Origin of the sequence: Sphaerisporangium sp. NPDC088356, from assembly GCF_040685555.1 — a bacterium.
GTDB lineage: Bacteria > Actinomycetota > Actinomycetes > Streptosporangiales > Streptosporangiaceae > Sphaerisporangium.
The window spans coordinates 1-54,150 of record NZ_JBFBIK010000047.1 but is presented as its reverse complement, the minus strand read 5'-3'; the positions used below and the strand labels follow the sequence as shown (position 1 = coordinate 54,150).

The 54,150-nt window shown below is 69.9% G+C and carries 39 protein-coding genes; 24 read left to right on the top strand and 15 right to left on the bottom strand.

Annotated elements, in window-relative coordinates; translation table 11 throughout:
• The 3 genes from AB0O34_RS19170 to AB0O34_RS19160 all read left to right on the top strand — a co-directional run.
• Positions 1-150: zinc ribbon domain-containing protein (locus AB0O34_RS19170; protein WP_363916977.1), on the top strand; the 150-nt coding region annotated here is incomplete at its 5' end.
• 175 nt (positions 151-325) lie between these two features.
• Positions 326-742, top strand: coding sequence for a VOC family protein (locus AB0O34_RS19165; protein WP_363916973.1), 417 nt, complete (start codon positions 326-328; stop codon positions 740-742).
• Between the two features lie 54 nt (positions 743-796).
• Entirely contained in the window at positions 797-1,318 is a 522-nt protein-coding gene (locus tag AB0O34_RS19160; RefSeq protein WP_363916971.1) for a GNAT family N-acetyltransferase, read from the top strand.
• A 30-nt stretch (positions 1,319-1,348) separates the two neighbouring features.
• Here AB0O34_RS19160 and AB0O34_RS19155 read toward each other — a convergent pair whose 3' ends face one another.
• Positions 1,349-3,412 carry a hypothetical protein gene (locus AB0O34_RS19155; RefSeq protein ID WP_363916969.1) on the bottom strand — a complete coding sequence of 688 codons (2,064 nt, stop codon included), beginning with the start codon at positions 3,410-3,412 and terminating at the stop codon, positions 1,349-1,351.
• A gap of 113 nt (positions 3,413-3,525) precedes the next feature.
• On the opposite strand from AB0O34_RS19155, the gene AB0O34_RS19150 reads away from it, so the two are divergent.
• Together AB0O34_RS19150 and treS are read left to right on the top strand one after the other, a co-directional pair.
• Positions 3,526-5,235, top strand: coding sequence for an asparagine synthetase B family protein (locus tag AB0O34_RS19150; protein WP_363916967.1), 1,710 nt, complete (start codon positions 3,526-3,528; stop codon positions 5,233-5,235).
• 307 nt (positions 5,236-5,542) lie between these two features.
• A complete protein-coding gene (treS, locus tag AB0O34_RS19145) occupies positions 5,543-7,231 on the top strand; it encodes a maltose alpha-D-glucosyltransferase (RefSeq protein WP_363916965.1) in 1,689 nt (562 codons plus the stop codon).
• A 24-nt stretch (positions 7,232-7,255) separates the two neighbouring features.
• Here treS and AB0O34_RS19140 read toward each other — a convergent pair whose 3' ends face one another.
• The 3 genes from AB0O34_RS19140 to AB0O34_RS19130 all read right to left on the bottom strand — a co-directional run bounded on the left by AB0O34_RS19140 (position 7,256) and on the right by AB0O34_RS19130 (position 10,903).
• Positions 7,256-9,532, bottom strand: a complete 2,277-nt coding sequence (locus AB0O34_RS19140) for an FtsX-like permease family protein (protein WP_363916963.1) — start codon at positions 9,530-9,532, stop codon at positions 7,256-7,258.
• Positions 9,533-9,558: 26 nt separating this feature from the next.
• Positions 9,559-10,305 (bottom strand): ABC transporter ATP-binding protein, encoded by a 747-nt coding sequence (locus AB0O34_RS19135; RefSeq protein WP_363916961.1) that lies wholly within the window; start codon positions 10,303-10,305, stop codon positions 9,559-9,561.
• 91 nt (positions 10,306-10,396) lie between these two features.
• Complete coding sequence (locus AB0O34_RS19130; protein ID WP_363916959.1) at positions 10,397-10,903, bottom strand: PadR family transcriptional regulator; 507 nt, start codon at positions 10,901-10,903, stop codon at positions 10,397-10,399.
• A 131-nt stretch (positions 10,904-11,034) separates the two neighbouring features.
• Here AB0O34_RS19130 and AB0O34_RS19125 point away from each other — a divergent pair, with 131 nt between their 5' ends.
• The 6 genes from AB0O34_RS19125 (at position 11,035) to AB0O34_RS19100 (ending at position 17,591) form a co-directional block, all read left to right on the top strand.
• Entirely contained in the window at positions 11,035-12,294 is a 1,260-nt protein-coding gene (locus AB0O34_RS19125) for an ABC transporter substrate-binding protein (protein ID WP_363916957.1), read from the top strand.
• Positions 12,295-12,381: 87 nt separating this feature from the next.
• On the top strand, positions 12,382-13,704 hold the full coding sequence (locus AB0O34_RS19120; protein WP_363916955.1) for an ABC transporter substrate-binding protein: 1,323 nt from the start codon (positions 12,382-12,384) through the stop codon (positions 13,702-13,704).
• Positions 13,705-13,952: 248 nt separating this feature from the next.
• On the top strand, positions 13,953-15,257 hold the full coding sequence (locus AB0O34_RS19115) for an ABC transporter permease subunit (RefSeq protein ID WP_363916975.1): 1,305 nt from the start codon (positions 13,953-13,955) through the stop codon (positions 15,255-15,257).
• Positions 15,254-16,156, top strand: coding sequence for a carbohydrate ABC transporter permease (locus AB0O34_RS19110; protein ID WP_363916953.1), 903 nt, complete (start codon positions 15,254-15,256; stop codon positions 16,154-16,156). Before AB0O34_RS19115 ends, AB0O34_RS19110 begins: the two co-directional genes overlap by 4 nt.
• A gap of 90 nt (positions 16,157-16,246) precedes the next feature.
• The gene (locus AB0O34_RS19105) at positions 16,247-16,873 is read left to right on the top strand and encodes a hypothetical protein (protein WP_363916951.1); all 627 of its coding nucleotides are present in this window, start codon (positions 16,247-16,249) and stop codon (positions 16,871-16,873) included.
• A 40-nt stretch (positions 16,874-16,913) separates the two neighbouring features.
• Complete coding sequence (locus tag AB0O34_RS19100; RefSeq protein WP_363916949.1) at positions 16,914-17,591, top strand: uracil-DNA glycosylase; 678 nt, start codon at positions 16,914-16,916, stop codon at positions 17,589-17,591.
• A 186-nt stretch (positions 17,592-17,777) separates the two neighbouring features.
• Here the strand turns inward: AB0O34_RS19100 and pgm are convergent, their stop codons facing one another.
• Positions 17,778-19,433 carry a phosphoglucomutase (alpha-D-glucose-1,6-bisphosphate-dependent) gene (pgm, locus tag AB0O34_RS19095; RefSeq protein ID WP_363916947.1) on the bottom strand — a complete coding sequence of 552 codons (1,656 nt, stop codon included), beginning with the start codon at positions 19,431-19,433 and terminating at the stop codon, positions 17,778-17,780.
• Between the two features lie 280 nt (positions 19,434-19,713).
• On the opposite strand from pgm, the gene AB0O34_RS19090 reads away from it, so the two are divergent.
• The gene (locus AB0O34_RS19090; RefSeq protein WP_363916945.1) at positions 19,714-20,484 is read left to right on the top strand and encodes an SAM-dependent methyltransferase; all 771 of its coding nucleotides are present in this window, start codon (positions 19,714-19,716) and stop codon (positions 20,482-20,484) included.
• Positions 20,485-20,486: 2 nt separating this feature from the next.
• Here AB0O34_RS19090 and AB0O34_RS19085 read toward each other — a convergent pair whose 3' ends face one another.
• Positions 20,487-20,789 (bottom strand): MTH1187 family thiamine-binding protein, encoded by a 303-nt coding sequence (locus AB0O34_RS19085; protein WP_363916943.1) that lies wholly within the window; start codon positions 20,787-20,789, stop codon positions 20,487-20,489.
• Complete coding sequence (locus tag AB0O34_RS19080) at positions 20,786-22,078, bottom strand: deoxyribodipyrimidine photo-lyase (protein ID WP_363916941.1); 1,293 nt, start codon at positions 22,076-22,078, stop codon at positions 20,786-20,788. Before AB0O34_RS19080 ends, AB0O34_RS19085 begins: the two co-directional genes overlap by 4 nt.
• Positions 22,079-22,288: 210 nt before the next feature.
• Here AB0O34_RS19080 and AB0O34_RS19075 point away from each other — a divergent pair, with 210 nt between their 5' ends.
• Together AB0O34_RS19075 and AB0O34_RS19070 are read left to right on the top strand one after the other, a co-directional pair.
• A complete protein-coding gene (locus tag AB0O34_RS19075; protein ID WP_363916939.1) occupies positions 22,289-23,332 on the top strand; it encodes a MerR family transcriptional regulator in 1,044 nt (347 codons plus the stop codon).
• Positions 23,333-23,475: 143 nt separating this feature from the next.
• Entirely contained in the window at positions 23,476-24,000 is a 525-nt protein-coding gene (locus tag AB0O34_RS19070; RefSeq protein WP_363916937.1) for a sigma-70 family RNA polymerase sigma factor, read from the top strand.
• Positions 24,001-24,074: 74 nt separating this feature from the next.
• On the opposite strand, the gene treZ is transcribed toward AB0O34_RS19070, so the two are convergent.
• The 6 genes from treZ to AB0O34_RS19040 form a co-directional block, all read right to left on the bottom strand.
• Positions 24,075-25,799, bottom strand: a complete 1,725-nt coding sequence (gene treZ / locus AB0O34_RS19065) for a malto-oligosyltrehalose trehalohydrolase (RefSeq protein WP_363916935.1) — start codon at positions 25,797-25,799, stop codon at positions 24,075-24,077.
• A gap of 73 nt (positions 25,800-25,872) precedes the next feature.
• Positions 25,873-28,143 (bottom strand): malto-oligosyltrehalose synthase, encoded by a 2,271-nt coding sequence (treY, locus tag AB0O34_RS19060; RefSeq protein ID WP_363916933.1) that lies wholly within the window; start codon positions 28,141-28,143, stop codon positions 25,873-25,875.
• 42 nt (positions 28,144-28,185) lie between these two features.
• A complete protein-coding gene (gene glgX / locus AB0O34_RS19055; RefSeq protein WP_363916931.1) occupies positions 28,186-30,291 on the bottom strand; it encodes a glycogen debranching protein GlgX in 2,106 nt (701 codons plus the stop codon).
• A gap of 189 nt (positions 30,292-30,480) precedes the next feature.
• Positions 30,481-33,804, bottom strand: a complete 3,324-nt coding sequence (locus tag AB0O34_RS19050) for a BTAD domain-containing putative transcriptional regulator (protein WP_363916929.1) — start codon at positions 33,802-33,804, stop codon at positions 30,481-30,483.
• A gap of 367 nt (positions 33,805-34,171) precedes the next feature.
• Entirely contained in the window at positions 34,172-35,782 is a 1,611-nt protein-coding gene (locus AB0O34_RS19045; RefSeq protein ID WP_363916927.1) for a beta-N-acetylhexosaminidase, read from the bottom strand.
• A gap of 133 nt (positions 35,783-35,915) precedes the next feature.
• Positions 35,916-36,224: a hypothetical protein gene (locus AB0O34_RS19040; RefSeq protein ID WP_363916925.1), complete on the bottom strand. Its 309-nt coding sequence runs from the start codon at positions 36,222-36,224 to the stop codon at positions 35,916-35,918.
• A 368-nt stretch (positions 36,225-36,592) separates the two neighbouring features.
• Here AB0O34_RS19040 and AB0O34_RS19035 point away from each other — a divergent pair, with 368 nt between their 5' ends.
• From AB0O34_RS19035 to AB0O34_RS19005, 7 genes are all read left to right on the top strand, one after another.
• Positions 36,593-37,441: a helix-turn-helix transcriptional regulator gene (locus AB0O34_RS19035; protein ID WP_363916923.1), complete on the top strand. Its 849-nt coding sequence runs from the start codon at positions 36,593-36,595 to the stop codon at positions 37,439-37,441.
• Between the two features lie 216 nt (positions 37,442-37,657).
• Positions 37,658-38,065, top strand: coding sequence for a DUF397 domain-containing protein (locus AB0O34_RS19030; RefSeq protein ID WP_363916921.1), 408 nt, complete (start codon positions 37,658-37,660; stop codon positions 38,063-38,065).
• Positions 38,066-38,666: 601 nt separating this feature from the next.
• Positions 38,667-38,888 (top strand): DUF397 domain-containing protein, encoded by a 222-nt coding sequence (locus AB0O34_RS19025; protein ID WP_363916919.1) that lies wholly within the window; start codon positions 38,667-38,669, stop codon positions 38,886-38,888.
• A 108-nt stretch (positions 38,889-38,996) separates the two neighbouring features.
• A complete protein-coding gene (gene mscL / locus AB0O34_RS19020) occupies positions 38,997-39,425 on the top strand; it encodes a large conductance mechanosensitive channel protein MscL (RefSeq protein WP_363916917.1) in 429 nt (142 codons plus the stop codon).
• Between the two features lie 204 nt (positions 39,426-39,629).
• Entirely contained in the window at positions 39,630-40,703 is a 1,074-nt protein-coding gene (locus AB0O34_RS19015; RefSeq protein WP_363916915.1) for an LLM class flavin-dependent oxidoreductase, read from the top strand.
• Between the two features lie 390 nt (positions 40,704-41,093).
• Positions 41,094-42,101 carry a LacI family DNA-binding transcriptional regulator gene (locus AB0O34_RS19010; RefSeq protein ID WP_363916913.1) on the top strand — a complete coding sequence of 336 codons (1,008 nt, stop codon included), beginning with the start codon at positions 41,094-41,096 and terminating at the stop codon, positions 42,099-42,101.
• A 10-nt stretch (positions 42,102-42,111) separates the two neighbouring features.
• The gene (locus AB0O34_RS19005; RefSeq protein ID WP_363916912.1) at positions 42,112-43,584 is read left to right on the top strand and encodes a protein kinase; all 1,473 of its coding nucleotides are present in this window, start codon (positions 42,112-42,114) and stop codon (positions 43,582-43,584) included.
• Positions 43,585-43,822: 238 nt separating this feature from the next.
• Here the strand turns inward: AB0O34_RS19005 and AB0O34_RS19000 are convergent, their stop codons facing one another.
• A complete protein-coding gene (locus AB0O34_RS19000) occupies positions 43,823-46,279 on the bottom strand; it encodes a glycoside hydrolase family 9 protein (RefSeq protein ID WP_363916910.1) in 2,457 nt (818 codons plus the stop codon).
• 432 nt (positions 46,280-46,711) lie between these two features.
• On the opposite strand from AB0O34_RS19000, the gene AB0O34_RS18995 reads away from it, so the two are divergent.
• Together AB0O34_RS18995 and AB0O34_RS18990 are read left to right on the top strand one after the other, a co-directional pair.
• Complete coding sequence (locus tag AB0O34_RS18995; protein WP_363916908.1) at positions 46,712-48,370, top strand: cellulase family glycosylhydrolase; 1,659 nt, start codon at positions 46,712-46,714, stop codon at positions 48,368-48,370.
• A 387-nt stretch (positions 48,371-48,757) separates the two neighbouring features.
• Positions 48,758-50,065, top strand: coding sequence for an ice-binding family protein (locus AB0O34_RS18990; RefSeq protein WP_363916906.1), 1,308 nt, complete (start codon positions 48,758-48,760; stop codon positions 50,063-50,065).
• Between the two features lie 214 nt (positions 50,066-50,279).
• Here the strand turns inward: AB0O34_RS18990 and AB0O34_RS18985 are convergent, their stop codons facing one another.
• Positions 50,280-50,687, bottom strand: a complete 408-nt coding sequence (locus AB0O34_RS18985; RefSeq protein ID WP_363916904.1) for a DUF6158 family protein — start codon at positions 50,685-50,687, stop codon at positions 50,280-50,282.
• Positions 50,688-51,160: 473 nt separating this feature from the next.
• Here AB0O34_RS18985 and AB0O34_RS18980 point away from each other — a divergent pair, with 473 nt between their 5' ends.
• Positions 51,161-54,067, top strand: coding sequence for a glycoside hydrolase family 48 protein (locus AB0O34_RS18980; protein WP_363916902.1), 2,907 nt, complete (start codon positions 51,161-51,163; stop codon positions 54,065-54,067).
• Positions 54,068-54,150 lie beyond the last annotated feature (83 nt).

Below are 54,150 nucleotides of genomic sequence, written 5' to 3'. Positions count from 1 at the left end.
CCCTCCTCCAAGCTGTGCTCGGCGTGCGGTGCCCTGCAAGATGAGATGCCGCTGAACGTCCGGACGTGGGAATGCGCCTGCGGCGCGGTCCATGACCGGGACGTCAACGCGGCCAGGAACATCCTCGCCGCAGGGCTTGCGGAGAGATGAAACGCCTGTGGAGCCGGTGTAAGACCTCAAGGGGAGTCCTCCTGGCGGGCGACTGGCGACGAAGCAGGAACCCCCACGGGTGACCGCGGGGAATCCCCCTCGTTTACGAGGGGGAGGAGGTCAATACGTCGTACTGTCGGTGCGGTTCGCCATACTTCCCGCCATGGAACCTCGTGTGTCGTTGATCACCCTGGGCGTGGCCGATCTGGCTTGCTCGTACCGGTTCTACAAGGACGGGCTCGGGCTGCCGACGTCCCGCACGCCCGAGGACGGCATCGTGTTCTTCCAGACCTCAGGGGTCACGCTCGCGCTCTTCCCGTACGACCAGCTCGCCGAGGACGTCGGACCTGGCTGGGACATGCCGCGCTCAAGATTCACCGGGATCACGCTGGCGCACAACGTCCGCGAGAAGCACCAGGTCGACGAGGTGCTGGCGCTCGCGGCATCCGCGGGGGCGGAGATCGTCAAACCGGCCGTGGATGCCTCCTGGGGCGGATACTCGGGATACTTCTCTGACCCGGACGGCTACCTGTGGGAGGTCGCCTACGGTGCCTTCGACTTCAACGCAGACGGTTCACTACGCGTGACCTGACACGCGGACGGGGGCGAAGCCCTGACGGGGGTCGAAGGGGGCGGAGTCGAGTTCATGCGTGATGCGCTGCTCGCGCAGTCCGGACAGGCGACGATCGACCTCGATCGGCTCCGGGCGACGTCGCGAATCAGCGATGTGCTCGGCCCGGCGACCCTGGCCTATCTCGACGCCGGGGATTTCGCGGCCGTGCATGGCGCCGCTGATGTCGAGAAGCTGCCGGCCGCTCATCGTGACCTTCGGTCATTCCTGGCGTCGGCGGGAGATGCCGACAGGGACGAGAGCGGCCTGGAGGAGATCACGTCGGCGGCCTTCGTCGTCCGTGACGGCCAAGACGTGATCGCCGCTGCCGGTTACCGCTCCTGGCCCGACTCGGTCGCGCACCTGTCCGTCCTCACTGCCGCCGGTCATCGAGGACGGGGCCTCGCACGGCTCGCGGCCTCCGCGGCGATCGCTGAGGCGCTGGAGGACGGGATGCTCCCCCAGTGGAGAGCGCGCCCTGAGCCTTCACGGCGCGTCGCACGAGCGCTCGGCTTCCGGGAACTGGGAACGCAAGTCAGCATCCGGCTCACCACCTGACAATGGGCCTCGCTTCGCTCGGGTGGCGGGTCAGATCATGGCGAGGGGTTCGGCGGGGGTGTAGCCGTGCAGGTGGGAGGAGGCGAGGAGGCGAGCCTCGGTGGAGGGGCGGCGGCAGACGTAGGAGTAGCGGTCGGCGGAGTAGACGCGGATGCCGTCTGTGCGGCACTGGCGCATCAGCACGTCGTCCCACTCTTCCGACACGTCGGCGATGCCGAGGTCGACCAGGGTCTGGCGGCGGCCCAGCAGCGTTCCGCCCGCGAGCTCGGGCAGGAAGCGCTGCTCGGCGCCGGGCTGGCGCAGCAGCGTCGCCCCGGTGCCCTGGATGTGCGCGTAGAACGAGGCCTTGCCGAGGATCTCGGCCTCCACGGCCGAGAAGTACCGCGCCAGGTCGGCCAGGTAGTGCTCGCCGTACAGGTCGCGGGGGTCGAGGACCGCGACGAGGTCACCGTCGGCCAGCCGGAGCGCCCGGTCGAGCGCGGCGCCCCGGGTCACCGGCGCTCCGGTCTCGCGTACCACCACGTCGCCCCCGTGCACCGCTCGCGCGGCCTTCTCGACGACGGCGGCGTCCAGCCCTTCGGCCACGATCACGAGCTGGCCGGGAGCGTGGGCCTGCCGCCGGAGCTGGGTGAGCAGCTGGTCGAGCTCCATGGGGTTCGTGACCGCCGTGACGGCCGTGATCGTGGCGGAGTTCCGCACGGAGGGCAGGCCGGCGACGTCGAGCAGCGGGTCGAGCAGCGGGGTGACCGGCACCGTGGCGCGCCAGGCCACGTGGGCTTCCGAGGCGCATTCGAGGTCGGCCGCCAGGTACTCGCCGATCGAGTCCACGGCCCGGCGCAGCGAGGCCTCGTCGCCGGCGACGGGCGCGGCGAGCTGCATGATCGGGGTGCCGCAGGCGTTCAGCTCCTCGACGGTCCGCGCGTCCGCGTCAGGCCCGGCGAGCACCATCGAGACCGAGCGATAGGCGGTCAGCAGGTCGTCGTAGGTGGCCTTGTCGGTGATCAGCGGCCGCCATCCGGTGTCCGGCGGCGGATCGCCCTGGACGGCCGTCCCGAGCAGCCCCACTCCGGCCCGTACGGGCGCGGCGGCCACCGGCGGGCCTGCCGCGGCCGGCCCATCGGCGGTCCCGGCAAGGGCGGCGGTCTGTGCGGGGGCCGCGGGGATGAGGTTGTGGACGCGGGGTTGGACGGCGTGGGGGAGGATCCCGATGCGGTCGTGGCGCAGCGCGGCCCGCCATTCGCGGGCCCTGGCCTCCGAGGTGGCCAGCACGTGGTCGAAGAGGGAGGCCATGGGCACGCTGGTGGAGATCGGACCGGCTGAGTGCCAGAACATCGTGCGGATGCCCCTGCGGCTGCACTCCTCGACCAGGTCGCGCAGCCCACGGGACCGTCCGGCGAGCTCTTCCAGCCACCGACCGCCGTTGCCCTGCCGGGGTCCGGGCCGTACGGACTCCACGAACAGCAGGTGGGGACGGTGCTCGTCCAGCATCGCCTTCCAGTTGTCGGGGCCGAAGTTGGTGACCTGGCGCCACTCGTAGCGGAACAGGGCCTCCGACTGCCGGTCCACGATGGCGGCCACGGTGAGGTACGGCCGCGCCAGGGGACCCTTGGGCACCACGAAGCCCTCGGCCATGGCGGTGGACACCGCCTGTCCTGCCGTCTCAGGGACGACGGTGGCCACGGGCGCGACCTCGGCGGCCGGTGGGACCGGGGAGAAGTCGGACCGCTTCGGCGCCGAACGCTTGCTGATCGGGGTGCGAAGGGTGCGGGCGACCTCGCCGGGGTTCTTGGTGTGGATGGCGTCGCCCAGCTTCGACCACCGGCTGGCCTGCACGGACTCAAGGCGCCACTGGGCGACCTCGGTCTGGTAGCGCTGCTCGGCGAGGTTCTTCGCCAGCTGCGCCGCCTGCCTCTCGGCGGCCTTCAGCCGGGCCTCGGCCTCCCGCGTTCGCGTGACGGCCTCGGCCTCCGACACGGCGGCCCGCGCGAGCCGTTCCTGGTAGTCGGCCAGCAGGCGGGTGAGCTCGGCGGCGCGGGAAGCCGCCGCCACGGCCGCTTCGAGAGCCGACCGGGTGCTCTCCAACTCTTCACTCATGCCATCACCGTGTCCCCAGACGTCGAGCAAGAATAATCGCAGATCTGGGTCGACCATCTCGAACTACGACAAGTCCGTACACTCGGCAGGTATTCGCTGAGGGGGGAGATCCAGTGCGCAAGGGGATGTGGCCGGAGTACGCGGCGCGGCCGTACGTCTGCGGCGCGATCGGGGCCTACGACCCGGCCAGGCTGGAACTGCTCCGCGACGCGGGCCCTTCGGTGCGCGAGGTCCACCGTGCCCCGGACGCGGCGCTGCTGAGCTCCTCACCCCTGGCCCCGTACGGCGAGCCCCCGGCCCCCTACGGCGACGAGCCCCCCGCCCCGTACGGCGAGGGCGCCAAGCGCTTCGCCTGGGCGGAGCGGGCGCCGGAGAGGGCGATGTCCTGGTGGGCGGCGGGCGAGACCTGGGAGACCCCCGGGCTGATCGACGAGCCCGGCGCCGTCACCCTGCACACGGGGGCGTTCGGGCTGATCGACGTCTACTACCTGTCCGACGGCGACGCGATCTACTTCGCGGGCGCCATCGAGCCGTTGCTGGCGCTCGCGCGCAGGCCGTACGAGGTCAACTGGGACGCCTGGGCGGCCATACTCAAGCTGACCTACCCGCTGCTGGAGGACACCCCGTACCGGGAGGTCAGGCGGCTGCCCGGCTCGACCGCCCTGATCTGGTCGCGCTCGGCCCGCAGGATCACCGTCGAGAAGCGCACCCCCCGGTGGGTGCGGGAGGAGCCGTTCGACCGGGGTGTCACGGCGGGCGACATCGTCGCGCTGCTGCACGAGGCGCTCAAGCCCTTCGACGACCGGCCGCTGCTGGTCCCGGTGAGCGGCGGGTACGACTCTCGGCTGCTGGCCTCGGTGGCGACGGCTCGCAAGATGGACGTCGAGTCGTGGACGACCAGCCCGGACGACGGCCTGGACAACGACATCGACTTCGCCCGTTACATCACCAGAGAGCTGGGCATCTCCCACCGGATCGTCCCGCAGGATCCCGCCGCGTACCCCGACGAGGCGCGGTGGGCGGCCCGCAGGCTGGAGTACCTGACCAGCCACCACGCCTGGTACTCCCCCTTCGCCAGGGAGGTCCACAAGGCGGGCCGGGCGGTCGTGGACGGCCTGGCGGGCGGGCCGCTGATGAAGAACTTCCTGATCACCGCGGACGCCGTGGGCGCCGGGTCCTCCGCCGACCGGCAGGCGGCCCTGCTCGCCGCCCTCGCGACCGGTGAGCCGCACCTGCCGATGCTGTCGGAGCCCGCGCTCGCCTTCGTCGACGACCGGGTCGGCACGGCGTTCGCCCAGGCGACCTCGATGCTGCGCGGCCACAGGTCGGAGCTCCCGCTGAGCGTGCTCCACACCCGTACGGCCCGGGGCATCGCCCGCTCCCCGGTGAACCTGGTCGGCCCCGAGGCGACTCCGGTCTTCCCCTTCCTTTATCCGGACTTCTTCGACGCCACGCTGTCGGTGCCCGTGGACCGGAAGGAGGGCGGGAAGTTCTACCGCGAGATCCTGCGGGCCGCGAACCCGCGGGTGGCCGCCCTCCCGTCCACCAACGGCGCGCTGCCGCACCGCCGGGTGCCGCTGCGCTCCAACGGCCCGGCCGCCCGCGAGTGGAACCACCGGATGCTGCTGAAGGCGGCGACGGTCCGGGGCCTGATGTCGGAGCGGATGCTCGACGTGATCGCCGGTGGACCGGACGCGCTGACCGCCTTCGGCTCGTGGAACTCGCGTTTCTGGCTGCGAGGGCTGGTGCTTTTCGGTTCCTGGCTGACGGACTACGAGGACGTGCTCGGCGACCTCACGCCACCGTGGTCGAGCACGTCGTGAACCCCTTCGCCACAAGGCCTGAAAGCGCCCTGCGACCTGCGGGGACACGGAGTGTACGCGGGGCATTACGTGGCCGGTCTCGGGAGTGGGGCCGATTACGCGGTCGGGACACCGGCCGTCCCTGACTGATCGTCGTCGGATGACCCTTATGGCCTGCTAGTCTTCCGCGAAACAGCGCCGAAACACGCTGCGCACCGAGCCACCCCTTCGGTGCCGACGTGGGGCGGGAGCCGCAGGGATGACGGCTCCGACGGCGCGAGCCCCCCTTGAGTTGCACCGCCCTACTCTCTTGATGCGAGCGATACCTATGAGCGCTTCACCATGCCCGGAATCCGTTTCCGAGGACTTCATCTCGTCTGACCCCCAGTGGTACAAGAGAGCCGTCTTCTACGAAGTGCTGGTGCGCGGTTTCCGTGACTCCAACGGCGACGGGACCGGGGACCTGCGGGGTTTGATCGAGAAGCTCGACTATCTGCAGTGGCTCGGCGTGGACTGCCTGTGGCTGCTCCCGCTGTACGAGTCGCCGCTGCGCGACGGCGGATACGACATCGCCGACTACATGAAGATCCTCCAGGAGTTCGGCGACCTGGGTGACTTCGTGCAGCTGATCGAGCAGGCACACCAGCGGGGCATCCGCATCATCACCGACCTGGTGATGAACCACACCAGCGACCGGCACCCGTGGTTCCAGGCGTCCAGGCACGACCCGGCCGGGCCGTACGGGGACTTCTACGTGTGGTCGGACGACCCGACCGGCTATCCGGACGCGCCGATCATCTTCGTCGGCGCCGAGGAGTCCAACTGGACCTACGACCCGGTGCGCGGCCAGTACTACTGGCACAGGTTCTTCCACCACCAGCCCGACCTGAACTACGAGAACCCGGCCGTTCAGGACGCCATGCTGGAGGTTCTGAGGTTCTGGCTCGACCTGGGCATCGACGGCTTCCGCCTGGACGCGGTGCCGTACCTCTTCGAGCGCGAGGGCACCGCTTGCTCGGGCCTGCCGGAGACCCACGCCTACCTCAAGCGCGTCAGGGCCGAGGTCGACCGCCTGTACCCCGACCGGGTGCTGCTCGCCGAGGCCAACGGCTGGCCCGAGGACGTCGTTGAGTACTTCGGCGACCCGACCAAGGGCGGCGACGAGTGCCACATGGCGTTCCACTTCCCGCTCATGCCGCGGATCTTCATGGCGGTGCGCCGGCAGTCGCGGGAGCCGATCTCGGAGATCATGTCGCGTACCCCCAAGCTCCCCGAGACGGCCCAGTGGGGTATCTTCCTCCGCAACCACGACGAGCTGACGCTTGAGACGGTCACCGAGGAAGAGCGCGACTACATGCACGCGGAGTACGCCAAGGACCCGCGCATGCGGGCCTACCTGGGCATCCGGCGCAGGCTCGCCCCGCTGCTGGAGAACGACCGCGACCAGATCGAGCTGTTCACCGCGCTGCTGCTGTCCATGCCGGGCTCCCCGGTCATGTACTACGGCGACGAGATCGGCATGGGCGACAACATCTGGCTGGAGGACCGCGACTCGGTCCGCACGCCGATGCAGTGGAGCCCCGACCGCAACGCCGGCTTCTCCAGCGGCGACCCCGGCCGTCTCTACCTGCCGGCCATCATGGACCCGATCTACGGCTACCAGGCAGTCAACGTCGAGGCCCAGATGAAGAGCGGCTCGTCTCTTCTGCACTTCACCAAGAAGATGCTTGAGGTGCGGCGGGAGCACCCGGTGTTCGGCACCGGCGCCTACACCGAGCTGTGGTCGCCGAACTACAGCGTGCTGGCGTTCGTCAGGGAGGAGGGTGACGACCGCATGCTGTGCGTCAACAACCTCTCCAAGCACCCCCAGCCGGTGGAGCTTGACCTGCGGCGGTTCGCCGGTATGACGCCGGTGGAGTGCCGGGGCGAGGTGCCCTTCCCGGTGGTCGGCGAGCTTCCCTACCTGCTCACCCTGCCGGGGCACGGCTTCTACTGGTTCTCGCTCACCCAGCGCTGAACCGAAGCACCGGCCCGGTGACCCTCAGCGGGGGGTCACCGGGATCCGCGCACGGGCGGCCCTGCGGGCGGGGATCAGCGCGACCAGCAGGGCCGCGCCGACGACCGTCACGACCGCGACGAGCAGGGTCAGGGGCGCGGGCGAGCGGCCGATGCCCGCTCCGATGCCGCTCGATGCTCCCTGCAGGTCGATCAGCCCGGACGACACCAGGGCCCCCGCCACCGCGCCCGCGCCGACGCCGAGCACGGCGAGCAGCCCCGTGCCGGTCACCAGGGTCGCCATGACCTGGCGCGGGGTGAGCCCCATGGCCTTGAGCACGGCGAGGTCGAGCGCGTGGTCGCGCAGCCCGAGCGCGCTGGCGGTCAGCAGGTTGGCCAGGCCGAGCAGGGCCAGCACCACGACCAGCGCGACGATGATCACCCGGATGACCGAGAGCCGGTCGGCCGGGTTCACGACCTGGGACACCTCCAGCGACTGCGTCTGGAGCCGCGACCGTACGGCCGCGGGGTCGGCTCCCTGCCGCAGCACGAGGCCGTAGAACTGCGGCGGGAGGGCGTCCTTCGGGGCGAGGCTGTCCAGCGCCACCGAGAGCACCTCGCCGTCCTGCTCGGGCTCCAGAACGCGCCCGACGATGCGGACGATCAGGGGCGTGCCGCCGATCGTCAGCCGCGTGCGGTCACCGATACGCACGTTCAGCAGGTCGAGCAGGCCCTGGCCCGCCACGGCCTCGCCCCGGTCACGGTACGGGCGTCCCTCGACGACCGAGAAGGGGTACGGGTCGGTGATGGTGCCGATCGCCCTGGTGCGCACGGTGCGCGTCTGCCCGGGGACCAGCGCGTCGACCTCCGTCCCGGGGTAGGCGGCCACCACGTCCGCGTCGGCGAGCGCCACCCGGTTCGCCCCCTCGGAGGTGAGGCTTCCCGGCCGTACGGTGAGCGCGGCGGCCTGGCCCACCTGCTCGGGGTGGCTCTTGAAGGCGTCCAGGGAGGCCCAGCAGCCCAGGCCGATGGTGATCAGCATCATCGGGATCGCGAGGCCGAACGACGTCAGCAGGGCCGGGAGCCTTCGCGTGAAGGCGTCCCTGGCCCCGAGCACGAGCGCGGGCGGCAGCCGTACGAGAAGGGCCAGACGGGCCATGCGCGACAAATGGCCGCGGGGTGGAGCTGCCGGGGCGGCGGGGATCGGCGGCGTGCGTCCACCGCGCCACGCGGGCAGCCAGACGGCGACCAGGACCACCAGGGCCGTACCCAGGGCGATGGCCAGCAACGGGGCGGAGGAGAGCGGGACCGCGACGGTCTCGGCCAGCGCGTACACCGTGATCAGCCGCCCGCAGACGACTCCCAGCACGATGCCGGTCAGACCGAGGGTGCCGTGCTCGGCGAGCAGCATGCGCACCACCTGGCGCCGGGTGAAGCCCAGCGACTTCAGCGTGGCTATGTCGCGCTGCTGACTGAGCACCCGGCCGCCGGTCGCGTTGGCGATGGCCAGGGCCGCGGCCACGAGCCCCGCGACGCCGAAGAGCGCCAGCAGCACCCCGAGCAGCCGGTTGTCCAGCGCCATGGAGGCCTGGACCTCGCGCCAGGTGGACACCCGCTGCACCTGGCCCGCCAGCTTGGTGATCGTGCGCTGGACGATCAGGGAGGTGGCCTCCGGGTCGGCCAGCCGCAGCCCGGTCACCGACTCGCTGCGCCCGAGCGCGGGCTCCACCTGGTCGAGCGTCCCGGCGAGCGTCCAGGCGAGGCCGGGGGTCCACTCGGGGTAGAAGCCCTGGTCGCCGCTCTCGGCGAGCCCGGTCACCGTGAGCGCGTGCGTGGCGCCGTTGAGGCCGATGACCGAGAACGAGCCGCCGGGGCGCAGGCCCGTGGCCTGGGCGAACGACCGCTCCACGACCACGCCCTCAGGGTCGCCCGGGTCCAACCAGCGGCCCTCTTTCACGAGGGGACGGCCCACCGCCGGGAGCACGGGCGCCATCTCCTGGAGGGCGACCGGCGTCTTCTTGCCGCCCTGGACCAGCGTCGCCGGGGCACTGCGGTACGGCCCGGCGACGTCGGTGACGCCGTCGAGGGCCCTGAGCGTCGCTGGGTCGGGGGCGTCCTTGGTGTGGATCCACACGTGGGCGCCGTTGCCCCGCTCGAACAGCCCGCGCCAGGGGTTGGTGCCGTCCTCAAGGAGCGTGGCGGCGATGATGAGCGCGCTGACGATGCCGGCCACCGCGAGCACCGTGAGCAGCGCCTGGGCCCGTCTGGCGCGCAGATCGGCGCGGATCCACCGGTATTCGGCCCTGGTCGTGCCGTGGCTCATCGGGCCTCGCCGTGCCTCATCGCGCCCTATCCCCGCAGCTCGACCACGTCGCCCGCGCCGCCCTTGGGACGGCGGCGGGTGTGGCCGACGGCCCCGTCGTCGACGATCTGGCCGTCGAGGAGGGTCACGACCCGGTCGGCCAGCCCGGCCACCCGGGCGTCGTGGGTGACCATGACGATCGTCTGGCCCTGCCGGTGCACCTCCCCGATGAGGCGGAGCACGTCGCGGGTGTTGCGGCTGTCGAGGTTGCCGGTGGGCTCGTCCGCCAGCAGCACGTTGGGGTGGTTGGCGAGCGCCCTGGCCAGCGCGACCCGCTGCTGCTCACCGCCGGAGAGCTGGGCGGGGGCGGCGTCGGCCTTGTCGGCCAGCCCCAGCTCGCCGAGGAGGTACTCCCTGCGCTCGCGCGCGTGCTTGGGCGACGCGCCGCCCAGCAGCGCCGGGAGCTCGACGTTGTCGGCGACCGTCATGTTGTCGACGAGGTTGAAGAACTGGAAGACGAAGCCGATCTTCTGGCGGCGCAGGAGCGCCCACGCGCTCTCGGTGAGGGTGTCCGCGCGCCTGCCCTCCACCCAGATCTCCCCGCTGGTGCGCGTGTCGAGGCCGCCGAGCATGTGGACGAGCGTGGACTTGCCCGAACCGGACGGGCCCATGATGGCCACGAACTCCCCGGGCTCGACCCGCAGGTCGATGCCCCGCACCGCGTGCACGGGCAGGCCGCCGGTCTGGTAGATCTTCACCAGATTCACCGTGTGGATGGCACTCGGCGCGGTCACCGCGGTCGTCCCGTGTTCTTGGCGTTCATGGCGCTCGCTCCGCTCACGCGAGGTGAGGGCGCCGTTGCCCTCACCCGCAACTTCACTAAAGTCAGGCCAGGTCCTCCTGGCAGCGTTCGAGCCAGTCCAGGTCCGCTTGGAGATGGAGCATGGCACCTTCGATCAGCAGCTGCGCCGGTCGGTTCTCCGGGTCGGTCTGCTGGGCGAGTTCTACCAGATCGCGCATGATAGCGAGATAGTGCCGGCGCTGCCGGTTGATCAGCGCCATGCGGTCGGCGATGCCGGTCAGGGGCGCGAGCACGAGCTTCATGAAGAACTCGTCCCGCACCCTCGGCCCCTCGGTGGGCGAGTCGACCCACTCGTCGAGGGCCTCACGGCCCGCGGCCGTGCAGTAGTAGACCTTCTTGTTCGGGCGGTTGGACTGCTCGACGTCGACGCTGCGGACCAGGCCGTCCTTCTCGAGCCTGCCCAGCGTGACGTAGATCTGCCCGATGTTGGGGGAGGGGTAGGCGGTGCCGAACACCTGCTCGAGTGCCTGTTTCAGCTCATACCCGTGGGCAGGTTCCTTTGACAGGAGCGCCAGCAACTGGAGCCGCACGCCCCACCTCCCTCGGGCTTCACGTTACCTGAGTGTTACGGGGTAATCCGTTGACGTTCACATTAACGCTATGCATAACATGCATGCATCTACATAACACGCATGTAACCCAATCAACACCCGGAGGACACGTGCGACGTCTGGCCCCCCTTCTGCTGGCGGCACTGCTGCTGAGCGGCTGCGCGGGGCTCGGCGAGCGCGACGAGGTCCAGAGCGGGGGCACGGACGGCACAGGTCCCATGACCTTCGCGACCGGGCGTGACACGACCGGCTACATCCAGCCGCTGATCGACCGATGGAACCGCGCGCATCCCAAGGAGCAGGTCACCCTCCTGGAGCTGCCCGAGGCCGCGGACGAGCAGCGCGCGCAGATGGTCGCCAACCTCCAGGCCAGAAGCGAGCGCTACGACGTGCTCGGCCTGGACGTGGTCTGGACGGCGGAGTTCGCCGACGCGGGATGGATCGTGCCCCTCGACCGGAGCATGTTCCCGCTCGACAAGTTCCTGCAGCCGGTCGTGGACACGGCTCTCTACCAGGGCAAGCTCTACGCGGTGCCGTACACCAGCAACGCCGGCCTGCTCTACTACCGCAAGGACATCCTTTCCGCCGAGCACCTCAAGCCGCCCAGGACCTGGGCCGAGCTGCGCGACCAGGCCACGCGCCTTGGCAGGAAGTACAAGCTGGAAGGCTACGCCGGCCAGTTCCTCCCCTACGAGGGCCTGACCGTCAACTACGCCGAGGCCGTGCAGTCGGCGGGCGGCCAGATCCTCAGCCCGGACGGCACCAGGGTCACCCTCGACCTCGGCAGCGCCAAAACCGGGCTCGACTTCCTGGTCGACGGCCTTCGCCAGGGCTGGATCCCGCAGGACGCGCTCACCTTCAAGGAGGAGGAGTCGCGCCTGGCGTTCCAGCAGGGCGAGCTGCTGTTCGCCCGCAACTGGCCGCACGCGTACGGCCCGGCCACGCGGTCGGCCATCGCGGGGAAGTTCGCGGTGACGCGGCTGCCCGGACTCACCGGTCCGGGGTCGAGCACGCTGGGCGGCCTGAACCTGGCCATCAGCGCGTACTCCAAGCACCAGAAGTCGGCCCTTGAGTTCATCCGCTACTTCACGGGCCTGGAGAACGAGCGAAGCGTGCTCACCGACGGCTCGTTCCCCCCGGTGTGGTCGGAGCTCTACGACGACCCCGCCCTCATCAAGCGTTATCCATATCTCCCGGTGCTCAAGCAGAGCATCATGTCCGCCCGGCCAAGGCCGGTCAGCTCCAAATACGACCAGGTCAGCCTGGTGATCTCAAGCGCCGTCTCCGACGCGCTCAACCTCAGGAAACCCAGCGACGAGACAGTCGCCTCCCTCAAGCAGGAACTCAGCGAGATCCTTCGCACCCAATAGGCGAGGGCGACCCCCCGCCCATCATCCCGAATCACCTCATCCCAAAACTCATCCTTCATTTCGGGGCCTTCAACAGGAGGTAGCACCATGCGTGTCAAGACGACTGCGGTGGCGGCCGGGCTGCTCATGCTCGCGGCCGCCGCGTGCGGCGGGCAGTCCAGCGACACCACCACGCCCTCGGGCAGCGCCAGCGCTCCGGCCGCCAAGTCCCTGGCCGGTACGACGATCGAGATCGCGGCCAAGTGGACCGGCGACGAGCAGAAGAGCTTCCAGAAGGTGCTCACCGCCTTCGAGGAGAAGACCGGCGCCAAGGTCACCTACGCCTCGACCGGTGAGGACACCGGCGCCTACCTCGGCCCGCGCATCCAGGGCGGCAACCCGCCGGACGTCGCGGTCCTGCCGCAGCCCGGCCTGGTGCAGCAGTACGCCGACCAGCAGGCACTCAAGCCGCTGTCGACCGAGGTCCAGACTCAGATCGACACGAACTACACCCCGTACTGGAAGAGCCTCGGCTCGGCCAACGGCCAGGTGTACGGCGTGCTGGTCAAGGCCGCGCACAAGTCCCTGATCTGGTACCGCACCCCCGCGTTCGACGACGCCGGCACCCAGCCCGCCACCACGTGGGACGAGCTGATCGGCAAGACCTCGCAGGCCCTGGCCGACTCCGGCACCGCTCCGTTCGCCCTCTGCGGCGCCTCCGGCTGGACGCTCACCGACCTGTTCGAGAACGTCTACCTGTCCACCGCTGGCCCGGAGAACTACGACAAGCTCTCCAAGCACGAGATCCCGTGGACCGACCCCACCGTGACCACGGCGCTCGAGAAGATCGGCCAGATCTTCGGCAAGAAGGAGTTCATGCTGGGCGGCTCCTCCGGCGCCCTGCAGACCGACTTCCCGACCTGCGCCACCCAGGTGTACGGCCAGAAGAAGGCCGCCATGGTCATCGAAGCCGACTTCGTCGCCTCAGCGGCCGCCCAGTCCGGCGCCAAGATCGGCGAGGACGCCAAGATCATGCCGTTCCCGAAGGCCGGCGACACCGCCCCGGTGGTGCTCGGCGGTGACGTCGCGGTGGCGATGAAGGACTCCAAGGGCGCCATGGCGCTGCTCGAGTACCTCGCCTCCGCCGAGGGCGGCACGATCTGGGCGAAGAACCCCGGCTACCTCTCGCCGAACCGCAACGTCTCCCCCGACAACTACCCGGACGACCTGACCAAGCAGCTCGCGCAGACGATCATCTCCGCCGGCGAGTCGGTCCGGTATGACATGTCCGACCTGGCGCCGAGTGCCTTCGGCGGCACCGACGGCAAGGGCGAGTGGAAGGACCTCCAGGACTTCCTGCGCAACCCCAAGGACGTCAAGGGCACGCAGGACAAGCTTGAGGCCGACGCCGCCAAGGCCTGGAAGAAGTAGGGGCGAAGGCCGTGACCGAACGGTTGGACGGCCCGCAGACCCCGCGTGGCGACGGCGATGCCGCCGTGGCCCGCGGGGCCTCCCCCGGACCAGACGAGACCACGGAGGCGACGGGCGGCACCGCATCCGTCGAAGCGAAACCCTCCGGCACGACACACCCCGCCCTCGATGACGTCGCCACCGGCGAGGACGGCACCACCAGCAGCGCTCCCCCCGCGCTCGCCACCGGTGGCCCCGCCGCGGCGAAAGTGAGCTATGGCGGCTCGGGCAACCTCGGCCCCTCCCCCAGGATCGCCGTGTTCTTCCTGCTCCCGGCGTTCATCCTGCTCGGCGCCTGGGTGGTCTACCCGATCATCTACTCGATCATCCGCAGCCTGTACGACGCCAACGGCGGCACCTTCGTCGGGCTGAGCAACTACGGGGCCATCTTCAGCGACTCGGGCACCCTGAGCACGATCAGGAACAACCTGATCTGGGTCGTCGTGGCCCCCAGCCTGGTGACCGTGCTCGGCCTCATCTTCGCGGTGCTGACCGAGCGGATCCGCTGGGCCACCGCCTTCAAGCTGATCGTGTTCATGCCCATGGCGGTGTCGCTGCTGGCCTCCGGAGTCATCTTCCGGCTGGTGTACGAGCAGGACCCCGACAAGGGCGTGGCGAACGCCATCATCACCTCGGTGCACGACGTGTTCGCCTCGAGCAGCGGTTATCCCGGTGCCCGGCCCCGTGAGAACGACCAGGCGCCCGTGCTGGTGGAGAAGGGCGCGGTCGTCAGCCGGCAGCCGGCCCAGGCCGGGCAGCAGGTGCTCGTCCCGCTGGTCGGCATGAAGCCGGAGGCGCTTCCGTCCGGAGCCGCCGCCGCCAAGCCCGCGTCCGCGGCGCCGGGCGAGGTCGCCGGCACGGTGTGGCTCGACTTCACCCCGGGCGGCGGCACGGTCAACCAGATGGACGGCAACGAGAAGGGCCTGCCGGACGTGACCGTCGAGGCGGTCTCCGGCGGCGCGGTCAAGGCCACCACCACGACCGCGCCCGACGGCAGCTTCCACTTCGCCGGGCTGCCCGCGGGCTCCTACCAGGTGCGGCTGCCGCAGTCGAACTTCACCCAGCCGTTCGCGGGGGTCACCTGGCTCGGCCCCGCGCTCATCACCCCTGCCATCATCGGCGCGTTCATCTGGGTGTGGGCCGGGTTCGCCATGGTGCTGATCGCGGCGGGCCTCTCGGCCATCCCGCGTGACGCGCTGGAGGCGGCCCGCATCGACGGCGCGACGGAATGGCAGGTGTTCCGCCGCATCACCATCCCGCTGCTCTCCCCGGTGCTGCTCGTCGTCCTGGTCACGATGATCATCAATACGTTGAAGGTCTTCGACCTGGTCTTCGTCATCGCTCCTGGATCGGTGCAGCCGAACGCCAACGTGATCGCGCTGGAGATGTGGCGCGTGTCGTTCGGCGGCGGCGGGAACCAGGGGCTGGGCAGCGCACTGGCGATCTTCCTGCTCGTGCTGGTGCTGCCGTTCATGGCCATCAACATTCGGCGGTTCCGGAGGGACCAGGCATGACGACTCTCACCGCGTCCCAGCCGGCCACGGCCGGCAGCGCGGGCGCACCAAAGCGGGGAGTGCTCTCCCGGGTCGTCGACAAGCTCGGCGGCGGGCTGGTCCAGATCGTCCTGATCGTGCTCGCCCTGTTCTGGCTGCTCCCCACGCTCGGCCTGCTGGTGGTGTCGCTGCGCGGCGACACCGACAACAACTCCAGCGGGTGGTGGACCTTCTTCACCAAGCCCGCGCAGCTCACGTTCGAGAACTACAGCAACCTGCTGGCGAGCGGGTTCACCTCCTCGTTCTGGAACACCGTGGCCATCACGGTGCCGGCGACCGTCCTGGTCATCGGCATCGCGGCCATGGCGGGGTACGCGTTCGCCTGGATGGAGTTCCCCGGGCGTGACGGGCTGTTCCTGGTGGTCATCGCGCTGCTGGTGGTGCCGATCCAGATCGCCCTGATCCCCATCGCCAAGATGTACGGATTTCTCGGGATTTTTGGGTCGATTCCGGGTGTGGTGTTGTTCCACGTCGCCTTCGGACTGCCCTTCGCCATCTTCCTGCTGCGCAACTTCTTCGCCGGCATCCCGAAGGAGCTGCTCGAAGCCGCGCGCATGGACGGCGCGGCGGAGTGGAAGATCTTCGCGACGGTGGTGTTCCCGCTGGCCAAGCCCGCGGTCGCCTCGCTCGGCATCTTCCAGTTCCTGTGGGTGTGGAACGACCTGCTCGTCGCCCTGGTCTTCGCCGACACCGACGCCCAGCCGATGACCAAGGCGCTGCAGTCACAGATGCGCCAGTTCGGCACCAACGTGGACATCCTCGCGCCGGGAGCATTCCTGTCGCTGATCATCCCGCTGGTGCTGTTCTTCTCCTTCCAGCGCTACTTCGTCCAGGGCCTGCTCGCCGGCTCGGTGAAGTAGGTCATCTTCCCGGGCGCCCGTCTCGCGGGGGCAGGCGGGCGCCCGGGAAATCCAGCCTCCGACACGGGGCGTGACGATATAGTCACGCTCATGGTTGAAGCACCGACACCCCCCGAGGTCGTCGTCAAGGCTCACGAGCTCGACGACCTGCGTGCCCTCCTCGCCACGACAGCGCAGGAGTCGCATCGCACCGCCACCGAGGCGATGAAGCACTCCCACTTGCTCGACGGCGTCTTCAGCGAGCTGAAGCACCTCAAAGACGGCCAGCACGACCTCATCGTGCAGGTCCACGACATCAGCAAGCGCATGGTCAACGTCGAATCCGGGCTCAACGACCTTCGCACCCGGTTCATCGACCTCCGTCTGGATGTCAGCGACATGAAGGCCGAGATGGTCACCAAGACCGAGTTCGCCGAAGTCCGGGCGGAGGTCACCGAGCTACGAACCCACGTGACCGGGGTCCAAACCGAAGTCGCCGAAGTCCGGGCCGAGGTCACCGAGCTACGAACCCAGGTGACCGGGGTCCAAACCGAAGTCGCCGAAGTCCGGGCCGAGGTCACCGAACTGCGAACCCACGTGACCGGAGTCCAAACCGAGGTCGCTGAAGTCCGAACCCAGGTCGCCGGAGTCCAAGCCGACGTGGCCGGGGTCCAAGCCGAGGTCGCCGGCGCCCACGGCAAGCTCGACCTCCTGCTGGTCCACTTCGGACTCAACTAGTTCCCGTCCGTCCACTCCACGGCGCGGCTAAGATCCGGACATGACCGGTCGTCCATTGAACGAAGTCGTCGAATCCGGGTGGGCAACCGCCCTGGAGCCCGTCGCCGGGCGCATCGCCGCGCTCGGCGACTTCCTCAGGCAGGAGATCGCCGAAGGCAGGCAGTATCTCCCCGCCGGGGCCAACGTGCTGAGGGCGTTCCAGCAGCCCCTCGACCAGGTGCGCGTGCTCATCGTCGGGCAGGATCCCTATCCCACGCCCGGTCACCCCGTCGGCCTGAGCTTCTCCGTCGCGCCTGACGTGCGCCCGCTGCCGGGCAGCCTGGTCAACATCTTCAAGGAGTACACCGCCGACCTCGGCCACCCCGCGCCGGCCAACGGTGACCTCACCCCGTGGACCGAGCAGGGCGTGCTGCTGCTCAACAGGGTGCTCACCGTGGCCCCCGGCAAGCCCGCCTCCCATCGCGGCAAGGGGTGGGAGGAGGTCACCGAGCAGGCCATCCACGCGCTCGTGGCCCGCGGCGGCCCGCTCGTCGCCATCCTGTGGGGGCGCGACGCCCGGTCGCTCAAGCCGATGCTCGGGCAGGTGCCGTGCATCGAGTCCGCGCACCCGAGCCCCCTGTCGGCGCGCAACGGCTTCTTCGGCACCCGCCCGTTCAGCCGGGCGAACCAGCTACTCGAGAAGCAGGGCGCCGGCCCCGTCGAGTGGAAGCTCCCCTGATCCGTACCCCCCGCGCTCGCTCACCGAGGTGAGTGAGCGCGTCGATCGAGCCGCGCGAGCCCTGCCAAGACTGAGGCGGGCGGGCCCCGCCCAGCCCGAGCCGTGCGTGTGCCGCCCAGGCGCCGTCACTCGCCCAGGCGCCGTCACTCGCCTAGGCATCGTCACTCGCCTAGGCATCGTCACGGCCTAGGCGCCCTCACCCGCCCGCTGAAGCGTCGCGCCGACCAGGGTCCGTGCCTCCTCCTGCACCTGGGCGAGGTGATCGGGCCCCTTGAACGACTCCGCGTAGATCTTGTAAACGTCCTCCGTGCCGGACGGGCGGGCCGCGAACCAGGCGCTCTCCGTGGAGACCTTGATGCCGCCGAGAGCGGCCCCGTTGCCCGGCGCGGAGTTCTGGACCGCGCTCACCGGCTCCCCCGCGAGCGTGTCCGCCGTGACGTCGCCGGCCGACAGCCGTGAGAGCGCCGCCTTCTCCTCCCGCGTGGCGGGGGCGTCGACGCGGGCGTACGCCGGCTCGCCGAACCTGCCCACCAGGTCGGCGTAGTGCTCGCTGGGCGACCTCCCGGTCACCGCGACGATCTCCGACGCCAGCAGCGCCAGGATGATGCCGTCCTTGTCGGTGGTCCAGATAGAGCCGTCGCGGCGGAGGAACGACGCGCCCGCGCTCTCCTCGCCGCCGAAGCCCAGTGACCCGTCGAGCAGGCCGGGGACGAACCATTTGAACCCGACCGGCACCTCGTACAGTTCGCGGCCGAGGTCGGCGACCACCCGGTCGATCATGCCGCTGCTGACCATGGTCTTGCCGACGCGGGCGGCGTCCGGCCACCCGGGCCGGTGGCTCCACAAGTAGGAGATGGCGACGGCCAGATAGTGGTTGGGGTTCATCAGCCCGGCGTCCGGGGTCACGATGCCGTGCCTGTCGGCGTCCGCGTCGTTGCCCGTGGACACCTGGAAGGCCGACCGGTTCGCGATGAGGGAGGCCATCGCGTACGGGGACGAGCAGTCCATGCGGATCTTGCCGTCCCAGTCGAGCGTCATGAACCGCCAGGTGGGGTCCACCTCGGAGTTCACCACGGTCAGGTCCAGCCCGTGCCGCTCGGCGATCTCCCCCCAGTACGCCACGCTCGCGCCGCCCAGCGGATCGGCTCCGATGCGCACCGAGGCGCCGCGGATCGCCTCCAGGTCGATCACCGAGGGCAGGTCGTCCACGTACGAGCCGAGGAAGTCGTACCGCCCGGTGGTCTCGGCCGTCACCGCGCGCTCGTACGGGATCCGCCGGACCTCTTTCAGCCCTCCGGCGATCAGCGCGTTGGCGCGGTCCTGGATCCAGGAGGTGGCGCCGGTCTCGGCGGGGCCGCCGTTCGGTGGGTTGTACTTGTACCCGCCGTCGCCCGGCGGGTTGTGCGAGGGGGTCACCACGACCCCGTCCGCCAGGCCGGTGGTACGCCCCCGGTTGTAGGCGAGGATCGCGTGCGACACCGCCGGGGTCGGGGTGTAGCCGTCACGGCTGTCGATCAGCACGGAGACGCCGTTGGCGGCGAAGACCTCCAGCGCGGTGACGCGCGCGGGCTCCGACAGCGCGTGCGTGTCGACTCCGAGGAACAGCGGCCCGTCGACGCCCTGCTGGGCCCTGTACTCGCAGACGGCCTGGGTGGTGGCGAGGATGTGCTCCTCGTTGAACGCGGTGGCGAGGGAGGACCCCCGGTGGCCGGAGGTGCCGAAGGAGACACGCTGTTCCGGGCGGCCGGGATCGGGGTGCAGGGCGTAGTACGCCGTCACGAGACGGGGCACATCCACCAGATCGGACGCCTGCGCCGGCTTCCCAGCGCGCTCGTGCACCATGAGAACTCCTCGTCTCACGCTCATTCAGGTCAGATGGGCACTACCCCCGGGACATCCGGTTCATACGGATATCAAAGCCCCTGAAGGGTGCCACGGCCGATGGTACTCAGCCCATCCGATGACCGGCCGTCGCCTCCACCTCCACCCGGTGCCCGAACCCATACGATCCGAGCATTTACCCCGGTTTGTAAGTACTCTTTCCGGTAGGCTCGAAGCCGCTGTATCACACGCGTTCGGGGGGCCCGTGCGGACGGCGTCGGCACGAGGCTGGGAGGACGCTGTGATCGGTGAGGCCCCGGGCGGCGTCGACGTCCACTCGGCCAACTCGGCGCGTATCTACGACTACATGCTCGGCGGCAAGGACAACTTCGCCGCCGACCGCGAGGCGGCCGAGCAGATCGTCAGGGTGTTCCCCGAGTCCCGCGACGGCGTACGGCGCAACCGGGAGTTCCTCGGCAAGGTCGTCCGCTACCTGGCCGCGGAGGCCGGCATCCGGCAGTTCGTCGACATCGGCGCCGGCCTGCCCACCGGGAACAACGTCCACCAGGTGGCCCACTCGGTTGCCCCCGACGCCCGCACGGTGTACGTCGACAACGACCCGGTCGTGTGCGTCCACGGCAGGGCGCTGCTGGCCAAGACCGCCACGGTCGCCATGGTCAACGGCGATCTACGCAAACCCGAAGACATCCACGCCAAGGTCACCCAGACCGGGCTTGTCGACTGGAGCCGGCCGGTCGGCCTGCTGATGATGGCGGTGCTCCACTTCGTGGACGAGCCGCACGAGCACGTGGCCAGGCTGCGTGAGATGGTCGCGCCGGGCAGCTATCTGGCGATCACGCACCTCACCATGAGCGGCGACCGCGGCCACGACACCGAGCGGCTGCGGGAGATCTACAGCCGCGCGAACGTTCCCCTGACGCCCCGCCCCGCCGAGGAGATCACCCGCCTGTTCGGCGACTTCGAACCCCTGCCCAGCACCCACTTCATCCCGCCCTACCTGGTCAAGCGCTTCGGGGCGCTGGGCTCCGGCGGAGTGGCGCGCAAGCCCTGACCTCAGTCCTCGGGGGCCGCGAGGTGGCGTTCGAGGGATTCGACCTTGGAGGTCATGGCGTCGTCCACGCCCTGCCGCAGGTCGGCCTTGAGCACCAGGCTGACGCGGGGGGCGACCTCGGCGACGGCGTCCACGGCGCGCTTGACGACGTCCATGACCTCGTCCCACTCACCCTCGATCGTGGTGAACATGGCGTCGGTGCTGTTCGGCAGGCCGCTCTCGCGGACCACGCGGACGGCTCTGGCCACGGGTTCGGCCACGGCCTCGCCCACGCCGAGCGGGGTGACGGAGAATGCGATGATCATCTGTCCATTGTCCACGACGGGACCAGCGGGGGCGGATAGCCGGGCACCTTGGGCGAGGCCTTCCAGGGCTCGTGGATCAGCGGGGCCGGGAGTGCGGCGAGCTCGGGGATGTAATGCCTGACGTAGGCGCCGTCCGGGTCGAACCTGTGCGCCTGGCGCAGCGGGTTGAGCACGCGGTTCGGCCTCGTGTCGTTGCCCGTGCCCGCGACCCACTGCCAGTTGCCCCAGTTGTTGGGGATGTCCCCGTCCAGCAGCAGGTCGGCGAAGTGTTCCCCGCCCACCCGCCAGTGGATCATCAGCCGCTTGGTCAGGAAGGAGCCGACGATCAGGCGGGCGCGGTTGTGCATCCATCCTTCGGCGAGGAGCTGGCGCATCCCGGCGTCCACGATCGGCACCCCGGTCATGCCCTCCCGCCAGGCCTGGGCCGCCTCCTCGTCGTCGTTCCAGTCCATCCTTCGCGGCCGGTAGTCGCGCCTCGGCAGGTCGGGGAACGCCAGGGCGACCTGGTAGTAGAAGTCGCGCCAGCACAGCTGCCTGACGAAGTCCTCGGCCCCCGGATGGCCCATGGCCTGGGCGGCCACCTCGGACGGCGACACGCAGCCGAACCGGAGATACGGGCTGAGCATGGAGGTCTGGTCCTCCGACAGCGTGTCGTGCCCCTCGGCGTAGTCGGCCAGGCAGAGCTTGAGCCACAGGTCCAGGCGCCGCCGCGCCAGTGTCTCGCCTCCGCGAAGGTTCCCGTGCGGCTTGCGCTGCGCGGGCAGTTCCCCCGGGTCGATCCCCTCGGGCAGCGTGACCAGGCTCGGCGGCTCCACGACGGGCCGGTGGCGCGCGCTCGACCAGGCGCGCCAGTACGGGGTGAACACGCGGTAGTGGTCGCCTCCGGTGGGTGACAGCTCGCCGGCCGGCACGACGGTCACGCCCGGGAACAGCCGGAACTCCAGCCGGTGGGCCTCGCACGCCTCGGCCAGGCGCCGCTGCCGCCGGCGCGCGTACACGCTGACGTCCTCGGAGGTCCAGATGGCCGACGCCGGCAGCTCGGTCGCGAGCCGGACGGCCTCGGCCACCGGGTCGCCTCGGCGCACCACCAGGTCTCCCCCGAGATCACGGAGTGACGACCTCAGGTCCGTGAGGGCCTCGACCAGGAAGCCCTGGCGGTGGTGTCCTCGTATCGCCGTGTCCAGGACGAACAGGGGGACGACCCGGCGTGCCCGCGCGCACGCCTCGGCCAGCGCCGGGTGATCGTGCACCCGGAGATCCCTGGTGAGCAGCACGATGACTGTATCCACACCTGGATCTTCGAGAGGTCACCCGCCGGCGGTTGCGTCCGGCGGCGGGTACCTCGCGAAGAACTCAGCGAGAGGGGAACCGAGCGCGCCGTACCTGCGAGCGCAGGCGTGATCGTCCTGGCGGTGCCTGATGGTCCGGGCAGGCGCCGCCACCTGGCAGGCTGTTATCTCGAAGCACGGGCCCGCGTACACGGGCCGGGACAGAGCGAAATGGACGAGCGCACAGGTGAGGTGACCGGCGATCCGGTCGACGAGGGGCCGAGCTACGGCATCGGCGCCGTCGCCCGGCGGCTCGGCGTGCCCGCTCCCACCCTGCGCACCTGGAACCTCCGCTACGGCATCGGGCCGAGCCACCGCAGCCCCGGCGGGCACCGGCGCTACGACGCCGCCGACCTGCTGCGCCTGGAGGAGATGCATCGGCTGATCAGGGCGGGGCTGCCTCCCGCCGAGGCCGCCCAGGCCGCCCTGAGGCCGCGGCCCGAGGTCACGAAGACGGCGGAGATCCCGGGACAGGCGAGGCCAGAGGAGCCGGGGCCGGCGGGGCCCGGGCGGCCCTCCGCACCAGTGGACCAGGTAGGCCAGGTGGGCCAGGCGGACCACAAGGCGCCCGAGGCGCGGGCCGTCCGTCCCGAGCGCGGCGCGCGGGTTCCGACCGCGGCGGCGCTCGCGCGGGCGGCACTGAACCTCGACGGTGACGCCGTCGTCACCGGCCTCGGCGCGGCCCTCGGCGAGCGCGGGGTCGCCTGGACGTGGGAGCGGCTGGTCCTGCCGGTCTTCGACACGATCACCAGGCGGCAGGCGTCCACCGGCGCCGGCGTCGAGATCGAGCACCTGTTCTCCGAGCGGCTGCTGAGCGTGCTGAGCGAGCGCACCGGCAGGCCCGCCCGTCCCACGCATCCCCGCGCCATCCTGCTGGCCTGCGCGGAGGACGAGCAGCACAGCCTGCCGGTGTACGCGCTCGCGGCGACGCTGAGCACAGCCGAAGGCCTGGAGACGCGCGTCCTCGGCCCGCGCACCCCCTACTCCGCCCTGGCGGACGCCATGCGCCGCCTCGGGCCCCTCGTGGTCTTCGTCTGGTCGCAGCTCGATCTGACCGGCGATCCCGCGCCCCTCCAGGCGCTGCCCGCGCTCCGGCCGTCGAGCCGGATCATCGTGGGCGGCCCAGGCTGGTGGGACGAGCGCCTGCCCGCCGGGGTGAGCCGCGCGTTCTCCTTGGAGGACGCGGTGGCCCAGGTCCGCGCCACGGTTCACTAGATCATTCCTCGGGCCGCCGGCCCTTTCGCCGGTCCTTCTTGACCTGGCCCCGCGTTCGTTTTGGACGTCCTTGGGTTGCGCTACACCCGCTCGCAGAGCTATGAATAGGTTTTGAGTAAGTTTTCTGCCCCGAGGAGGGTCCAATGACGGGCACACTGGGCATGCGTCTGGCGAGCGGCGACGACGCCGCCCTGGCGGAGTGCTACCGGACATACGGGTCACTGGTCGCGGCCTACCTGCGCAGGCTCGTTCCCGCGCAGGACATCGAGGACGTGCGGCAGGTGGTCTTCTCAGAGGTGTGGCGCTCGCGGCACCGCTACGATCCGAGCCGCAGCCTGGAGGCGTGGCTGCTCGGCATCACCCGCAAGCGCGCCATCGACCACCTGCGGGTCCGGGTGCTCACCACCGTTCCGTTGGACAGCGTGTCGGAGCCCAGGGGCGGTGACGGCCGCGAGGTGGCGGAGGCGCTCGACCGGCGTGACCAGGTCCAGCGGGCGCTCGCGGTCCTGCCAGGGCCGCAGCGCGAGGCGATCGAGCTGGCCTACTACGGCGAGCTCACCCAGCGGGAGATCGCCGAACGGCTCGACGTGCCGCTCGGCACCGTGAAGGCCCGCACGGCACGCGGCCTGCACCGGCTGTCGACGATGCTGTCCCCGATCGCGGCGTGAACGGCATGCGGCACGTGAGCTCCCGGGCCGTCCGGGCCAGGGAGCTCACGTCGTGATGGTCAAGGGAGTGACGATCAGGACGGCCGGATCACGGCCAGGGAGTGCGGCGGCAGGGACAGGCCGGCGCCGGTCAGCGCCACCTTCGGGTCGGAGGCGATCAGCACCGTGCCCTCCACCGGTCCCACGGTCACCGGGGAGTCGCCGAGATTGGCGGCCACGCGGTACGCGCCCCGGTGCACGACGATCCAGCGGTCGGCCTCGCTGAACTCGACGGACACGCGGTCGAGCCGGGGGTCGGCGAGGTCGGGAATGGTCTTCCTGAGCCTGATCAGCTCGCGGTACCAGCCGAGCAGCTCCTCGTGGACCGGCGACGACAGCTCGCTCCAGTCGAGCTTCGAGCGGTGGAACGTCGCCTCGTCCTGCGGGTCGGGCGCCGTCGCGCCCCAGTCGTCGTAGCCGAAGCCGACGAACTCCCGCTCCCTGCGCTCGCTCTCGCCCTGCGCGAGATGCGGCTCCACGTGGTCGGTGAAGAACAGGAACGGCGTCTTCGTCCCCCACTCCTCACCCATGAACAGCATCGGGGTGAACGGCGAGGTGAGCAGCAGGCCGGATCCGACCTTGAGCGCCTCGGGCGAGAGCCGGTCGCCCATCGCCCGGTTGCCGATCTGGTCGTGGTTCTGCAGGGAGCACACGAAGCGGTAGCCGGGAACGCGGTGCCGGTCGACCGGACGGCCGTGCGTGCGGCCCCGGAACGTCGAGAACGTGCCGTCGTGGAAGTAGGCCGAGGTGAACACCTTCGCGAGCACCGCCATCGGCCCGAAGTCGCAGTAGTACCCGTGCCGCTCGCCGGTCAGGGCGGAGTGCAGGGCGTGGTGCACGTCGTCGTCCCAGCTGCCGGCCAGGCCGTAGCCTCCGGCCTCGCGCGAGGTGATCAGCCGGGGGTCGTTCAGGTCGGACTCGGCGATCAGCGTCAGCGGCCGGCCGAGCGTGGCCGACAGCGCGTCGGTCTCCTCAGCCAGCTCCTCCAGGAAGTGCAGGGCCCGCCTGTCGTGCAGGGCGTGCACGGCGTCCAGGCGCAGGCCGTCGACGTGGTAGTCACGCAGCCACTGCATCGCGTTGCCGATGAAGTAGCGGCGTACCTCGTCGGAGTTCTTGCCGTCCAGGTTGACCGCCTGCCCCCAGAACGAGGAGGCGGACTCGTGCAGGTAGGGCCCGAACTGGGCGAGGAAGTTCCCGGAGGGGCCGAGGTGGTTGTAGACCACGTCCAGCAGCACGCCGATGCCCGCGCGGTGGCAGGCGTCCACGAACCGCTTGAGCCCGTCAGGCCCGCCGTACTCCTCGTGCACCGCGTACAGGTCGACCCCGTCGTACCCCCAGTTGTAGCGCCCGGGGACCGGCGGGACGGGGAGCAGCTCCACGAAGTCGACACCGAGCGCGGCGAGGTGCTCAAGCCTGCCCGCCGCCGCGTCGAAGGTGCCCTCCTTCGTGAACGTGCCGACGTGCAGCTCGTAGATCACCGAGCCCGCGAGGTCGCGCCCGCGCCAGGCCTGGTCGCTCCAGATGAAGCGGTCGTGCTCGTAGACCCTGCTCGGCCCGAAGACGCCGTACGGCTGCCGGCGCGTCCTCGGGTCGGGGAACGCCTCTCCCCCGTCGACGCTGAAGGCGTAGTCGGTGTCGTGGGAGGCGCCGGGGACCTCCGCCGTCCACCAGCCGTCGTCCCGGCGCGCCATCTCGTGCCGGTGCGTCTTGTCGATCTCCACCTCGACACGGCCTGCCGTCGGTGCCCAGACCTCGAACATGTTCCTCCCCGTGGTGATCCAGAACGGAGTGTCCCCGAACGGCGTGCTGCCGAAATACGGTGACCGCCGCCCGCTAATCCCTTTCCAGCAACGCCACGGGATAACGCGCGAGCAGGTGGGCGAACGGGATGCGCCCGGTGTGCGTCGTACCGGCGAGCGCGTCGCGCCAGCGGCCCGGAGGAAGGGTCAGCGTCTCAGCGCCCCAGCCGCCGCGCCGCTCCAGGCCGGCCGGGAACCGCGTGGCCACCGCCACGGCCTGGTCGCCCCTGGCGAAGGCGATGGCGTGCTCGCGCCCCGCGCCCGCCTCGTCGGCTTCGAGCGGGATGTACGGCGCCGCGGGGTCGAGCCTCGCACGCAGCCGCAGCGCCGATGTGGTGACCAGGAACTTGACCGCGTCCCAGGTGTCGCCCGTGGGAGCCGTGCGGAGCGACCTGCGGTAGGCGTAGTCCACCGGCCGCCGGTTGTCGGGATCGACCAGCGAGAAGTCGGTGGTCTCGCTGCCCTGGTAGACGTCCGGGATGCCCGGCATCATCAGCTGCACGAGCTTCTGGCCGAGGGAGTTGACCCGGGCGTACCGGTCGAGGCGCTCGGTGAACGCGGCGACCGAGGGCCCGCAGACGTCGATCGCCCGCGCCGCGAAGTCGCGGACGCCCTTCTCGTACGCGGCGTCCGGGGCCATCCAGGAGATGGTGGTCTTGGCCTCCCTGGCCGCCTTGTACAGATAGTCGCTGAAGCGCTCGACGCTGATCGGCCAGGCCGCCATGAGGTTCTGCCAGGCGAGATAGTCGAGCTTGGGGTCGAAGGAGACCCGCTCGGACCAGCCGGCCACCGCCTCGGCCCACTCGCCGGGAAGCTCGGAGAGCACGGCGAGGCGGGCCCGGACGTCCTCGGACCGCTTGGTGTCGTGGGTCGAGAGCGTGGTCATCGTGTACGGCGCCATGCCGGCGCAGAACGCGTGGAACTCCTCCGCCGAGACGCCGAAGCGGTCGGGCTCGCCGCCGACCTCGTTGAGGCAGGCCAGCGGGTACCAGCGGTACAGCGCGGTGTCCTCCACGCCCTTGGCCATGACGGGCCCGCAGGTCTGCTGGAAGCGGGTGACCGTCTCGGCGGGGCCGGAGAGGACCAGCTCGGCCACCCTGGCGACCGCGCCGGGATCGGCACGCAGGGCCGCCTCGGCGGCGGCGGCGCGGATCAGCCGCACGGTCTGCGCGGGTGGCTCCTCGCCGGGGAAGGTGTACGCCCGGTAGACCGGCATCGCCGCGAGGAGCTCGACCATCGCCTCGCGCAGCTCGGGCACGTCACGGGTGAGCCGGTCGATCTCACTCCCGAAGAACTGCGCCAAGACCTGCTTTTTCGCCTCATAACGCACGATGTCGTAGTCGGCCGGGAAAGCGGTGTGCTGGAGGAACGTGCCGACCAGCGGCCCGGCCCCCGCCGGATCGACGAACAGCCGGGTGACCATGTTGAGCGCGTCGTATCCGGTCGTGCCGTCGCACGCCCAGTCGTCCGGCAGCCGCTCGTCGTCGATGAGGATCTTCTCGGCCACCGTCCACACCGGGGCCAGCTCCCGCAGCCGGGCGAGATAGGCGCGCGGATCGGCCAGCCCGTCGGGATGGTCGACCCGCAGGCCGGAGATGACCCCCTCGGCCACCAGCGACAGGATCACCCGGTGGGTGGCCTCGAAGACCTCGGGATCCTCGACGCGGAGCCCGATGAGGGAGGACACGTCGAAGAACCGCCGGTAGCCGGGGCTCTCGCGCCACGGCACCAGCCGGTAGAACTGGTCGTCCAGCCTGCCACCGCTGCCCTGCCGCACGGGGAACTCGTGGTCGTAGTAGCGAAGGACGTCACCGTCGGCCACCACCTCGGACTCGACGTCGGTGTCGTCGCCGAGCACGGGCATCGCCACCTTGCCGCCGGACCAGTCGATGTCGAACCACCGCGCCGAGGGCGACTCGGGGCCGTCCCGGAGGACGTCCCAGAGCCGGGCGTTGGCCGACTCGGGGACGGGCACGGTCATGTGGTTCGGCACGATGTCGGCGATCAGCGGGAGCCCTTTGGCCGCCAGCCGGCGCAGCCCGGCGATGCCGCCGAACTCCTCCCTCACCCGCGAGTGGTCGGTCACGTCGTAGCCGTGGAGCGACGCCGGCACCGCCTGCAGGATCGGCGAGAGGTAGAGGTGGCTCGCCCCCAGCTCGGAGATGTAGCCGACCAGATCGGCCGCCTCCTCGAACCCGAAGTCCGGGGTGAGCTGGAGCCGGTAGGTCGCCGTGGGCTTCGCGGGGGCCGTGGGATCGGCCGCCCGCGGCCCCACGGACGCCGCGGGCTTCACGGATTCGGTCACGTCGTGTCCTCCGAATGTCGGTCGGGCATGCCTTCGAACCGCTCAGGCACGGCGTAGCACCCGCACCGACCTACCCGCGACGGGCACCTCCTCACCGGCCCGGTACAGCTTGGAGTCGATCGAGATGGGCACCGCGGTGTCGATCTCGGGAACCCACACCTCGCCGAAGTCCTTCGGGATCGTGAAGCGGATGATGTCGTGGTGGGCGTTGAACATCAGCAGGAACGAGTCGTCGACGACGCGGCGTCCCCGCCGGTCGGGCTCGGTGATGGCCTCGCCGTTGAGGAAGACGCAGAGCGACTTGGCGTAGCCGTTGTGCCAGTCGCCGTCGGCCATCTCCTGACCCGAGGGCGTGAGCCACGCGATGTCGGTCAGCTCGTCGCCCGACCCTCGCACCGCGCGCCCGAAGAAGAACCTCCTGCGCCGGAACACCGGGTGGTCGCGCCGGAGCCGCGCCAGCTGCTGGGTGAACTCCAGCAGCAGCCAGTTCTCGCGGACGTCCGACCAGTCGACCCAGCTGATCTCGTTGTCCTGGCAGTAGGCGTTGTTGTTGCCCCCCTGCGTGCGGCCCAGCTCGTCTCCGTGGGAGAGCATCGGCACGCCCTGCGACAGGAACAGCGTGGCCAGGAAGTTGCGCTTCTGCTGCTCGCGCAGCGCCTCCACCGCGCCGCTGGCCGGGCCCTCCTCGCCGCAGTTCCACGACCGGTTGTCATCCGTGCCGTCGCGGTTGCCCTCGCCGTTCGCCTCGTTGTGCTTGTTGTTGTACGACACGAGGTCGCGCAGCGTGAAGCCGTCGTGGCAGGTGACGAAGTTGATCGACGCGGCGGGACGGCGGCTGTCGTCCTGGTAGAGGTCGCTGGAGCCGGTGAGGCGCGAGGCGAACTCCGGCAGCGCGGCGGGCTCGCCGCGCCACATGTCGCGGATCGTGTCGCGGTAGCGGCCGTTCCACTCGGTCCACCGGGGCGGGAAGTTGCCCACCTGGTAACCGCCTGGCCCGACGTCCCAGGGCTCGGCGATGAGCTTGACCTGGCTGAGTACCGGGTCCTGCTGGACGAGGTCGAAGAAGGCCGACAGCCTGTCAACCTCGTGCAGCTCCCTGGCCAGGGTCGAGGCGAGGTCGAAGCGGAACCCGTCGACGTGCATCTCGATGACCCAGTAGCGCAGCGAGTCCATGATCATCTGAAGCGTGTGCGGCGAGCGCATCAGCAGGCTGTTGCCGGTGCCCGTCGTGTCCATGTAGTAGCGCTGGTCGTCGTCCACGAGCCGGTAGTAGGCCTCGTTGTCGATGCCGCGCATGCTCAGTGTCGGCCCGAGGTGGTTGCCCTCGGCCGTGTGGTTGTAGACGACGTCGAGGATGACCTCGATGTTCGCCTCGTGCAGGGCCTTCACCATGGCCTTGAACTCCAGCACCTGCCCGCCCCGCTCACCCGAGCTGGAGTAGGCGTTGTGCGGCGCGAAGAAGCCGATGGTGTTGTAGCCCCAGTAGTTGGTCAGATCCCGCTGCTCCAGCGTGTCGTCGGTGACGAACTGGTGCACCGGCATCAGCTCGACCGCCGTCACCCCGAGCCCCGTGAGGTGATCGATGATCTCGGGGTGCCCGAGCGCGGCGTAGGTGCCGCGGATGCGCTCGGGGATCCGGGGGTGCTGGATGGTCAGCCCCCGGACGTGCGCCTCGTAGATCACCGTGTCGTGGTACGGCGTCGCGGGCGGCCTGTCGTGGCCCCATCCGAAGAAGGGGTTGACCACGATGGACTTCGGCACGTAGGCCGCCGAGTCGGTGTCCTCACGACTGTCGGGGTCACCGAAGCGGTAGCCGTACACGGCCTGGTCCCACTGGACGCCGCCCTCGACCGCCTTGGCGTACGGGTCGAGGAGGAGCTTGTTGGGGTTGCAGCGCTGGCCGCGCGACGGCTCGTACGGGCCGTGCACGCGGTATCCGTACCGCTGGCCGGGGCCTATGCCCGGCAGGTACCCATGCCAGACGAACCCCTCGCACTCGGTGAGCGCGACGCGTTCCTCCTTTTGGTCCTCGTCGAAGAGGCAGAGCTCAACGCGCTCGCCGACCTCGGTATAGAGCGCGAAGTTGGTTCCCGCGCCGTCATATGTAGCCCCGAGCGGATAGGGGTCGCCGGGCCAAGTTTCGATCATGTCACCACCCGGATAGGGATTTGCCCCATGTTCCCCCGACCATGCCACTCAGCGCAGCTCGGTGAGTCAATCACTTGTCCAAGGGGGACATTGTGCGCTTTTATGTCAAGGACCTTCTGTCACGGTGCCGCTACACACGCACTGTCACGTGATCGTGCGGCACGAGCCAGGCTACTCGACAACGCCAGGTCAACCCGCATCGGACACTCGCCCACTGGCGGCTCGCACGGCCTCCTCGCGGATCTCCTCATCCCCCGTCACCTCGGCGAGCAGGGCCAGCACCGGCGCCTCGTAGAGCCGGGCGCCCGAGCTCCTGACGAAGGCCAGCCCTTCCCTCAGATGCCGCTCGGCGAGGGCCGGGTCGCCGATGACCACGGCCAGCCTGCCGAGGCAGAGCCCGGCCAGCGACCAGCCGAACAGGCCGTCCTTGAGCGTGATCCGGTCGTACAGCGCGCGTGCGGCGGCCGGGTCGCCCACGGCCAGGCAGATCTCGCTGAGCGCGTCACCGATGAACCGGTAGTACAGGTCGTGCTCGATCGCCTCGAACCCGTCGGCGGACAGCTCCGCGAAGATCGCCCGCACCTCCTCACGCCGGCCGGGATCGTCGCCTGCCGCGTCGAGGTCGATCAGGGCGAGACAGCGCACGAGCCGCCGGCTCAGGTCGTCCGGCCGTCCCGCGGGCATCCCGTCGGCCAGCGCCAGCGCGTCGGCCGCCCGGCCGCGGCACCGCAGGACGAGCGACCTGAACAGCTGTGTGCGGGAGTCGGGGTCGCCCCGGCCGAGGGCGCCCTCGGGATGGGCCGACCCCGACTCCTCGGCGCCGGCGAGCGCCTGGTCGAACCGGCCCCGCAGGTACGCCGTGACCGCCGTCTGCCAGGCCGCGAGGCTCAGCATGGCCGGCTGGCGAAGGCTCAGCGCGGTTTCGTAAAGCCAGGTCAGAAGCTCGTCGGCCCGGTCGAAGTCGCCCGCCGAGACGCGCGTGATGTAGTCGGCCTCGCGCCCGAGCCACTCGTACGGGAGGTCCCCGATCCTGACGCCGACCTCGATGATCTCGTCGATGACGGCCTGCCGCTCGCGGGGGTCCGCGTCGCCGCGCATCAGCATCTCGTGGGCGACGAGCGTGCGGAGCAGCGACCGGTCATCCCCGGACCGCCTGGCCCGCCGTACGGCCTCCATGGCGAGGTCGCCGCTCTCGTCCAGCGACCGCCGGTAGTAACCCGCGACCGCCAGCGCCGCCAGCAGTTGCGGCACCCACGGCGAGTCGCCGGGATGGTCGCGCAGGACCCGTTCTATGCGGCCGGCGAACCGGTCCATGCCGGTCCATTCCTCGAACATCAGCCAGTAGATCAGGTCGGAGAAGCCGAGGGCGGCCCGGGCGAGCCTGTCGATGTCGCCCATCTCCTCGGCGAGCGCGGCCGCCTCGTCCAGCGTGGCCCGCACCGCCGTGCTCATCCCGGCGGCGGCCTGCGCCTCCGCCAGGTCGAGGAGCAGGTCACAGCGCAGGGCCGGGTCGCCGCCTGGGGGCCGGCCGGTCAGCCGGACGGCGTGCCCGAGGTGCTCCACCGCGTCCTCGTAGGCGAGCTGCCCCATGGCGTGCGCCGCCGCCTGGCGGGCGTACTCGATCGCCTTGGCGGCCGTGCCCGCGAGGACCAGCCCCTCGCGGTAGTGGTGGGCGATCTCGGCCGGGGGCGCGTCGCCCCGGCGTTCCAGCACGGCCGCCACCCGGGCGTGCAGGCGGCGCCTGCGCAGCGGGGCGAGCCCTGAGCGCAGGACGTCCCTGACGATGTCGTGGACGAAGCGGTAGCCGATGGGCGGCTCGGCCCGCTCGGCGAGCAGCCTGGCCCGCACCGCCGCGTCGAGGACGTCGAGCACCTGGTCCTGGGACACGTCGCCGGTGTCGGCCAGCACGTCGAGCAGTACGTCCAGCCGGGCCTCGCGGCCGAGGAGCGCCGCCGCCGTCAGGACGTCGCCCGTGTGGGGTGGCAGCGTGGCGATGCGTCCCATGACCACGTCGGAGACCGCCTCGGGCGCTGGGGCGTCATCGCCCAGCCGCACGACCTCGCCCAGGAAGAACGGGTTGCCCGCCGTCAGCCGCGCCATCCGGCCCGCGAGCGCGGGATCGGCGCCCGCCCGGCCGAGGTACTCGCCGATGGCCTTCTCCGACAGGCCGGGCAGCGTGATCCGCTCGACGTGCGGCAGCCGTACGAGGGCCGGCAGATGGCGGGACAGCGGCTGCTCGACGCCGGTGTCCCGGTAGGTCGCCACCACGGTGAGCCTGGGGCAGGCGCGGGTCGCCGCCAGGAACTCCAGCAGCCCGAGCGAGGAGACGTCCGCCCACTGGAGGTCGTCCAGGACGACCAGCACGCGGCCGTGCCCGTTGACCAGCCGGACGACCGCCTCGTACAGCGGGAAGCCCTCCCCCGCGCCCGCCAGCTCGGCCAGCTCGCCGTCGCGCCCGGTGAGCTCCCGCACGGCCTGCGCCCAAGGCCAGAACGGCGGGGCGCCGCTGCCGTCCCAGCACCGGCCGAACACCACCGTACGGCCGGCGGCGCGGGCGGCCCGCGCGGCCTCCTCGGCGAGGCTCGTCTTGCCGATCCCCGGCTCTCCCGCGATCAGCACGACCCTGTGGTCCGCCGCGCCGACGGCCTCCGACAGCAGGGCGGACTCCCGCGCCCGGCCCACCAGCGGCGGGGGCTCGGGGACGGGCTCCGCGGGGACGGCGGGCGCGGCGGTGATCGTGCCACGAGGGAGGAGCGAGGGATCCTGGGCCAGGATCGCCCTCTCCAGCTCGCGCGAGCTCGGATCGGGGTCGAGGCCCAGCTCCTCGACCAGCAGCCTCCTTCCCTCTGCCAGCGTGGCGAGGGCGTCGGCCTGCCGTCCTGCCTGGTAGAGGGCCTGGGCACGCAGGCGGCGCAGGCGCTCGCGCAGGGGAAGCGCGGCGAGGAGCCGGGTCAGCTCAGGAATCACGGCGGCGCCGAGGCCGAGGCCGATCTCGGCCTCCGCGGTGTCCTCCACCAGCGTCAGTCTCAGCTCGCCGAGGTGGGAGATCTCCTCGCGTGCCCAGGAGTCCTTCTCGAAGCCCGAGAGGGGGTCGCCGCGCCACTCGGCGAGCGCACGGCGGAGCTCGTCCCTGGCCCCGGGCAGATCGCCCTCGCCGAGCAGCCGTGCCCCCTGGTCCGCGTGCGCCCTGGCCCGCGTGAGGTCGAGGCTCTCGGCGGGAATGACCAGGGCGTAGCCGCCCAGTTTGCTCACAAGGACGGTGGGGGCCACCGCGCGGACGCGTCCGGGCTCCAGGATGCGGCGGAGCTTGGAGACGTAGGCCTGGACGGTGTTGAGGGCACCGGCGGGCGGCTCGTCCTCCCAGAGCGCGTCGATGATCCTCGAAGGGCTCATCGGGCGCGGCGCGGCCAGCATGCACATGGCCAGGACGGCCTGTTGCTGGTGCGGTCCGAGGTCCAGGGCGCTCTCGCCGTCAACGAGCACGCAGACAGGACCAAGCAGGCGAAACTCCACGCAGCTCCCTTGGATGCCCGGGACAGGACTGCGCCGATATTAACCAGTGGCGACCGGTTCGCATACGGCATGCCTGGCACGGTCCATCCAATGTGAAGGAACGCGCCTCCAGTGCCGGCGGCTAGGGCTTCTCACCGCCCGGGGTACTCCGCCCGGACGCGGGGGCCGGGAGATTCTTGACCATAGGAACACCGTCAACTTGGGGGGCATGAGGCACCTGCCCCACGGTATTCGGCGAGACTTGTCCGCGCAGTTCAGGGCAGCGAGGAGCCCTCGATACGGCTCTGCCGTACCGGGACGCACTGTCAGGACCGCCTTGTCAGGACATGCCGTCGCACGTCCGCCAAGGCGGCCCGGCGGCGCGTGCTCACGACGGCCAGGGCACCTGCGGGGAGCGGTAGAAGCGCACCGAGCGGGCGGTCCAGCGCGGCCCCTGTGCGGCGAGGCGGAGGCGGTAGTCCGCCCATGAGCGGCCCTTGGCCGGCGACCAGCCGATCTCCGCGATGCCGGGCAGCCGGGGGTACGCCATGTGATCCAGGTCGCCGGTGGTCCTCAGCGACTCGCTCCAGAGGGGCGCCTCGACGCCGAACACGTCTTTCTCGCCGACGCCCGTGATCAGCTTGGCGGGGTCCCACTCGTAGGCCCGGCGCACCTCGACGTGACCCGCCCAGTCCTGGCCCAGCCGCGTCCTCGCGGTGTACTTCATGTCGAGGTAGGCGCGGTCTGCCTGGGCCATGACCAGCTTCACCCCCCTGCGGGCCGCCGAACGGGCGAGCCGGGTGCCGTCCTCGGTCCCCGTGACCGGGTTCCAGTGCTCGGCGACGGAGTCCGCCGAGGGGTCCGCGTCCGCGATCTCCTCCCAGCCCATCATGCTCTTGCCATGGGCGTGGATGATCTTCTGTACGCGGGCGATGAACTTCCTGTAGTCGGCCCGCTTGGTGCTCTTCGCCTCGTCGCCGCCGATGTCGATGTACGGGCCGGGCGTGAGCCGGGCCAGCTCGCCGATCACGGCGTCGAGGAACCGGTAGGTGGTCTCCTTGCCGACGCAGAGCGAGCTGAAGCCGACCGCGGTTCCGGTGTACGGCTTTCGCGCCTTGCCGTCGCAGTTCAGCGAGGCGTACGAGGCGAGGGCGGCGTTGGTGTGTCCAGGGGTGTCGATCTCCGGGATGATCGTGACAAAGCGGCCTTGGGCGTACCTCACGATCTCGGAGTAGTCCTTGTGGGAGTAGTGTCCCCCTCGGTCGCCTCCGACGGCCGTCCTGCCGCCGACCTTCGCCAGGCGCGTCCTGCTCTTGATCGCGATCCGCCAGCCCTGGTCGTCGCTGAGGTGCAGGTGGAACATGTTGACCTTGTACGCCGCGGCGAGGTCGATGTAGCGCTTCACCTGGGCGACCGTGAAGAAGTGACGGGCCACGTCGAGCATCGCGCCCCGGTAGCGGAACCTCGGATGGTCGGTCACGTGGACGCCGGTGATCCGCCAGGGCCCGCGCTGGACCTTCGCGCTCTCCACCTTGGCCGGCAGCAGCTGGCGGAGCGTCTGGACTCCCCGGAAGATCCCCTGCGCGGTGTCCGCCGCCAGCAGCACCCCGTCCTTGCCCACGTCGAGCCGGTAGCCCTCCTCTCCCAGCCCGGCGGGGACCGTCGCGTCAAGGACGATGCCCCCACCGGTGGCGTCTCGCACGACGGGCAGCGCGAAGCCCGTGGAACGGCGCAGCACGCGCGCCAGGTAGGAGGCCGCGCCCGCTCCGGCCGCCGACCGCACGACGATCCGCGTGCCGGACGTCAGGGTGAACGGGTCGCCGGTCGCTTTGAGGGACACCGGGGCCGGCACCAGCCGGGGAACGGCCGGGCCGGTGGTGCCGTGCTCGATCGCGGGGGCGTCTTCGCCGTGCTCCGCCGCGCGGGCCTGCCCGGGGGCGAGGCCGGAGATCATTACCGCTACGGCGAGGGGTACTCCAAGTAGTCGGGACGGTCGCACCGCGCCTCCAGGGCTTTGTTAGTAAGGTTTCCTTACCTGCCTTCGCGGAGGAACCGTAGATCCGTCACGGCCGATCGTCAAGGTTACGGTCATGCGCGCGGCGGCGGGGGCGCCGCCGGTCGTGGACGGAGGCTCAGGCGCTCTTCCTGGCGGCCGGAGGCTCGAAGAAGTTGAGCAGGCCCTCGCCCTTGCAGGTGCGGCACGAACGGCCGCCGTCCCCCCTGCCCTCTCCCCCGCATGTGCAGCAGACGACCACCCGATCGAACCGGGGGTCGCGGTAGGTGTGCCTTGTCCGGTACCGGATGATCGCCCAGCCCTGCACCCACGCGAAACCGTCGATCTCAGCGAACACGGCGTCGCTGAGCTCCCAGTGGCGGGCCATCGCCTGCTCGCGTATGAGGGTCCATAGGTTGACTGCGATCCCGGTGGGGCTGACATTCATAGAGGATCGTCCTCTCGTCCGGGTGACGCGGGTATTCCGAGCCGGCCCGATGCCCCACCACCGGTCCAGCCTTGAGTCGGCTCCGAACCGGCCGCGCGGCTCGCCGCACGGCCCTCCCCGTCCCGCAGGGGTGCCACCCCGCGATGGCGACTTCACAGGGGTGGTATCTGCTGCGTTAGGGGCTACCCTTCTCTTTACCCTGGTTCATGCCAAGAGCAACCGCCAATGGCAATTGCCACAGGAAAGTGTCGCCGACGGATACCTTCGGCGTCTGCCCCGGGCGAATAGTGTTAGCTGTTAGCAATGGAGCTGCCTGGGAAAACTTGGGGGCACGCGGCGCTGGCCGCATCAGGAAGAGGTGAGCGTCGATGGCCGGGGCGAATCCGACCCTACGGCGTCGCCAGCTCGCCACCCGCCTCCGCGAGCTGCGAAAGGACGCGGGGCTGAGCCTCGAAGAGGCCGCGCAGAGGCTCGAATGTTCGACGGCCAAGATCAGCCGCATTGAGACCGCCCAGCGGAGCGTCATTCCCAGGGACGTGCGCGACCTGTGCCAGATCTACGGGATCGAGCAGGCGGAGGCCGACGCCCTCATCTCCATGGCCCGGGAGGCGCGCCAGGCGGGCTGGTGGCAGGAATACGAAGACCTGGACCTCGATCCCTATATCGGCCTCGAAGGCGAGGCGTCCTCCATCACGATGTACGAGACGACCACCGTTCCGAGCCTGCTGCAGACGGAGGATTACGCCCGGGAAGTGATCCGCGGATGCCTTCCGCGGATCAAGCAGGAGGTTCTGGAGGAGCGCGTCGACGCCCGGCTGAAGCGGCAGCGGCTCCACGTCGGGGCCGAGCCGCCCAATTGCTGGGTCCTTCTCGACGAGTCGGTCCTCCACCGGCATGTCGGAGGTCACTCCGTTATGCGCGCCCAGCTTGAACGCGTCATCGAACTCTCCGGCCTTCCCCATGTGATCATCCAGGTGATTCCCTTCACGGTCGGGGCGCACATCGGCTTCGACAGCATGTTCATCCTTCTGGAATTCCCCGACAACATGGTTCCGGACACCGTTTATGTCGAGTCTTTGATGGGCGATTTCTATCTCGAGAAGCCCCGGGAGCTGGAGCGCTTCCGCGAGGTCATCACCCATCTGCGAGCCGCGGCGCTGAATCCGCGCGATTCTGTTTCCCTGATCGACGACATGCGCAAGCTGTACGCCCCCTAGAGCCCGGGGCCCGGCGCGTGAGGACAGTCTCCCGCCTTTCCGTACGGCATGCCCCATACAGGCCAAAACGCGTTGCGCGTCCGAAGAGGTACTGCAACGACACTTGGGACTATTCGTCCATATCGGACATGTAGCTAGGGGAACTACGGGAGGAAGCTCCCGAGTAAATACAGATCTTTCCAACTTCGACCAGCTCAACCCCTTGATCGTGTTGACATGTCCCCAGTAGCTGCGATAAATGATCACCAGGAGCCCCCGCAGCGGAGAGCAAGGCCCTACCACGGCCGACATCTCAGCGGGGGCTCATGCCTATTTATCCGGCCCGATCATGTCGGTCGCGCCCGTCCGGGGGACGCCATCGTCCGGATGGGACGCCACGACGAGGGATCCTCAGTGACATCAGGAGAGACGATGACGTCGCATCACCCTTTCGGGTACTCCGGCCCGCAGTGGAAGGCCGCAAGCGGATGTAACAACGGAACCTGCGTGGAGGTCGCCGAGCTTCCGCAAGGCGGCGTCGGGATCCGCGACAACAAGGACGGCAACAGCCCCGTCCTCGAATTCAGCCTCGACGAGTTCCGCACCTTCGTGCGCGGCGTCAAGGCCGGCGAATTCGATATCTGAGCCGGAGGTCCCCGCTTCACGGCCCGTTTTCTGGCCCTGGCGGATCCGGTGAGAGACAGTGCGACGGAGACCGCCGGCATCGGCGCTCCGACCGCTGAGAAAGCAACCAGATCTTTCACCTAAAGGTCGACGGTCGCGGAAAAAGCCGGGCGTTACGAGCGTCGGGCCGGCCGCGGGAGCATCGCTCCCAATATGATGCGTGACAGTGGAATCCAGATGAAACGCGGGCGAGCAGGCGGCGCCGGACAGCTCTACCGGCGCCGTTTTCGAATCCCGCCCCCGCTTGCCGGCGCTCGCCTTTGGTCCATCATGACCTGGCGTGACGCGATTCTTCAAGTTATTTCCGGCATTCTCGCCATTCGCACCCCCCTGTCGCCCGCGAAGCCCCTTCGCCATGCCGGACCCCGCCACCGGGGAGCGGATCAGGGGAGATGCCCGTCGCATCTGGGATGGTTATTGACCCCAATGGTCACATCACTCGCTCGGACGCCTGGAACACCAGCTTGACGGCACCGTTTTTCCGAGTGGCGATCAACTATAATTTCGCCGAGCGCAATGCAGGGGCGGAAATACGACGAGGGTTTCATGGAGAGGGAGGCGCATGTCAGGCGAACCTGCGTTCCATGGGGTGACGTGGTACGCGGCTTGCAACAACGGCAGTTGTGTCGAGGTCGCGTATGACGACGGGTGGGTCGGCGTGCGTGACGGCAAGGATGACGGCAGCCCGATCCTCGTCTACTCCGGCACCGAGTGGGAGTCCTTCATCGAGGCCGCCAAAGCAGGGCGGTTCGACCTCGACCGGCTCGTGGCCGACAGGCGCTGAGCCGGGCAGCGGGCCCCCGCGTCTCTTCTACCTCGGCCGGGTTTGCGGATGAACGTAGGGGTAGCCGGAGACCTTTCCCCCTGCAGGATTCCCCCGGAGGATACACAGATGGGCGGATTCAAGACGTTCTTGATGCGCGGCAATCTGGTGGAGCTCGCCGTCGCGGTCGTCGTGGGCGCCACCTTCAGCGGGCTGGTCCAGGCGTTGGTGGCCGACCTGGTGACACCGCTGATCGGCGCCATCACGGGCGGCAGACAGCCCGACTTCTCGAAATACTCCTTCAAGCTCAACGGCTCGGAGTTCAAGTACGGCGACTTCGTCAACCACCTGCTCACCTTCCTCATCATCGCCGCGGTGATCTACTGGCTGGTGGTCATGCCGATGACGCGGCTGATCGGCTTCTTCGACCGCGACAAGAAGTCGACGGAGAAGCAGTGCCCCGAGTGCCTGAGCGACATCCCGATCGACGCCCGCCGCTGCGCTTTCTGCACCGTCGAGCTCACCGCGGTGCCGGCCAACGACCTGCCACCCGCCTGACCCCGGGGGTACGGCCGCCGCGCGGGTGGCCGTACCCGGCTCGGAAACCTCGGAAGACCGTGGCCGTACCCCGGCCAGGAAACCTGGGAAAGACAGTGGTCGTACCCCGGCCAGGAAACCTGGGATGGACGGTGGCCGTGCCCCGGCTCGGGAACCCGGGAAGGGTGGAGGAATAGCGGCTGTTCAGCCTGGGTTGTTCGGGTTGTGAGTGATCTGATCCGTGGTGTCGCCCGTGGCGAGTCGAGTGTCCCGCTCTCCATCCTCGATCTGGCCACTGTGGGCCACGGCGACACGCCCGCCGAAGCCCTCAGGACCACGACCGAGCTCGCGCAGCGGGCCGAGGACTGGGGCTACCACCGGTTCTGGGTGGCCGAGCATCACGGGATGCCGAGCGTCGCCAGCTCCTCTCCCGCCGTGCTGCTGGCCCATCTCGGCGCCAGCACGCGCGAGATCCGGCTGGGCTCGGGCGGCGTCATGCTGCCGAACCACGCTCCGCTGATCATCGCCGAGCAGTTCGGCACCCTGCACGCCCTCCACCCCGGACGCGTCGATCTCGGCCTCGGCCGCGCGCCCGGCACCGACCAGGCGACCGCCCGGGCGCTGCGCCGTACGGCCACGCCGGACGCCGACGACTTCCCCCAGCAGCTCGCCGAGCTCATCGCCTTCCTGGACGACAACTACCCGGCCGGGCACCAGTACGAGCACATCCGGGCCGTCCCCGGCGAGGCGAGCGCCCCCGGATCCGGGCGTCCCCCGATCTGGCTCCTCGGCTCCAGCGGCTTCAGCGCGCAGCTGGCTGGGCTGCTCGGGCTGCCCTTCGCCTTCGCTCACCACTTCAGCGCGGCCAACACGATGCCCGCGCTGGAGATCTACCGCTCGGCCTTCACGCCGTCCGCCGTGCTCGACCGGCCGTACGCGATGATCGGCGTCAGCGCGGTGGCGTCGGACACGCCCGAGGAGGCGCTTCGCAGGGCGCGCACGGGGGCGCTCGGCATGCTGCGGCTGCGGCGCGGCCAGCCGGCCCCGCTTCCCACGCCGGAGGAGGCCGAGGCGTATCCCTACAGCCCGGTCGAGGAGCAGTTCGTCCGCGACTGGCTGTCGAATGTCATCTACGGCGACCCGGCGTCCGTGCGCGCTGGCCTTGAGGCGCTGCGCGAGCGTACGGGCGCGGACGAGCTGATGATCACGACCGGGGTCCACGGCGGCGAGGCCAGGCTCCGCTCGTTCGAACTGATCGCCGACGCGTACGGAATGAACAAGCCGCCATATTCCGGGTAAAAGCCGCAGACGTCACGAAAAACGAACAGAACCGGCATACCGCCCAGTGCTCGGCGACCGGAACGACCGGCCGCACGAGCAGCGTCGGTAACATCCCGGTAACGTCGGCGACCGGTCGTCGCCGGTCGTCTCGCGCCGCCCGGCGGAGCTGAGCAGGTACGCCGGGGTGCGCCCCTTCCGCCCGCCGCGACGCTCCCGGGCCCGGGGTCCCCCAGTTCACCAGGAATCTCTGACTGGGACCTTTCTTCGCATGGAATATGTCCGTAACATCGCCTCCAGATCGGCGTGGAACATTTATCGGAAACATCTGTTGACACGCAAGAAACACTGTTATTGTAATGGGAGCGCTCCCACGCCTTCGCGATATACCTTGAAAGCGGAGGAAGCCGGATGGCTGACCAACCCACGCTTGCCCAGGTAGCAGCCGAAGCAGGGGTCTCCCCCGCCACGGCCTCACGTGTTCTCACCGGATCCGTCCGCGTGAGCACCTCCACCCGCCGCCAGGTCCATGACGCTATGTCACGTCTGGGTTACGTGCGGCACCGCGCGCCCCGCGGGACTTCGGCCCGGCGGTCAGATCAGCTTGTCGCGGCGGTGATCTGCGAGCACACCCAGCGCATGTTCTCCGAACCGTTCTACGCACGGCTGTTGTCGGCCGCGGACGAGGTCTTCACCAGCTATGGCGTGCCCTTCGTCGTCATGACCGCGACGCCGGCGACGTCGACGATCGTCGCGCCGCCGCTCGTGACGGGATCCTTCGACGGAGTCCTGCTCGCGGGCGCCAGGGAGCGACATCCCCTCGCGGTCACCCTGGCCGCCTCGGGGATCGCCGTGCGGAGTGCCGGACGCCCGCCGGACGGCATCGACCTGCCCTTCGTCGACATGGACAACTTCGACGGTGCGCGCCAGGCGGCGGAGCACCTCCTGCTGACGAACCGGCGGGCGATCACCGTCATCGCGGGACCGCCCACGCTGCCCGGAGCCCGAGATCGCCTCGACGGCTTCCTCAAGACGCTCAACTCGGCCGGGATGACCGACGTCCCCGTGGCGTACGGCGACTTCACCCACGCGTCGGGCGCGCACGCCATGCAGTGGCTCCTGCAGCGCTCGCCGCACCTCGACGCGGTCTTCGCCGCCTCCGATCCCATGGCGGCGGGGGCGATGCAGGCCCTGCGGCGCGCGGGACGCCGGGTGCCGGACGACGTGGCCGTGGTCGGGTTCGACGACGCCCCGCTCGCCAGGCACACCTCTCCCACGCTGACCACCGTCCGCCAGCCGGTGGAGGAGCTCGCGGTGCTCGCGGCCAGGATGCTGCTCATGTCGATCACCTCGGAAGACGAGGTCCCGCACGGCAACCCGATTCTGCCCACGGAGCTGGTGGTCCGTGAATCAACTTGATTCGGGGGGCATGCGGGAAGGCGATGTGCTCACCCGCCGCTACCGGCTCGTGGAGCAGATCGCGTCGGGAGGCATGTCCGCCATCTGGCGAGCGTTCGACCAGTCGCTTCACCGTACCGTCGCGATCAAGGTGCTGGACGGCAGCGTCGGCGGCGACCACGGCGGCCGCGACCTCATCCGGAGGGAGGCGCGGGCGACCGCCCGCCTGATCCATCCGGACGCGATCGAGGTGTACGACTACGGCGAGACGGTCACCGCCCGCGGCAGGCTCGCCGCGTACGTCGTGATGCGCCTGCTCGACGGACGACCGCTCTCGGAGAGGATCACCGAAGGCCCGCTGCCCTGGCAGGAGGCCGCGGTCATCGGGGCCAGGGTGGCGCTGGTGCTCGCGGCCGCCCACCAGCGCGGCATCGTCCACCGCGACGTCACGGCCGAGAACGTCCTGCTCACGCCCGAGGGCGCCAAGCTGCTCGACTTCGGGATAGCGGCGTTCGTGGGCGAGCAGGTCGACAAGCGGCTGGACGACTTCGGCACCCCGCCGTACGTGGCTCCCGAGCGCCTGACCTGCGCCACCGTGCACCCCGCGGTCGACGTGTACGCGCTCGGCGTGCTCATCTTCGAGATGCTCACCGCCGCGCTCCCCTACCCCGAGACCACCTGGGAGGCGCTGGAGACGGCCCGCCGTACCGGCCGTCCCCCCGCGCCGGCCGGGGTGCCCGGCCTGCCGCCCGAGGTGGCCGAGCTGTGCAGGAGGTGCCTGGCCCAGGAGCCCGGCGAGCGGCCCAGCGCCCAGCACGTGGCGGAGACGCTCACCGCGTCGCTGAGCGCCTCGGTCGCCGCCGGCCGCGAGACGGCCGTGTGGGCCCGGCGGGCGCGGATGGCCTCCGTCGCGGTCGCCGCGCTGGCCACCTGGACCGCCGCCCTGCTGTGGATTCAGCCGGACCTGCCGGGGCCGCTCGCGGCGGCGGTCACCAGCCGGTCCACCGAGGCGGGGCCGAGCGGCACGCCGACCCCCGAGAGCACCGGCCGGCGGTCGGGCGCGCTGGCCGAGCCGATCTCCGAGGGTAAGATGCCGGAGCGGTCCCCCTCCACCGCTCCCTCCCGCACGGAAGCCTCCTCCCCGCCGACGCCCGGCTCCTCACGGCCGCCGGATACGCAGGACCCGCCCACAGCCGGGCCCGGGCGTACGGCCGCACCCGCCGGCACGCGCGCCCTTCCGACGCTCACGCAGGCCGTGGGCCGGTTCGACGCGGCCCTGGAGGCGGGCGAGAGCACCGGGGCCATCCGCTCCGACGTCGCGCTCGACCTGCGGCAGGTGGTGCACAACCTTCTGCAGTCGCTGGGCGACCCCGGCGAGGGACTGAAGGGCGTGCGCAGGAAGCTGGATGACCGGGCACGGGAGGGAAGCCTGACTCCCGGCGTCCACGCGGAGCTGGAACGGGGGCTCACCCTGATCGGCGCCGCGCTGGAGAAGGCCGCCTGAGCGGCGGCGGGACGGAGCCGCGAGGCGCCCGCACGAGGACACGAGGAACGGCCGCCGGGGCATGTGCCCGGCGGCCGTTCTCCACCTCCGGAACCTCCGGATATCGGCGCGCGATAAAGCGGGGGGCTTTACCCGAATACTTTTTCCGGCCTTCCACTCATGGGTTCGGGACCGCTATTCATGAATAGCGGTCCCGCGACCGTATGAATGTTCTTGACTACGGGTTCCTGACTACGATCTAGCCGATCGCACAGGTGGCACCGTTGACCGTGAAGGCCGCCGGGCCGGCGTTCGTGCCGCTGTAGGACCCGTTGAAACCGGCCGACGCCGACTGCCCGGGAGCCAGAGATCCGTTCCATGACAGGTTCGTCGCCGTCACGTCGGCGCCGTTCTGGGTCCAATTGGCCGACCAGCCCTGGGTGATCTTCTGGTTGCCGGGGAACGTGAACTTCAGCGTCCACGACGTCCAGGCCGAGGTGCCGGTGTTGGCCACCGTGACGTCGCCGGTGAAACCGCCGCCCCACGTGTTCGCCTTGTATGTCACCTTGCAGCCGCCGGTCGTCCCGGTGCCGGGCAGCGTCGTCAGCGTGACCGTTCCCGACCTCGGCCCGGCCTGCCCGGCCGTGTCGAGGGCCACGACCGCGAACGTGTACGCCGTAGCCGGGGTGAGGCCCGTGAGCGTCAGCGAGGTCGTCGTGCCGGAGGCCACCGTCGTCGCGGTGCCGCCCTGAACGCGCTGCACGTCGTAACGGGCCACGCCCCTGTCGTCGGTGGCCGCCGTCCAGGTCAGCGTGGCGCCGTTCTGGGTGACGCCACTCGCGACCGGGGTGCCGGGCGCGGTCGGCGGGGTGTCGGCGGGCGGGGTGGTCGTGGTCCCGGACTTCTCCGCCGCCCAGTTCGCCAGCCAGGCGAAGCCGGACTGCCAGTTGATGGCCACCTCGTTCACCGAGTAGGCCTCGATGTCGTCCACGTAGCACTTCTGCGGCTTGCACCCCGCGAGCCGGGCCGCCGCCACCGGGTCCTGCAGGCCGCTGTTCGGGCCACCGGAGATCGCTCCGGGGGGCGCGGTCGGCCGTGAGGCGTTCAGCTGGTGGGACCAGAACCGGTGGTGCACGTTCTGCACCGCCTGCTCACCGTACCCGGCCACGTACGACTGGTTCAGCGGGTTGCGCCCGAGCAGGTAGTTCACCGTCTCGAAGACGCCGTTCTTGTACTTCGCCTGCTGGGTGAGGTCGTAGGCCAGGCCGAGGACCATGCCGTTGTCGGCGATCAGCCCGTTGGAACCCCACACGTATGTGCCGTCAGACTCACGATAGGGCGCGGGGTAGCCCTGGCCGTTCATCTGGGCCAGCAGAGTGTCGGCCGTCGAGGTGAGTGCCGACTTGATGGCGGTGACGTCGGCGGCGGGCAGTCCGCTGGGCACGATGGCGAGCGTGATGTCGCCGAGCGCCCCGACCGATCCCCAGTCGAAGCCCCTGGCGTTGAAGCTCCTGCCCCTGTACAGCGACGATCCTGTCAGGTCCGTCTTGTAGGCGTCCTTGCCTGTGGTGGCGTACAGTTCGGCCGCCGCCCAGTAGAACTCGTCGGTGACGCTCCTGTCGTCATAGGCGCCGCCCCCGGTGCTGTCGGAGGCCGGCGCGTACACGGCCGGGTTGGCCTTGGCCGCCGCGTACGCCTTCTCGGCCGCGGTGAGACAGGTGGCGGCAAACGCCGCGTCCACGGTCTTCCAGACGCGGGCGCACTGGCCCGCCACGGCGGCGAGGTTGAGGGTCGCCGCGGTGCTGACCGGGTGGAGGTGACGCGGCTGGTTGTCCTGGTCGGGGGCGGTGCCGAGGGATGTCCACTGGTCGTCGTGGATCTTGTGGAACGCCATGCCGGCGTTGGCCCTGCCGTCGGGCACCTGCATCTTCAGCAGGAAGGCGACCTCCCAGCGGGCCTCGTCGAGGATGTCGGGCATCCCGTTCGCGCGCTCGGGGATGGCCAGCTTGCCGTCGCCGAGGGCCGTCGCGTCGCCCAGCGCCTTCGCCCGTTCGTACTCGTTGACGAGCTGCCAGGCCGCGATGCCTCCGTTGACGACGTACTTGCCCTGGTCGCCGGCGTCGTACCAGCCGCCGCGCACGTCGAGGGTGTAGCCACAGCTCGACAGGCAGCCGACGTTGCCGTCCCCCTGGTTCGGCGCGACGTTGAGGTGCCCGGCGGGACGGGCGTACGCGCCGCCCACGTAGGCCGTCTCGATGGGGATGCCGCTCCGCTGGTGGTAGAAGAAGGCGAGCGAGTCGTACCGGAGCTTCTTGATCGGGTCGGCCGAGATGTCGAAGGGGTAGCTCGTCTCCGAGCCCACCGACAGCGTGTAGCCGGTGCCCGGTGTGTCGTACGACGAGAAGTCGATCAGCTGGACGGTGTCACCCGAGTCCGCGTCGGCGCCCTTGGCCGTGGTCTGGCCGGTGGCGACGGCCGTCCCCGAGGAGTTCTTCAGGGTCCAGGTGGACGGCGCGGTCTGGGTGGTCACGACGGTGGCGTGCTTGGGCACGCCGGGCACGTACGCGACCTGGTTCACCTTGACCTGGGAGCCCGCGGCGAGCGCCGGGGAGGCCGTGGTCGCGACTCCGGCGGCGGCGACCAGCAGCAGCGCGGTCATGGCGCCGGCCACGCCGTACCAGGGACGGCGGCCGGGGCGGCGCGGATGAGGTCTCACAGGTTCATCTCCCAGCGGGTGTAAAGGGGACGTCCCCACCCGGCCGGTGGGAGCGCTCCCAGGGTCGGGAAAGTCGCCGGGTCCCACAAGGGCGGCGCACGTACGACCGGAGTCGTCCGGCGGACGGGCGATCGCGTGACCACGGAGAACTTTCGGGCCGCGCGGCGGCCGGCCTCCGGCACGACATGAAAGTTTCAGCCGCCTGCGCCCCTCATGAAAGTTACATGCGCCCGCGCAGGTCACCAGGGGAACGGCTCCGCTCACGGTTGACGTGCCGGAAAAGCGCGCCGAAGCATGACGAGCGCGGCCCGGTCGCACAGCGCGGCCCGGTCGTATCCGGCCACCGGCTGCCAGCCCCGGCCGTATCCGGTCGCGACCACCACGCCCTCCGGCAGTGCCGTCGCGCCTCGCCTCATTGATGAAGGGCACCCGATGAAATCTCCATGGAGCGGCAGGAGGTGGCAGGCCGCGCTCACCGTGGTCGCGACCACCGCCGCCACCACCGCGCTGGCGGTCACGCTCGGCTCGGCCCCCGCCCAGGCGGCGGGCGGCACCGGCACGGGCTACCTCCACACCAACGGCAACAAGATCGTCGACAGCACCGGCGCCACCGTCCGGCTGACCGGCATCAACTGGTTCGGGATGGAAACCGATAACAAGACCTTCCACGGGCTGTGGGCGAACAACCCCTGGAAGAGCCAGCTCGACCTCATGGCGAGCCTCGGCTACAACACCATCCGGGTGCCGTTCTCCGACGACGCCATCAAGCCCGGCGCGGTCGCGACCAGCGTGAACACCTATTCCAACCCCGACCTCGTCGGGCTGTCGCCCATCCAGATCCTCGACAAGGTCGTGGAGTACTCCGGGACCAAGGGGATGCGCATCATCCTCGACCGGCACCGGCCCACCTCGGCCGGGCAGACCGCGCTCTGGTACACCTCGGCGGTTCCCGAGAGCACCTGGATCAACGACTGGAAGTCGCTCGCGCAGCACTACGCGGGCAACACCACCGTCATCGGCGCCGACCTGCACAACGAGCCGCACGCCGACGGCACCGAGCCACAGAGCACCGGCTCCTGCTGGGGCTGCGGCGACACCGCCCGCGACTGGCGGCTCGCGGCCGAGCGGGCGGGCAACGCGATCCTCGGCGTGCAGCCCAACTGGCTCATCTTCGTGGAGGGCGTGAGCTGCCCGAGCGGTGGCAACGCCAACGTCTGGGACAACATCCCCGACGAGCCCTGCGGCTGGTGGGGCGGCAACCTCTCCAAGGCCGGAGCCTTCCCGGTGCGGCTGAACGTCGCCAACCGGCTCGTCTACTCCCCCCACGAGTACGCCACCTCGGTCTACCACCAGGCGTGGTTCGACGACCCGGCGTACCCGGCGAACATGCCCGCCATCTGGGACCAGTTCTGGGGCTACCTGTACAAGCAGAACATCGCGCCCATCATGATGGGCGAATTCGGCACCACGCTGGCCAGCAACACCGACAAGGTGTGGCTCCAGGAGCTGATGAAGTACACCGGCACCGGCGTGAACGGCATGTCCTTCACGTACTGGTCCTGGAACCCGAACTCCGGTGACACCGGCGGCATCCTGAAGGACGACTGGACGACCGTCGACCAGGCCAAGCAGAGCATCCTGCAGCCGTACCTCATCCCGCCCACGGGCGGGGGCGGCGGCAACCCCTCGCCCTCACCCTCGGCGACCCCGACCCCGACCCGGACCCCCACCCCGACCCCGACACCGACACCGACCCCGACCCCGACCCGGACCCCGACCCCGACCCCGACCTCCACCACCTGCGGGACGACGTACGCGGTGACGAACTCCTGGTCCGGCGGCTTCCAGGCCGGCCTCACCCTGAAGAACAACGGCACGGCGAACTGGAACAACTGGTCGGTGAGCTGGACGATGCCGTCCGGGGTGACCCTCGTCAGCGGCTGGAACGCCACGGTCACGCAGAGCGGGACCACCTTCACGGCGAAGGCCCCGAGTTACGCGGCGAGCCTCGCGCCCGGCCAGTCGGTCGTCGTGGGCTTCACCGCCAACGGCCCCTCGACCCCCGGCCCGTCGAACATCACCTGCTCGTAGACCCCCCGGGCCGACCCGGCCCGCCGACGCCGACGAGGGCGTGCCGACAGCCGGCACGCCCTCGTTTTTCATGTCCCGCGCCTTCTTTTGTCGCGAGACACGAATGAGAATCGCGCCATTGAAATAACCCCCATGTCACCCGACGTCGGGTGACATTTCCTTTTTATCCGCAGATGGGTTCGGATTTAAATCTTCCGCATGTCGCATAACGATAGCGACGCCACGGGTCAGTACGGTGGATCTCGAGGCGCATCATCGGCAATGCGTTTTCACATAGCAATACCAAAAGCAAAGGACCGCTTTATGAAAGATGCCAGTCGGCCTCGCGTCGGGCCACGACATTTCGTCCGTTCGTTGCTGGCAGCGGCTCTCCCAGCGATGGTCGCGATGGGAGTCGTCGTCGCGACACCACATACGGCGAGCGCGGCGGTAGCGCCGGTCTCGCTCGGCACGGCCACGAACTTCGCGGTTCTGGCCGGGACAACGGTCACGAACACCGGCGCCACGACCGTCACCGGGGATCTCGGTGTGAGCCCCGGTACGGCGGTGACCGGCTTTCCGACCGGCACCGTCACCGGAGGAACCATCCACTCGGCCGACGCGGCCGCCGCACAGGCGCAGGCCGCCCTGACCGCCGCCTACAACGATGCCGCCTCTCGGACGCCGGCCACCACGGTGCCGACGCAACTCGGCGGCACCACCCTGACGCCCGGCGTCTACAACTCCGCCGCCGGCACCTTCCAGATCACCGGGAACCTGACCCTGGACGCGCAGGGAGACCCGAACGCGGTCTTCATCTTCCAGGCGGCCTCGACGCTCGTCACGGCGTCCGCGAGCACGGTGACGCTGGTCAACGGCGCCTCGGCGTGCAACGTCTTCTGGCAGGTCGGCAGCTCGGCCACCCTCGGGACCAACTCCAGCTTCGCCGGGAACATCCTCGCGCTCACCTCGATCACCGTGACCACCGGCGTGACCGTGAACGGCCGTACCCTGGCCCGCAACGGCGCCGTCACCCTGGACACCGACGCGATCGCCCGGCCCGTCTGCCGGACGACCACCGTCACGGTGACCTCGTCGTGCACGGCCGCCGGGTCCAAGGGTCCGCTGACCCTGACCGCGACGGTGACGGCCCTGAACGGGACCATTCCGACCGGCCCGGTCATCCTCACGAGCGACGGCGTCAGCATCGGCACGGTGCAGCTGGTGAACGGGCGTGCCACGCTCACCTCGCCGATCCTCGCCGCTGGCGAGCGCCGGATCGTCGCGAGCTTCCCGGGTGCGACGGGGCTGAACCCGAGCACCTCCTCGCCCCTGATCCTGCGGATCGACCCCAACGGCACCTGCCCCGCCGCCGAGAAGAAGTGTGACGAGGAGAAGCAGAAGGGGAAGGAGGAGGGGACGGAGGTCGTGAACGTCGACCAGCACAAGAAGCGGACCCTCAAGCAGCATCGCAGGGACCGGTACGAGCATCACAGGAAGCACGGTCGCCTCGTCACCGTCCAGACCCTGCACACGCTCCACGGCGTGGTCCACGAGGGCGGGGGCGGCGGGTACCACTCCAGCCACCACTCGGGGTCCGGGCACCACCGCGTTCATCACCACAAGGTGTACCACCGGGTTCACAAGAAGCCGCACGTGCACCACTATCACAGGCACTATTACAGGCCGCGCCCGCACGTCGGCGTCACCGGATGACGTGACGACCTGAAAGCCCGAGAACCTGAAAATACGTGGGCCCGTCCGATCTCGTCGGACGGGCCCCACGCTATTTCCGGACCCTGTGAGTCACAGGACAGGTACTGATTCTCACGGTGGGGGGCGGCGCCGTTTTCTCCGGCTATTTCGCCGGATCCGCCCCCCGTCCGGATTTCCGCTTTCTCGTGTTCGTATTCGTCTGTGCCCGGCCCGCTCAGGTGAGGTTCGACGAGGGCCCGTGGCTGTCGTCCGGTCCCCGCGAGCCGGGCTCGCCGGACGGTTCCCGCGAGGCGGCCCCCCATGGAGAAGCGGCGGGCTCGTCCGCAGGCCTCCGCTCAGAGGTGGCGGGCTCCTCCACGAGCGTCCACTCAGAAGCGGCGGGCTCGTCCGCAGGCCTCTGCTCAGACACGGCGCGCTCCGGAGCCGTCTCCCCCGGGACGGCCGGGTCGTCGTCCCTCTGACGGCGGTCGAACTCCTCTTCCAGCTCGCGCGTCCGGGACGCGAAGTCGTCCACGGCGTCCTCCGAACCGCGCAGCAGCGTCTCCATCCATGACTCCTCGAGCTCTCTCAGCTCGTCGCGCAGATCTCGCACGCTCAGGTTTCTCGGATCGGCTCTGTTCATGACTCCACCATGTACCCAACGACCCGAATCAGTCACCTCCTGACAAAGCGGCATATCTCACACTCGCTGGGTAGCCGGACGGATCGCCGGAGTGACCTTCCTCACCGCCACCTGGGAGTCCAGCATGATCCACTGACCTGCGGGTGGATCCGTCCGGCCCCCTCGGACGGCGGATCGCCCATCTGAAAGTTTCAGGAGCCGACCGGCACGCGGCGTAAGGCCCGCATAAGAACGGCCAGGCTGGCGACGCCTCGTGCGCCCAGCGCCTGAAATCTGCCCGTCACGTCATTGACATCTTTGTTGTACTCACCAGAATCCGATGTGGGAGCGCTCCCATATCACAACACCTTCCTCATCCGGTACGAGACCGACGCTGTGCCAACTTCTGTACCATCCATCGCCTTTCATCACTTTGGAGTACGTCCAGAATGTCAACATCATCGTTAGGGGCGGGAGCGCTCCCACGTTCACGGATGAAAAGACGTGTCGTGTGGGTCGCGCTCACCAGCCTGGCGGCCGGCCTCTTCACCGTCCTGGCCTCCGTACCGGCTTCCGCGGCAGTCGCGTGTACGGTCGACTACGTCGACAACAACTGGGGTGGCGGTGGCTTCGGCGCCTCCCTCAAGGTCACCAACAAGGGTGACGCCTGGACCAACTGGACCCTGACCTTCACCCTCCCGGGGAACGAGAAGGTCGCCCAGGGGTGGAGCGCCGACTGGACACAGAGTGGCCAGAACGTGACGGCCAAGAGCCTGAGCTGGAACAGCGCCCTCGGCAACGGCCAGTCGACGGACATCGGCTTCAACGGCTCCTACACCGGCGCCTACGCCGGCAAGCCGACCGCGTTCGCGGTCAACGGCGTCACCTGCAACGGGGGCACCCCCGTCAACCAGGCCCCGACCGTGAGCCTGACCTCGCCGACCGCCGGCCAGACCTTCACCGCGCCCGCCACGGTCAACCTGGCCGCGACGGCCGCCGACAGCGACGGCACGGTCTCCAAGGTCGACTTCTACAACGGCACCACGCTGCTCGGTACGGACACCAGCGCTCCCTACACCTACAGCTGGACCGGAGTAGCGGCGGGCAGCTACTCGCTCACCGCCAAGGCCACGGACAACGGCGGCGCGGCCACCACCTCCAGCCCGGTCGGCATCACGGTGAGCGGGACCACCGCCTCCACCATCGTCGTGAGCCCCAGCACGATCATCGTGCCCGAGGGCGGCACCGCGTCGTACACGGTGAAGCTCTCGAAGGCCCCGACGGCCAACGTGACCGTGGCGACCACGAAGGCGAGCGGCGGCGACGCCGACCTCACCGTGCAGTCGGGCGCGTCGCTGACGTTCACGACCGCCAACTGGAACACGGCGCAGACCGTCACGATCGCGGCCGCCGAGGACACCGACACCACGGCGGGCACGGCGACGTTCAACTCGGCGGCGTCCGGCTGGACCACCGGATCGGTCACCGCGACCGAGGCCGACAACGACGGTTCCACTGGCGGCAACGAGTACATCACCCGCTTCACCACGCTGTACAACAAGCTGCACGACCCGGCCAACGGGTACTTCTCCCCGCAGGGCGTGCCGTACCACTCGGTCGAGACCCTGATGGTCGAGGCCCCGGACCAGGGTCACGAGACGACCTCCGAGGCGTTCAGCTACATGCTGTGGCTGGAGGCGGTGTACGGCCAGGTCACCGGCACGTGGACCAGGTTCAACGACGCCTGGGCGACGATGGAGAAGTACATCATCCCCGCGACGGCCGACCAGCCGACGAACTCCTTCTACAACGCCAGCAAGCCGGCCACCTACGCCGGTGAGTGGGACGACATCAAGCAGTACCCCTCGAAGCTGGACGGCAACGTCTCGGTCGGCGTCGACCCCATCGCGGGCGAGCTGAAGAGCGCGTACGGCACCAGCGACATGTACGGCATGCACTGGCTGCTCGACGTCGACAACACCTACGGCTTCGGCCGCTGCGGCGACGGCACCACCAAGCCCGCCTACATCAACACCTACCAGCGCGGGCCCGAGGAGTCGGTCTTCGAGACCGTGCCCCAGCCGTCGTGTGACACCTTCAAGTTCGGTGGCCCGAACGGCTACCTGGACCTGTTCACCGGTGACAGCTCCTACGCCAAGCAGTGGAAGTACACCGACGCCCCCGACGCCGACGCGCGCGCCGTCCAGGCCGCCTACTGGGCCTACACCTGGGCCACCGCGCAGGGCAAGGGCTCGCAGGTCTCGGCCACGGTGGCCAAGGCCGCGAAGATGGGCGACTACCTCCGCTACGCGATGTACGACAAGTACTTCAAGAAGGAGGGCTGCACCAGCACCTCCTGCGCGGCGGGCACCGGCAAGGACAGCTCTGCCTACCTGCTCTCCTGGTACTACGCCTGGGGCGGCGCGTCCGACACCTCCGCCGGCTGGGCCTGGCGCATCGGCTCCAGCCACAACCACTCCGGCTACCAGAACCCGCTCGCGGCCTGGGCCCTGTCGAACGTGGACGCGCTCAAGCCCAAGGGCACGACCGCCGTGGCCGACTGGAGCACCAGCCTGACGCGGCAGCTTGAGTTCTACCGCTGGCTGCAGTCGACCGAGGGCGCGATCGCGGGTGGCGCGACCAACAGCTGGCAGGGTCACTACGCGGCCCCGCCGACCGGCACGCCGACCTTCTACGGCATGGCGTACGACTGGCAGCCCGTCTACCACGACCCGCCGTCGAACCAGTGGTTCGGCTTCCAGGCGTGGTCGATGGAGCGGGTGGCGGAGTACTACTACGCCAGCGGCAACGCCACCGCCAAGGCCATCCTCGACAAGTGGGTCGCCTGGGCCAGCGCCAACACCACGGTCAACACCGACGGCACCTTCCAGATCCCGTCGACGCTGCGGTGGACCGGCCAGCCGGACACCTGGAACGCCTCGAGCCCCGGCTCGAACGCGAGCCTGCACGTGAGCATCGCCGACTACACCAACGACGTCGGCGTCGCCGGCTCCTACGCCAAGGTCCTGATGTACTACGCCGCCAAGGCCAACAACACGGCGGCGAAGAACCTCGCCAAGGCGCTGCTCGACGGCATCTGGAAGAACAACCAGGACGCCAAGGGCGTGTCGGTGCCGGAGACCAAGGCCGACTACAACCGCCTCGACGACCCGATCTACATCCCGGCCGGCTGGACCGGCAAGATGCCGAACGGCGACCCGATCAACTCCAGCTCGACCTTCATCTCGATCCGGTCCTGGTACAAGAACGACCCGGACTGGCCGAAGGTGCAGAACTACCTGAACGGCACGGCTTCGGCCCCGACGTTCAACTACCACCGGTTCTGGGCGCAGGCGGACGTCGCCATCGCCCTCGCCGAGTACGGCCGGCTCTTCCCCTGATCCGACCGGCCCGGGTGCGGTGGTGCCTGACGCCTTGTCGCGGTGCGGGGTGTGCACGAGCACCGGGAGGTCGTGCTCGATGG

Bases quoted from the DNA above. Each gene is read 5' to 3' on its own strand.
- AB0O34_RS18980 (WP_363916902.1), top strand. From the start codon at position 51,161: ATGAAAAGACGTGTCGTGTGGGTCGCGCTCACCAGCCTGGCGGCCGGC.
- AB0O34_RS19005 (WP_363916912.1), top strand. From the start codon at position 42,112: ATGCGGGAAGGCGATGTGCTCACCCGCCGCTACCGGCTCGTGGAGCAG.
- glgX (WP_363916931.1), bottom strand. From the start codon at position 30,291: ATGATCGAAACTTGGCCCGGCGACCCCTATCCGCTCGGGGCTACATAT.
- AB0O34_RS18990 (WP_363916906.1), top strand. From the start codon at position 48,758: ATGGGAGTCGTCGTCGCGACACCACATACGGCGAGCGCGGCGGTAGCG.
- AB0O34_RS19075 (WP_363916939.1), top strand. From the start codon at position 22,289: ATGGACGAGCGCACAGGTGAGGTGACCGGCGATCCGGTCGACGAGGGG.
- AB0O34_RS19110 (WP_363916953.1), top strand. From the start codon at position 15,254: ATGACGACTCTCACCGCGTCCCAGCCGGCCACGGCCGGCAGCGCGGGC.
- AB0O34_RS19160 (WP_363916971.1), top strand. From the start codon at position 797: ATGCGTGATGCGCTGCTCGCGCAGTCCGGACAGGCGACGATCGACCTC.
- AB0O34_RS19105 (WP_363916951.1), top strand. From the start codon at position 16,247: ATGGTTGAAGCACCGACACCCCCCGAGGTCGTCGTCAAGGCTCACGAG.
- pgm (WP_363916947.1), bottom strand. From the start codon at position 19,433: ATGGTGCACGAGCGCGCTGGGAAGCCGGCGCAGGCGTCCGATCTGGTG.
- treZ (WP_363916935.1), bottom strand. From the start codon at position 25,799: ATGTTCGAGGTCTGGGCACCGACGGCAGGCCGTGTCGAGGTGGAGATC.
- AB0O34_RS19040 (WP_363916925.1), bottom strand. From the start codon at position 36,224: ATGAATGTCAGCCCCACCGGGATCGCAGTCAACCTATGGACCCTCATA.
- AB0O34_RS18985 (WP_363916904.1), bottom strand. From the start codon at position 50,687: ATGAACAGAGCCGATCCGAGAAACCTGAGCGTGCGAGATCTGCGCGAC.
- AB0O34_RS18995 (WP_363916908.1), top strand. From the start codon at position 46,712: ATGAAATCTCCATGGAGCGGCAGGAGGTGGCAGGCCGCGCTCACCGTG.
- AB0O34_RS19010 (WP_363916913.1), top strand. From the start codon at position 41,094: ATGGCTGACCAACCCACGCTTGCCCAGGTAGCAGCCGAAGCAGGGGTC.
- AB0O34_RS19030 (WP_363916921.1), top strand. From the start codon at position 37,658: ATGTCCCCAGTAGCTGCGATAAATGATCACCAGGAGCCCCCGCAGCGG.
- treS (WP_363916965.1), top strand. From the start codon at position 5,543: ATGAGCGCTTCACCATGCCCGGAATCCGTTTCCGAGGACTTCATCTCG.
- AB0O34_RS19025 (WP_363916919.1), top strand. From the start codon at position 38,667: ATGTCAGGCGAACCTGCGTTCCATGGGGTGACGTGGTACGCGGCTTGC.
- AB0O34_RS19035 (WP_363916923.1), top strand. From the start codon at position 36,593: ATGGCCGGGGCGAATCCGACCCTACGGCGTCGCCAGCTCGCCACCCGC.
- AB0O34_RS19070 (WP_363916937.1), top strand. From the start codon at position 23,476: ATGACGGGCACACTGGGCATGCGTCTGGCGAGCGGCGACGACGCCGCC.
- mscL (WP_363916917.1), top strand. From the start codon at position 38,997: ATGGGCGGATTCAAGACGTTCTTGATGCGCGGCAATCTGGTGGAGCTC.
- AB0O34_RS19120 (WP_363916955.1), top strand. From the start codon at position 12,382: ATGCGTGTCAAGACGACTGCGGTGGCGGCCGGGCTGCTCATGCTCGCG.
- AB0O34_RS19155 (WP_363916969.1), bottom strand. From the start codon at position 3,412: ATGAGTGAAGAGTTGGAGAGCACCCGGTCGGCTCTCGAAGCGGCCGTG.
- AB0O34_RS19140 (WP_363916963.1), bottom strand. From the start codon at position 9,532: ATGAGCCACGGCACGACCAGGGCCGAATACCGGTGGATCCGCGCCGAT.
- AB0O34_RS19085 (WP_363916943.1), bottom strand. From the start codon at position 20,789: ATGATCATCGCATTCTCCGTCACCCCGCTCGGCGTGGGCGAGGCCGTG.
- AB0O34_RS19100 (WP_363916949.1), top strand. From the start codon at position 16,914: ATGACCGGTCGTCCATTGAACGAAGTCGTCGAATCCGGGTGGGCAACC.